This is a genomic window from Pseudoalteromonas sp. NZS100_1, from assembly GCF_015864285.1.
In the GTDB taxonomy this organism is placed as follows: Bacteria; Pseudomonadota; Gammaproteobacteria; order Enterobacterales; family Alteromonadaceae; genus Pseudoalteromonas; species Pseudoalteromonas arctica.
This window is the reverse complement of the sequence record NZ_JADYXN010000021.1, coordinates 1-57,671: the sequence shown is the minus strand read 5'-3', so window position 1 is coordinate 57,671 and position 57,671 is coordinate 1. Positions and strand designations below refer to the sequence as shown.

The following is a 57,671-nucleotide window of genomic DNA, read 5'->3' as shown; positions in this document are numbered from 1 at the left end:
AGTGCAGTAGCTGCGCCAATACCTCGACTAGAGCCTGTGATAAGTACAACGGGGGAGCGAGTCATTAAAGCTATTATTCTTTTAAAGCTGCGACTACTGAAATTTCAACAAGCAGTGCATCACGTGCCATTTTAGCTTCCACACAGGCACGTGCTGGTGCACAACCCTCGGGTACCCATGCATCCCATACTGCATTCATATCAGCAAAGTATTCCATGCTCTTTACATAAATAGTCGCGCTAAGCATATGTTCTTTTGAACTTCCCGCTTCATCAAGCAATGCCTCTACTTTATCAAGCATAGTTTGAGTTTGTTCTTTGATATCTTTTTGCGCGTCGGCGCATACCTGCCCACATAAATACACAGTGCCGTTATGTTTTACAATGCGGCTCATGCGCGCACCTGTTTGTAAACGTTCTATTGTCATTTTACTTTACTCAATTATTTATATTTAAACGTTTTCTGGGGCATTTATACTTAAATAACTACTACGCTGGGTTTGCTCATCGTAACTAATAACAGCAACAGCCCCCGTATTAAAAATGGGCATATTGCCAGGGCTTAATTGGTCCACTAAGTAACTTACAATAGGCATGTGTGCCACTATAAGCCATGTATTGCATTGGGTGTGAGTAGCAATAAGTGTTTCGATGTAGTCAGCAGCAATTTGAGGTTTGCCTTCGGGAATTATATCAGACGTGGTTTCGCTAAATTTAAATACGTTATTTTTAGCCACACCTGCAGCTGTTTGCTGTGCTCGAATGTAAGGACTAACTAACAGTGCATCAGGGTAATGTGCTTTACTGAGCCAAAGGCCCATTTTTTCAGCTTCATCATGCCCTGCTTGGGTTAAATTTCTACCTGCATCATCAGCCTGCATGGGTGTTGCTTCGCCGTGGCGCATTATTAGGATTGTTTTCATAAAAAATCAACCGATTAAAGAATATAAAACAGTAGCCAGTTTGCCCGTTTTTCAGCTATATTAACAATATAAATCTATTTATTTCTAAAATAGTTCTTTCATGAGATTCAGGTAAATCTTTAAGCTGTACTTCGCTTTCCTGAAGCCATCATCTGTTGTTAACAAGTAAACGTTTAGTTTCAGGAGCATCATTTGAATATCAGCCGCAATGATAACAGAGCATACCGCGCCTTTACACTGGACAATGGTCTAAAAGTACTATTAGTGCAAGATAAAGATTCTACAAAAGCGGCAGCATCAATGGCAGTTAACGCCGGACATTTTGACGACCCTCTTGACAGGCAAGGCCTAGCACACTTTTTAGAGCACATGCTTTTTTTAGGCACTGACCAGTATCCAGATTCAGGTAGTTTTAATAATTTTGTTTCGCAAGCTGGCGGCAACACCAATGCGTGGACCGGCACTGAGCATACCTGTTACTTTTTTGATATTAACAATCAAGAATTTGAACAAGCACTTACCCAATTTAGCCGCTTTTTTATTGCGCCTCTTTTAAATTCAGCCGAAACAGAAAAAGAACGTAACGCAATTGAAGCCGAGTTTAAACTAAAAATAAAAGACGACGGTCGCCGTATTTATCAAGCCCACAAAGAAACGGTAAATCCAGCTCATCCATTTGCTAAATTTTCTGTAGGAAACCTACAAACCTTAGCTGACAGAGAGCGCTGTATTAGTGATGAGCTTCGTGACTTTTTTAATAGCCAGTACCAAGCTCAGTGGATGACTTTAGTTATTTGCGCAAACGAAACACTAGACACACTACAAAGCTGGACTCAAACTTACTTTGGCGCAATTAACGGCAACAAAAACCTTAAAAAGCCAGAGATCAGTGAGCCACTTTATCGTAAACAAGACATAGGAAAAATACTCCATATTGAGCCACATAAGCATATGCAAAAACTTATTATAAGTTTTGCTATGCCTAATATTGACGACTTTTATCGCCATAAAACAGTAAGTTTTATTGCCCACTTACTTGGCTATGAAGGCGCTGGTTCTCTTTATTCTATTTTAAAAGAACAAGGCTGGATCAATGCACTTTCTGCTGGCGGTGGTATTAATGGCAGCAACTTTAAAGATTTTAATATTAGCTTAGCGCTTACCGATGAGGGTATTGAATACTTTGAAGATATTATTGAAATGGTGTTTGAATACATTTGTTTAATTAACGATAACACCGAAAAATTGCCGCGCTTATATCAAGATAAAAAAAATCTATTACAAATAGCATTCGATAACCAAGAAAAATCACGCTTAATTGATTGGGTCAGTAATTTAAGCATTAATATGCAGCATTACGATGAAGCAAATTACGTGCAAGGCGACTATTTAATGGAAGGCTTTAAAAAAGCGACCCACGAAATGGCCATGCAGTGGTTAACGCCACATAATATGCGCATCGTACTTATACATCCAGATGTAGAGCCTGAACATAAAACGGCATGGTACAACACACCATATAAAGTAGAACATATTTCACCTAGTTGGCTTGATGCCCTTAGCGAGATAAATAAGCCGTTGAGCGAAATGCTGCTACCTACAGCTAATCCTTATTTAACAAAAGAAGTGGTGTTATTTGATGTCGTAAAACCACAAACAAAACCCGAGTTATTAGTAAAAGAACCCGGTTTTGACTTTTGGTTTAAACAAGACAACACATTTCGTGTTGCTAAAGGCCATTTTTATTTGGCCATGGATTCTGATTTTGCCGTAAAAGATGTAAAACATATGGCACTCACCCGCTTATTTACAGATTTATTTATGGATAGTGTGGGCGAGCAATTTTATCCAGCAGAACTTGCGGGACTTAGCTACCACTTAACCTCGCATCAAGGTGGATTAACTCTACATACCGCGGGGCTTTCATCTAGCCAGTTAGAGCTTGTTGATCAATTAATAGATGCTTTATTTAATGTAGAGATCTGTGCAAAACGCTTTGCTGAATATAAAAAACAGCTTGTAAGGCATTGGCGCAATAGCAACCAAAACAAACCAGTCAGTGAGTTATTTAGCATTTTAGGCGCAAAAATAATGCCTTGGAACCCACAACCTGGGGAGCTTGCATCGGCATTAAAAAACACCTGTTTTCAGCAATTTAATGAGTTCAGAACAGACTTTTTTAAAGCACTACATGTTGAATCATTTTTACATGGTAACTGGCAGCAAAGTGATGCAATAGCCTTTCAAAAAAAGGTCGCAAATCACTTAAAAAACGCAACCATAATTGAAGATTTAAGACGCCCTCTTTTTGAAATTAAAAAAGTAACTCGCTACGAGTTAGAGCTTCCTTGTAACGACCATGCAATGGTTATTTACTATCAAGCGCAAACGGATTGCGTGGCCGAAAAAGTAAAAATGATGGCGTTAAATCATTTAATTAATCAAGATTACTTTAATGAATTACGAACTACACAGCAACTTGGTTATTTAGTAGGCGCTGGTTATGCACCATTTAACACGCGTGCTGGTATAGCATTTTATGTGCAGTCACCTAAGTTTGATGCAAAAACATTATTGCATCGACATAACCGTTTTATTAAAAACTACCTTGATAATATTGATGCACTTGATGAAAACGATTGGCAACAGCAAAAACACGGCCTTAGTACTCATATTGCAGAAAAAGATAAAAACCTGCGCCTGCGCTCACAACGGTTATGGCTTGCTATTGGTAACAGAGATCATGAATTTTATATGCAACAACGACTTTTAGATGCCTTAAATGCGCTAACCCTAAAAGAACTAAAAGTTTATGCACTAAGCCTATTTGATGATAATAGACCAAGATATGAGCTTTTAAGCTCGGCAAAAGTCAATAAATCTCAAAATATGCCCGTTTACTCTCAATCTCTTTGACACTAGGTTTAGCTTGTTTTAAATTATCATTTGTAAATTAGAAGTAATAAAAAAATGATAAAAATAATAATAAAACTAAGCATGCTTGTAGTACTTGCTTACTCATTTGAGCTTTTTGCCTTTGAGTCATCATTTAATTACAACTCCGACAATATACTTATACTAGCAAGCGCCATTATAGCGCTTGCTTTGCCCTACCTGTTATTTGTAATCCACAAACTTAGACGCTCACGCCGTCAACTCCGTCTTTCGGAAAAACGCCTTAAAAGTACTGTAGAAGGTAGCGGCGATACACTTTGGGACTGGAACATAAAAACAGGCGAAGTTATTCGTATTAACGATAAGTACTTAATGGATTCGACTACCTTAATGGGGTTTCCGCCAAACAAAGGCCTTATTCACCCTCACGATATTAATAACGTTGAGCACTTGTTAAAAGTACACTTTGCAGAGCAGTCTGCTTTTTTTGAAGCCACCTACCGAATCAAAGATACATTTGGTCGTTGGCATTGGGTACTCGATCGCGGAAAAATAATTGAAAAAGACGCCAACTTATCACCCCTTAGAATGACAGGTACCGTTCGCGATATATCACAGTTAAAATCAACGGAAGAGCGCTTAAACCTTTTTGCTAAATGTGTTGAATCACTCACTGACGCCTTAGCAATTTACGATAAAAACTTTAAACTGGTTGATATAAACCCGAGTTTTTTAACCTTGTTTGGTGGCGTACGCGAGCAATACTTAGGAAAAGATTTCAACCTATCTGGGTATGAGCCAAGCTACACAAACAGAATTATTGAAATAGTAAAAGAGCGCGAACATATCCAACAAGAAGTGAAGCTTCGTAATAGTGAGCGTGTTTTATTGCCTATAGAAATATCGATAGATGAAATTAAAAACGATCAAAATCAAATAACTAATTATGTCGTTGTTTATTCAGATTTAACAGAGCGTAAAAAAGCCGAATCGCAGTTACATAACTTATCGAATCGAGATCGCACAACTAGTCTGCCTAACCGAAATTTATTTTTTACTGATTTGCAAAAGCTAGTAAAGCTCAACTCGCATCACGCCTTGCTTGTATTCGATTTAGATAACTTTAAAAAAATAAATGACTCGTTAGGGCATCAACTAGGTGACAGCTTATTAGCTAAACTAGCAATGCGCTTAAATAAACTAACCCGCGAAAATGATGTATTTTATCGTTTAGGCGGCGATGAGTTTGCTCTTGTAATGTCTGACACTAACGACATACATGTAATTACACGTATGGCAAAACAGTTTTTAGCAGCCATTGCTACACCATTTAAAATGGCTGGCCACGAACTGGCAATCACCTCAAGTGTAGGCATTGTATTATTTCCAGAAGACGGTAATACGCCTGAACTGCTTTTAAAAAATGCAGATACCGCGATGTATCATGCTAAAAAGAAAGGTAACAGCTACTTATTTTTTAACGACACGATGAACCGTCAAGCCGTTAAACGACTGCAAATTGAAAACCTCATGCGCTTTGGTTTAAAAGAAGACCATTTTGAAGTGTACTACCAACCAAAAATGAATATTCGCACAGGCAAGCTAACCGGAATGGAAGCATTAGTGCGCTTTATTACACCCAAAAAAGGCATTATTAGTCCGGGAGTTTTTATACCTATAGCCGAGGAAACTGGCCAAATAATTGAAATTGGTGAAGTGGTATTAAACAAAGCCTGCAGAGACGTAAAAGAATGGCTAGATAGCGGTTTATTTAGCGGCCGAGTAGCTGTCAACTTATCAGCAAAGCAATTTAGCCTCCCCGATTTAACTTCTCGTATTGACGTTATTTTGCAAAAAAACGAATTACCTTCTTACTTTTTAGAGCTTGAAATAACAGAAGGTACTGTAATGGACGACCCTAAAGAAGCCATTGCAATTATGCGTTCGTTAAGTGCCCGAGGTATTCATTTAGCAATGGATGATTTTGGTACTGGTTATTCATCATTAGCGTATTTAAAGCAATTTCCGCTTAATACACTTAAAGTAGATAAAGCATTTATAGATGACATGACCAACGAACGTGGGCGTAATATGGTCGACTCAATAGTCACTATTGCGCATAACCTTGATTTGCATGTAGTTGCTGAAGGTGTAGAACAAGCTCATCAAATTGATATACTTAAAAAGCTTAATTGCGAAACAGTACAAGGTTATTACTATTCTAAGCCACTATCAAAAAGTGAATTTACTGAATTTTTAAAGCAGCAACAAACTAAAGCAGCCCCAAGCTTAATTAGAAAAAATAAAAATGTGGCGTCGATAAATTAAGGGCGCCATATACACGCATTTATACCTACATTTCTTACTAAAGCACGGCGATAATGTAGATTAAATAAGCACCAGGCCACAGGCCCAAGTAAACCGCCTAAAATAAGCCATCGCTTAATTGGCATACCTTTTTTAATGGCTTCTAAATACATTAAAGCTATAAATGCACTGCTTAGTAAAACTATAAACAAAATTACCCTTTAAAATCGCTCAAAAATACGGCACTTATTCTAACGCTAACGTGATTAAATTTAAAGCAACAAATCCCCCGCGCGCACAAAAAAGCCGAAGCTGTTAAACACAGATTCGGCTTTTAAAATTATAATTTACGCGTTACTTTTCAGCACGACCCATAAATTTGTGTTCAACAGTATTAATACGGATACGGTCACCTGTTGAAATATGCTCTGGCACAGAAATATTTAAGCCAGTAGACATACGTGCAGGTTTTGAACGAGCACTCGCAGATGCACCTTTGATAGATGGGTCTGTTTCTTCAACAACAAGTTCAACACTTGACGGTAAATCAAGCCCTACTGGCGCGCCATCAATAACAATTACGTGTACGCCTTGTGTTTCTTCATTAACAAATAAAATTTCTTCGCTAATAGCATCTTTGCTTAAGTTATAAGGCGTGTAATCTTCATTATCCATGAACACATACTCGTCACCATCAATGTACGATAGCATTACTTCACGGCGTGTTAAATCAGCCAGCGTTAGCATGTCACTGTCTTTGAATGTTTCGTCAACTTTACCACCGGTTACCACATCGTATAAACGCATACGGTATAAACTACCACCAGCACGACCTTGCGGCACAGAGCGCACAATATCTTTTACAACTAAAACGCGGCCATTGAAGTCAATAGCAGTACCTTTTTTAACATCACTCGCCTTTGGCATGTGTGAATTCCTATTATTTTTTTGATTGCCAGAAACATACCACGAACTGGATTTTGTTCAACTAAAATTACGTTGGTTTTACGCTACATGTTGTATTAGCTTGTAAAATTTTAATTTATACTAAAATACATATAATCAAATGTGAAAAAAACTGCTATGGTAGCTTTACCGAGTATGACTTCAAGGAATGGATCATGGACCAGAAAAAAGTACATGAGTATTTAGTTAAAAAACCACTTGTTCAGGTTACAAAACCATTTGCGCAAGAGGTTGATGTATATAAAGTGAATCATAAAATGTTTGCGACTCTTGCTATTGGCAATGACGGTCAAACTAATGATGATGGTGAGGTTATTTGGTGGCTTAACTTAAAGTGCGATCCTGATGAAGCAATATCATTGCGTGATATTTTCCCGGCAGTGATCCCTGGTTACCATATGAATAAACGCTTATGGAACACAGTAATTTTAGACGGCACAATTCCACAAGGTGAAATTGAGAGAATGATTGATAACTCATTTAATTTAGTCGTAGAAAACATGCCAGAAAAAGACCGAAAAGCTATTTCACTTCACTTGTAAACACTTTTTGGGCTAGGCTACTAGCCCATTAAAACCCTACACCTTAAGCGTATAAATTAAATCGTCATATAACTTTTCGCCTATTGTATGCACTTTAAAAAGTGTATCGGTATGGGTTAAACCGCACTTACCAAGCACCTTTTCAGAACCAATATTGCCACGCGTTACGACTGCTTTAAACTGCCTAATACCACATTCTTTCCAAGCCCAGTCAATCACAGCTCTTAGGGATTCTGTCGCGTAGCCTTTATTAAAATACTCTGGCAATAATAAATAACCAAGCTCTGCGGTTTCTCCGTCATAGGCAAAACCTGTAACACCCACAGGTTGTTTTGTTTGATTATTAATAATGAGTAAACACAGGGGATGACGTGATTTAGCATTCCACTTAGGCAAGCGTATCTCAAAGCGGTTTCTTACCAGTGACTCCATTGGCATATCAAAACAATACTTGAGGACTTGAGGATCGCGATGAAGCGCAAGAAAAAGAGGCCAATCAGATTCTTCCATTTGGTATATGCTCAATCTTTGTGTAAATAATGTCATTAAGCTCCTCATTTATTTATAAAAACTATAAAAAAACCGCATTTAAATGCGGTTTTTTTAGATAGCAGAAACTTTATTCTTTCGTTTCAATCTCTTTGGTAACTTCAGGCTCAGTTACACTTTGCTCTTGTGACTCAGTGCTTTGTACTTCAGGAGCTACAACCTCAACATGTGTTGCGTTATAAAAAGTAGCACCAGAGCTTGCCATTGTTACCAGTGATTCACATGGTGCAAAGTTAGCATCGCTGTTAGCTAATGTAGACATATCAGAGCTTATTTTACTTGCGCCTAATTTATCCATATAGCTAAACGGGCCACCTAAAAATGGTGGAAAACCAATACCAAATATTGCACCGATATCGCCATCACGTGGGCTGGCAATAATGCCATCATCTAAACAGCGTACTGCTTCGTTAAGCATTTGCGATACACAACGCTTAGCAATTTCGCTCTTGTTTAAACGTGGAGCCGGGGTAACACCCAATAGTTCGTAAACTGACTCATCAACCTTTTTGCCTTTTTTATCGTATTCATAAAAACCACGACCAGACTTACGGCCAAGGCGTTTTGAATCAATCATACGCATAAATGCATCAGGGCCTTTAAAACGCTCGCCTAATTCTTTTTCAAGAATTGGGGCAATTTTAGAGCCAATATCAATACCTACTTCATCAAGTAGAGCCAGCGGGCCTACCGGAAAACCGAACTCAACAAGCGCTGCATCAATCTTTTCAATTGGCTCGCCTGCTAACATTAAGTTAGCAGCTTCGTTTAAGTAAGGCGCTAAAATACGGTTGACGTAAAAACCGGCCATGTCTTTTACAACAATTGGCGTTTTACCTTGCTTACGTGCAAAGTTAACAACGCGGGCAATGGTCTCTTGAGACGTACCTTCGTGTGGAATAATTTCCACTAATGGCATTTTTTCCACTGGTGAAAAGTAATGCAAGCCAATTACATTTTCAGGACGTGCTGCCTGCGCTGCAATTTGCGATATTGGTAATGATGACGTGTTACTTGCAAAAATTGTATTTGCTTGGCATTGCTGCTCTACGTCTGCAACCATACCTTGCTTAAGTGCAAGGTCTTCAAACACCGCTTCTATTACTAAATCAATGTGTTTAAAGCCACTGTAGTCAGTTGTACCTGTAATACGGTTCATCGTTAACTGCACATCAGCTTTAGACATAATACGACGCTTAAGACGCTTATCTAAAATTTTATAGGTGTAGCTCATTGCATTACTAATGCCCTGCTCTGCTACATCTTTAATACGTACCGGTACTTTAGCTTTAACAGCACTTACGTGCGCAATGCCTGCGCCCATTAGTCCACCACCTAAAACAGCAGTTTTGCTTATTGCGGGTGCGTCATCATTGCGCCACTCTTTTTTCATTTCAGTCGTTGCAAAGAAAATACCGCGAAGCGCTTTCGATTCGTCACTCATTACAAGTGTTGCAAAGCTTTCAGCTTCTGTTTTATACGCTTTTAGCTCATCAAGCTCTACACTAGCTCGCACTGCTTTAATAATAGCTAGTGGTGCTGGGTAGTGCCCGCCCGTTTTTTTAAGTACGTTTTCTTTTGCTTTTTTAAAGATAAAGTTACGACCAAACGGGTTTGACTCTAGTAATTTACTAATATTGTCGAGCTTTGGCTCTTTTGCTTGTGGCTTTTTCTTCGCGGCAAATTCTTTTGCAACTTTTAGCAGCACACTGTGCGGTACACAATCATCAAGCACGCCTGCTTTTTTAGCTTGCGTAGGGCGAATTTGTTTACCTGTTAGCATCCACTCAAGTGCTTTTTGAATACCAACAATTTTGGTTAAGCGCTGGGTGCCGCCGCCACCTGGAAGTAAACCAAGTTGTACTTCTGGTAAGCCAATTTTTGTTAAATCACTGTCGGTACCAACACGGTAATCACATGCTAAAGCAAACTCTAAACCACCACCTAATGCAGCGCCATGAATCGCACTTACTGTTGTGTATGGCAGTTTTGTCATATCAAAAAACGCTTGATGACATAGCTCGCTAATAGCTAAAGCATCTTCACGCTTTTGAACGCTATCGAGCATTTTCACATCGGCGCCAGCAATAAAGTTATCGCTTTTTCCGCTTATAAATACCATGCCTTTTACATTTTGCGACTTAGCGTCTTCTAGTAATGCTTTTAAATCATCGGCAAAACTGCTGCGCAGGGTATTCATTTTCTCACCCGGCACATCAATCGTTACCACGGCGATTTTATTTTCATCTACCGCTAAATTAAATACTGAATCTGTCATTACGCGCTCTCCAATACAAAGGCTGCACCTAAACCGCCAGCAGCACACGCTGTTGTTAATGCTAAACCGCCACCACGACGTTTAAGCTCGTGTAAGCTTTGCGTAATTAAGCGTGCACCTGTTGCTGCAAATGGGTGACCATATGCTAAAGAGCCGCCGTTAACGTTAAACTTATCCATGTTAATTTCGCCAATTGCTTTGCTGCGACCTAAATGCTCTTGTGCAAATTTGTCTGAAGCAAACATTTTCATATTGGCAAGTGTTTGCGATGCAAACGCTTCGTGCATTTCAATTAAATCTAAATCAGCAAGGGTAATACCCGCTCTATCTAGTGCAATAGGTGTTGAATGAGCTGGGCCCATTAGCATGTCTTTTTCTACACCAATTGCTGAAAATGCAAAGCTGCGTACATAACCTAGTATTTCGTAACCCAATGCTTTTGCTTTGCTTTCGCTCATCATAAGCACTGCCGCTGCACCATCTGTTAATGGTGTTGCATTTGCTGCGGTAACTGTACCGTGCTGGCGGTCAAACACCGGTTTAAGCTTAGCGTAGCCTTCAACCGTTGAGTTTTTACGAATATTATTGTCTTCTGAAATGAAGCTTTTATATGGCGGTAAATGCGCCGTCATTACTTCATCTTTTAACTTTCCATCAGCCCATGCTTGCGTTGCAAGTGAGTGAGAACGATGTGCTAATGCATCTTGATCTTCACGGCTAATATTATGTGTTTTAGCCATTTGCTCAGCAGTTTGTCCCATTGAAAGGCCTGTTGAGTACTCTGCAACCGCAGGTGGAACTGGTAATAAATCTTTTAAACGCAGTTTTGAAAATATTTTTAAGCGCTGACCAAGCGTACGCGCTTTATTTAAATCAACTAAGCTGCCTGCTAGCTTTTTACTTACACCGATTGGCAATACTGATGACGAATCTGCGCCGCCTGCAATACCTACACTTACAGATCCCGCCATAATAGACTCAGCTACATTAGCAATAGCCTGAAAGCTGGTAGCACATGCGCGCGATACAGAATATGCATCAACCGATACTGGCATACCTGTGCCCAATACAATTTCACGTGCAATATTTGGCGCTTCTGGCATTTGTACTACTTGACCAAATACAAGTTGATCAATTTCTGACTTATTGAAATTTAATCGTTCAAGCATTTCGTTAACCACCAACTTACCCATATCAAGTGCTGGTACATGGTGAAACGCTGTTGCTTGCTTTGCAAAAGGTGTACGTAAGCCGCTAACTATGGCAATACGGTCGCCCTTTGGTGTTTTTAGTATGTTTTGCTCAGACATTTATGCTCTCCCGCTGACAGGTCTGACCTGTTTGTTTTCCTCGATTCTAAACAACCCGTGTGCTAAAGCCAATAGAAAAACACAAATTTATATAAACAGTGTTTAATTACGACTATCACAATAGGCTTTTTTAGACGCATTTACAAAGTTTTGTGGTACGCTAAAAATCGTTAAAAAATAACGAACTATTTTAAAAAATACAGTCTAACTCTTGAGTTACCCAATTATAAACCTTATAAATAGGTCAGTATTTATCACCTAACACTATTAGGTACAAACCCAGCTGACGAGGACAGTCCACTTATTATGGCAGCTAACGCATTTTCACAATTAAAAACGTACTTAGATACACAAATCATTGGCCAGCCAGAGCTTACACAAGCGCTACTTATTGCTATTTTAGCTGATGGTCACTTATTAGTAGAAGGCCCTCCTGGGCTTGCAAAAACACGTGCAGTTAATGCACTTGCTAAAGGTATTGAAGGATCGTTTCAGCGCGTACAGTTTACGCCAGACTTATTACCGGCTGATGTAACAGGCACCGATATTTACCGCCAACAAACTAGCGAGTTTGTATTTGAAAAAGGTCCTCTTTTTCACAACCTAATTTTAGCTGACGAAATTAACCGTGCACCAGCCAAAGTACAATCAGCACTATTAGAAGCCATGGCAGAGCGCCAAGTTACCGTAGGTAAAAACACCTATCCGCTTAGCGAGCTGTTTTTAGTTATGGCTACACAAAACCCGCTAGAGCAAGAAGGGACTTACCCGTTACCAGAAGCCCAGCTGGATCGTTTTTTACTGCACCTAAGTATTGGTTACCCTGGCGCAGAGCATGAGCTTGATATACTACGTTTAACACGCGGCGAAGCGCTTAACGAGCAACAGCCAGTATTACAAAAGATTAGTCAAAGCGATTTATTTGCTGCCCGAAAAGAAATACTAGGCCTTTATTTAGCAGAGCCGCTTGAGCAATACCTAGTACAACTTATTATTGCCACCCGTGAAGGCGCTAAATTAGATGCACAACTAGGTAGTTGGATTGAATTTGGTGCAAGCCCGCGTGCAACTATAGCACTTGATAAATGTGCTCGTGCTCATGCATGGCTTCAAGGCCGTGACTTTGTAGCACCTGATGACATTAAAGCTGTTGTGCATAACGTACTGCGTCATCGCATTATTTTAAGTTACGAAGCCCAAGCCGATGGCATTACTAAAGATCAAGTAATAAGCCGTATAGTTGAACTTGTAGCCGTACCATAAGTTATGCAAAAACAATTAGATCCCCAAGCATGGCTTAAAGAGAGCCATAGCCACGGTGTTAATTTAGCACTTAAAGAGCTGATGTATTACAAAGCCAAAGCGCAATTGCTTGAGCTTGCCCCTAAGGTAAAAATAAAAAATACCTTAACAGGGCAATACCTTGCACCGCACAAAGGTCGAGGAATGGAATTTGCCGAAGTGCGACATTATCAGCAAGGTGACGACATTCGCTCTATTGATTGGCGAGTCACTGCGCGAACCGGCGAAACTCACACAAAGCTCTTTCAAGAAGAAAAAGAGCGCCCTGTGTTTGTGTTTACTGATTTTTCAAACTCGATGCTGTTTGGCTCAAAGTTACTGTTAAAGTCGGTGCAAGCTGCGCATATAAGCGCCCTTGTTGCATGGTCGGCGTGTCAGCGCGGCGACAGAATTGGCGGTATTGTGTTTAATCAGCACTCGCATTTGGAGCTAAAACCCAGTGCTCGCGAAAAAGCCGTCCTTAAGCTTTGTCATAATTTATGCGATAACCACCAGCAAGCGCTAAGCAACATTGATAAAGCAGCCACTAACAACTTTAGCGATAACCTAAAGCGCCTTAATCATTTAGCAAAACCTGGCAGCTTAGTGTATTTAGTGTCTGATTTTAACGCTCTGGATGATGCCAGCTTTAAGCAACTCGAAATATTAAGCCGCCACTGCGAGCTGATTGGTTGCCACATAAGCGATCCATTTGAGCATCAGTTACCTGCGTTTAAGCAAGCAGTTACCGTTAATGCTAATGGTCAAGACTTTGCCCTACCATTAATGGATAACAGCTTTAGAGAACGCTTTGCTAAAAATGCTGAGCAAGCATTTAGCACGCGCTTAAATCGCCTAACTAAATCAGGTCTTAATTTAATATCATTCAATGCAGCAACACCGCTTGAGCTGCAATTAGTGAGAAAATAACCATGCAAACCAATCCACTCGATGGCCTGCACGATATAATAGCGCCAAGCCAAGTTAATTGGTGGCCACTCGCCCCTGCTTGGTGGGTTATTATTGCACTGCTGTTTTTAGTACTGTGCGCAGCTATTTATATATTCTACAAAAAACATCAATTTAAAAAGCCTAAACGCTACGCAATACAATTAAGCCAAAGTGAGCAAAATCCTCAGCAACTGCATATTATTTTAAAACGTTTAGTGATTGAATATTACGACAAGCGCCTTGCTGCGCAATCTACCTCTAAATGGTGCACAACACTTAATACACTCACCGGTTTGAACTTTACAGAACAAGAAATACTAAGCCTATATAATCCCAGCCAAAAAGATACAACACTGTGCGAAAAATTTCGCCAAGGTATTAAGCAATTTAAAATAAAGGAGTCAGTACATGTTTGAATTTAGCTGGCCATGGTTATTTTTATTAATACCCTTACCTTTATTACTTTTACTATTAAAACCCGCAGCAAGTAATGCCAGTACGCGTTTACGTATACCCAGTTTTGCAAAGCACAATTTAACCAGCCAAAGTATTGAGCCACTCGCACGACGTTTAAATCCTTTTGAGTGGGTAATTTGGTTATTACTTGTGACTGCCGCTGCCAATCCAACATGGTTAGATGAGCCAATCTCATTGCCAAACGAAGGCCGCGATATAATGCTAGCTGTTGACTTATCAGGCTCTATGACCGAGCAAGACATGGCTTACAATGGCCAATATGTTGACCGCCTTACCATGGTAAAAGCCGTACTCAGTGATTTTATAGAGCAGCGCCAAGGCGACAGGCTTGGGCTGATATTATTTGGCGACACCGCATTTTTACAAACCCCCCTCACGCGCGACGTTAAAACAGTAAGTAAAATGCTCAGTGAAGCGCAAATTGGTTTAGTGGGACGCGCAACAGCCATTGGTGATGCATTGGGTCTTTCGGTAAAGCGCTTTGCCAATAAAGATGAAAGTAATCGTATTGTGGTGCTATTAACCGACGGACAAAACACCGCTGGTAACCTAAACCCAGAAGATGCCTTACTGCTAGCCCGCGAAGAAGGTATTAAAGTGTACACCATTGGCGTTGGCTCAGATAATCCGCGCGGTTTTAGCCTCTTTAATATGGGTGGCTCTAGTGGCAGTAATTTAGATGAAAGCTTACTTAAAAAGATTGCCGAGCAAACTGGCGGATTATACTTTAGAGCCAAAGATGTAGCAGGCCTTCAACAAATTTACGCAGAGCTTGATAAACTTGAACCTATTAGCGCTGACGAGCAAACATTTCGCCCACAAAGCTCATTATTTTACTACCCGTTACTTATCGCTATTTTACTTATTAGCTTAAAAGTAATGCTTAGTACACTGCGTGCATTAAAGGAGCCAAACTAATGGATTTTGAATTTATTCGCCCCGCTCTTTTATGGTTACTCATACCTGCTGTGGCATTATTTTTTGTCGCCTTAATTAAGGATAAAAAAACGACTAGTGAGCAGCTAATTGCACCGCATTTAGCACAATTTATAATGAGCGAAGCAAACACTAAAGCCAGCCAACCACTTTGGTTAGTTGCTTTGTTTTGCAGCCTTGGCATTTTATTTAGTGCTGGGCCTAGCTTTGAGAAAAAACAAGTTCCTGTATTTCAAAGTAAAAGTGCCCGTGTAATTGTTATGGATATGTCGTACTCAATGTACAGCACCGATATTTTACCAAATCGTTTAATGCAATCACGCTTTAAAGCGCTTGATATGATTGAGCTATTTAAAGAAGGTGATACCGCGCTTGTAGCTTACGCAGGCACGGCCTATATAATATCGCCACTAACAAACGACGCCACAACACTCAGTAATTTAATTCCAAGCTTAAGCCCTGAAATAATGCCAGACAAAGGCTCAAACGTTTTAGCCGGTCTTGATATGGCCAAAGAGCTATTAACGCAAGCGGGTTATATTGATGGCGACATTATTTTAGTGACCGACGGTATTGACCAACAAGAACAAAGCGACGTGAGTAGCTTTACCAATAACACCCAATATAGATTAAATATATATGGTGTAGGTACCGCTCAAGGCGCACCGATAAAATTACCTGAAGGTGGTTTTTTGAAAGACAGATACGGCCAAATTGTAGTACCTACACTTAATGCCACTCAGCTTAAAAATTTAGCATCAAGCAGCGGCGGTAAATTTGCCAGTTACCAACCTAGCAATAACGACATAAATATATTTGCTCCAAGCGCGCAAAGCGAATTGTTAAAAGACGAAAAACAAAGCCATGCACTTTGGCGAATAGATGCCGGTATATACGGACTGTTACTGTTATTGCCATTTGGCTTGTATTTATTTAGACGCGCTGCCTTGCTGGGGGCTTTTTTAGCCTTTAGCTTTTTACCGCAGCAAGATGCGTATGCCGTAGAGCTTCCTACTCTTTTGCAAAATTCAGATCAACGTGCATTAGAGGCTTACAAAAATAAAGAATACGATGCAGCAACACAGGCGCAATCGAGTGAGTTAAAAGGCGCGGCGCTTTACCAGCAAGGTAATTTTGATGCTGCACTTAATGAGTTTAGTAATGATAAGTCGGCTACCGGTTTATACAACTACGGTAATGCCCTCGCCAAAGCTGGCAAGCTTGAGGACGCCATTGAAGCCTACAAACAAGCCCAAACCTTACAAGACGACTTTACACAAGCAACTGACAACCAAGCTTTAGTTGAACAATTACTCAATCAACAAGATCAGCAAAGCGACGGCGACGACTCTCAAGACCAAGATGATAGCCAGAAAAAAGATGAGCAAAACCAAGGGCAAAATTCTGATGAGTCAAAACAGGATAAGCAACAAAATGGTGATAAAAGCGATTCTGAAAAAGGCGAAAACGAAAGTCAAAGCTCAAGCGATGAAAAATCTGATAAAGAATCAGATAAAGAGTCTGAACAATCAAAAGATCAACAAGGTGAGCCTGGCGAGCAATCAGACAAGCAAAATGAACCTGATATGCAAGCCCAGCCACAAAGTGAGCAAGGGCAAAATAAAGACGCTGACCAACCTAAAGACGAGCAGCAACAAAGTAAGCCACAAGCAATGAATGAGCAACCTGCTACTGATGAGCAAAAACAAAATGCTCAGCAACAAGCTATGCAAGCCCAAGCAAGTGAGCTCACTAATGAAGAAAAAGAAAAAGCACAACAGCTTAATCAACTACTTAGAAAAGTCCCGGACGATCCGGCTATTTTATTACGGAATAAAATGCAATTAGAAGCCCAAAAAAGACAATATAAACGTCGCCCTACAGGAGTCGAAAAATCATGGTAATGCGATTATTTTGCTGTTTATTGCTATTAAGTGCGATGCCTTCGTGGGCTGCCACCAAATTAGAAGCCAGCGTAGATAAAAACCCTGTTTTAGCGGGTGAATTTTTTATGCTTAATATATCCGTAGACGATACAGTTAAAGGCGAGCAACCAGACACCTCATCGCTGTTAAAAGACTTTGTGGTAGGCCCAACAAGCTTAAGTTCTCGTACCAACATTATTAATGGCAGCATTAATAAACAAACCACGTGGTCAGTTAAATTAATGACCCGTGCAGAGGGTGATTACACTATTCCGGCATTTAGCGTTGCAGGGTTAACCTCACAGCCTATTAAATTAAAAGTGGCAAAACGCTCAGTTGATGCAGATAAAAATAACGAAATATTTTTAAAAACGTCGCTCTCGAGTAATTCATTGTTTGTCCAAGAAGCCGGTGTTTACACTATTAAGCTTTACCTTGCGAAAGAGCTGCTTGATGGCAGCTTAAGCACACCAAGTATGGAAGATGCTCAGCTAACCCAATTGGGTAAGCAAACTGAAAGCTATGAGCTTGTTGATGGTAAACGCTACCTTGTTATTACTCGCGAGTATTTGATTCAGCCACAAAAAAGTGGTGCGTACACTATTGCAGGCCCCGCTTTTCAAGGGCGAGTACAACAAAATTATCGTCAATTAGAAGTATCAGCTCTTGGCGACGATCAGCAAATAGAAATTAAACCAATTCCGAGTGATTATAAAGGTGCATGGTTACCAAGCGAGCTGGTTAGTCTTGATGAAGAATGGCAACCTAACGACAACACCGTAGAAGTAGGTACGCCTATAACACGTACTATTACACTTACTGCGCTTGGAGTTACAAAAGAGCAATTACCTGAAATCTCTATGCCTACCATTGATGGCATACGCAGCTACCCTGATAAAAAAGAAAATAACAATGCAGTACGTGACGGACGCGTTGTATCGCAGCAAACCGCATCGTATGCATTACTGCCGCAAAAACCAGGTACTTATACCCTACCTGAAATAAAACTGCCTTGGTTTAACACTAAAATGAATCGTATTAGCGTAGCTACATTACCAAAGCGCACTATAACGGTAACGCCTAGTAGCACTGCGGCTAATACAGCTGTGGCAAATCCGCAGCCAAATATAAATAATTCATCTGCTATTGAAAATATATCGAATGAAGATCTAGGCACACAAAACATTGAAATTAAAAGAGATACTCCTCTTTGGTTAATTGTAGTTGCCGTTTTAGGATATATTTTATGGATTGGTACTGTAATTTTTTATCTAGTTACCCGTTCTTCTAAAAATACGACTGAAAAAGTACAGATTAATAGTGGGCGTATTGTTCAGCCAAACTTGAATGAGCTTAAAGCTTTAGCTAAAACACACGATGTGAAAGCTTTTTACACCGCATTAAATAGTTTTTCTGTAAAGGTGACTCACAAAAATGTTGGCGCTATTGATGAGCTTTGCTATCGCGTAAAGAGCAGCGAGCTTAATGGCCTCATTAGCCAATTGCAGGCACAACTTTATAGTAATAAAGGCGCAAACACGGATCTTAATGCTATTATTAAAATTCTTGAGAACTATCAAACTCAAGCATCAAAGTCGCAACAAGCTGTATTAAAAGACCTTTATGATTAATAACTACGATACTCAGGTCTTTTTTTGCAATAAATAATAATTTTTAATTAAAAAAGTGCTTATGCTTGGAAAGAAAAAATCAAACAATCAGGTCTTAATCGATATGGCAGAGAAACAAAAGCGTTATGAAGCCTTGGTCCACGTTTACAATAAAGAGCTTTATCGCTTTGCTTATTGGTTATGCCGTGATCCGCACATAGCAGATGATTTAGTACAAGAAACGTTTTTACGCGCGTGGCGTTCTCTCGACTCTTTACTTGATCAAAAGGCAGCTAAACCTTGGCTGCTTACTATATTACGAAGAGAAAATGCGCGCCGATTTGAACGTAAACAGTTTGATTACAGCGACGTAGAAAACGATACGCTTGTTGATGAAACCAGCCACTCATTAGATGATGAAATGGAGCAAACGGTTATTCAACGCCAGATTGCCCTGCTATCTGATGAATACCGAGAGCCATTATTACTACAAGTTGTAATGGGCTGCTCTGGTGAAGAGATCGCAGGCATACTTAATTTAAATAAAAACACGGTAATGACTCGTTTATACCGTGCCCGAAATCAACTTAAAGAGGCTTTAAGCCGTGATGATGAACAACTTAAAGGGGCATCAAAATAATGGATGAACTTGAGTTTCGTCGCCGCACTATTGCGCAGCCAAACGACATTGACAAGGAGCTCATGGAGTTTGCTAACAATAACCCTGAGCGACAAAGTTTTATTAACGATATGAAAGATTTTGATAAGTATATTCAAGACTCTTTAGATATACCTGTGCCTGAAAACCTTGCAGACCGCATTCTTTTAAACACATCGTTAAAAGAAAAAGCGCTACAAGAAGAGCAAGCAACGGGAAAGAACGTGGTTGATGCCCGCTCGCGTTTTAAGTTTGACCGAGTGCATCTTGCATTAGCAGCGTCTTTTGTAGTGGCTATTAGTGCCTTCTTTTTTAGTACAGAGCAAAATATTGCACACGAAGCGGGTGAGCATGCGCTTGCCCATGTGTACTACGAAATTAGTGCGCTTGACAAAAAAGAGCCCATTAGCCTACAAAGCGTTAACGACAAGCTTGCAGTATTAGGTGGTCATCTTGATGAACTTCCTGGTGATGTAACTTACGCTATGTTTTGTGATTTTAAAGGCGAAAAAGGGCTGCATTTGATATTTGAGTCTGACTTTGGCCCAATGACTGTATTTATAGTGCCATCTGAAAATAAATCATTTGGTTTTGGTGATGATAATTTCAAAGACGAGCGCTTTGAAGGTCATATTAACCGAGGCTCACAAGCAGATACTATTTTAGTGGCAAGTGTTGGAGCACCTCTAAATACTTATAACGAACGCGTTACTGGCGCTATTCGTTGGCTTTAAAATAAACAAATTTACCGCTTAGTTCCTACTAAGCGGTTTTTTGATTATATACCCACCAATAAACCTTTTCTTTTATACTCAAAACCTCTGATTTTTAAAGTAATTAATTAAACTCCTTAAGAAAGTAAATTATAATCGCGGCTCGATTTTAATTAGGGAATTTCATGAAGAACATCATCGTTATTTTTTCATTATTGGCATTATTATGTACTGCCAGTTTTGATGCACACGCACGTAAAAAGTTTGGCAGTAGCAAACGTGGACAAACTCCTGCAACACAACAAACAGCACAAAAACAAAAAGCAGATACAACACCCCCAACAGCAGCACCTAAAGCCACATCAAATAAAAAAGGCATTATGGCTGGCGTTTTGGGTGGTCTTTTAGCGGGTGGCTTAATTGCAGCAATGTTAGGCGACGATTTTGAAGGTTTTCAGCTATTAGAAATGATTTTATTAGCTGGCGGACTATTTATTTTATTTAAGCTAGTAACAGGCTTTTTACGTGCTAATCGTGCCCCACAACTTGCAAATGCCAGTGCAGGTACAAGTGCTCAGCAAAATGCTTTTAAACAAGCACCTATCGAGCAACCAACAAGTACAGGCTTTGCTAACAGCGCCCCACAAGATGAAAGTGTCCCTTTTAATTTACCACCTAACTTTGACGTTAATGGCTTTTTGCAAGGTGCCCGTAGTCATTACCATACACTACAAACTGCATGGAATAATGCTGATTACACCACAATGGCTGAATACTTAAGCCCTGCACTTGTTGCCGAATTTAAAGCTGAGCGTGAAGCTATACAGAGTGTAGACACTGAAGTAATGTTTATTGATGCCGAACTTGTGCGTGCAGATACAAATGCGCAATCGTGGCAGGTTAGTGTTCGCTTTAAAGGTAAGTACCGTGATTTAGGCGATAAAAAAGAACAGCCTATTTTAGAAATTTGGCACTTAGAGCGTCTAATTTCAGACGATGCTCCATGGCTAATAGTGGGTGTTGAAGATTTAATTGATACTCAATAAGCTTTTATTATTTTAAACACCGCGCTTTTTAGCGCGGTGTTTTTTTATTTAAAAAACAATTGATTTACCGCGCCCTGATGCTTCAGAAGCAGCATCTAATTGCCCATTTTTATTAATAATAACGTGTAAGTCACCAAAGTGTCTCTCGTCTATGGTGTAACCCATTTTTGTAAGCTCTGCTTTTACGCTATCGGTTAAACCAATGTGCGTTCTAATTATATTTTTAGGCCACAATTGATGATGAAAACGAGGACTATTTACAACCTGCTCTGCACTCATATCAAACTCTATCGCATTTAAGATAGATTCGTACACAGAGCTAATAATGGTTGTGCCACCAGGCGAACCTGTCACCATTTTAACGGTGTTGTCTTTAAGTAGTATTGTAGGCGTCATAGAACTCAACATACGCTTGTGTGGCTGTATTTCATTAGCTTTACCGCCTATTGCACCAAACACATTCATAACGCCTGGTTTGGCGCTAAAATCGTCCATTTCATCATTTAAAATAAATCCCGCACCTTCAACAACGACACCGCTACCAAACCCTAAGTTTATTGTGGTGGTATTTGCTACAGCGTTACCCATTTTATCAACGATTGAAAAGTGCGTAGTTTGCTCACTTTCTTTAAGGCCCGGTTTAATATTTTCGGTAGTCGAGATAGCGGTTAACGAAATGCCATTACTGCGCTCTTTGAGGTAGTTAATATTAGTTAACGCGTTTACTGGTACATCAAAAAAATCAGGATCGCCTAAATACTCTGCTCTATCTGCAAATACACGTTTACCTATTTCAGAAAGTAAGTGCACATACTGAGTCGAGTTATGCGCTAAGCCTGCATTTGGTTTTTGTAACTCATACATTTTGAGCCACTGTAAAATAGCAATACCACCTGAACTTGGCGGTGGCGAAGTAAGTACTTCATAACCATTCCAACTAGCTTTAATAGGCGCACGTGATTTAGCGGTATAATTTTTTAAATCATCTTGATTAATAATACCACCATGCTGGTGCATAAATTTAGCAATAATATTTGCAGTCTCGCCTTTATAAAATCCATCTTGGCCGTTATCACGAATACGCTTTAGCGTTGCCGCTAGCTCGGGTTGCTTAAAGACTTTATTGGCTTTTACATCAGCAAAATATTTTTCAAAGTTTACATTTATTTTTTGCTCTTTTAGATGGGCTATATAATGGCTAACACCTTTTGCTAACTTAGGCGGAACTACAAACCCTTGCTCAGCCAACGTTACAGCAGGCTGTACTAGTGTTTCCCACTTTAAAGTGCCATGCTTTTGATGAGCAAGCCACATACCCGCTACACTGCCAGGTACACCGCTTGCGTGAATGCCATATATTGATTTGTTTGCAATAACATTACCTTGCTCATCTAAATACATATCACGATGAGCCGCTGTTGGTGCTGTCTCGCGATAATCTATAAAATCGCCTTTACCATCTTTTTGAATAAGCATAAATCCCCCGCCGCCAATATTTCCGGCTTCAGGAAGCGTCACTGCAAGTACAAATTGTGCCGTAATAGCCGCATCAACAGCATTACCGCCTTGCTCTAATATACTTTTAGCAGCATCGGCACTGAACGAGTCTGGCATTGCGACCGCGCTTTGCGCTAAAGGCTGCGCCAAAACACTAAAAGTAGTGAACTGTAAAACCAGTACACTTTTGACGATTAATTTACGTGGTGAAAAAAACAATCCCATACAACATCCTTAATTTATTATTTTTGTTGCCCATATTAATGCACGTCACTTAAGGACAGGTCAATCTTTATACTGTTGATATTTAATCATCTTCAAACGTTTTTTGAATAAAGCACCGCAGGTAAGTCGCCTTGCTCATCTGTATGTGTATAATTTTTTATAAATTGCAGACCTAGCTTTTTCATTATATTTATAGAGGCCGTATTATCTTTTAGTGCCGTTGCACTTATCGCCTTAACGTCATCTTGCTTAATGAGTTCATCACATAATGCTAAAGCCGCCTCGGTTGCATAACCATGCCCCCAACTCGCTTGTTTAAAGCGCCAACCTATTTCAATATCGCTGTAATTTGGTGCATCACTAAAGAAATCCATAGGTCTTATTAATACCCAGCCAATAAATGTACTGGTTTGCTTTAGAGTGATACTCCACAGCCCCCAGCCTTTTAGCTCATTTCTATATGCGAGCATACGAGGCACTCCCTCATTTTTTATTTGTTCTAAAGAGGTAGGTACACCTCGCGTTAAATACTGCATTACGGCGGGGTTTTGGTCGAGTTCAAATAATTGAGGCCAATCGTGCTCACTCATTAATTTAAAATTTAATCGTTTTGTTACGGGGGCGTTCATTTTCATTGTTGTATAGTCTGCCTCGAATTAATTATCAGTCTCTAAAGGAGATAGCACATGAATAAATTAGCAGGTTTAGCTTTATTAGGCACTTTAATTACATTAACTGGTTGTGAAGATGCCAACGAAGTAAAAGAAGATGCAAAAGATAAAAGCGCACAAATGCAAGAAAAGCTTGGTGATGCATGGAACGACGTTAAAGAGACAACTAACGATCTTAAAAATGATGAGTCTTTAAACGAGCTATTAGAGCAAAGTAAAACAATGGGCTTAGACATGTACGACGACGGCAAAGAGATTGCGGTTGATGCATGGATTAAAAGCAAAGAAGCTGCTGGCGAGTTAACTGAAAAAACTAAGCAGAAAGCGCAAGAAATTGCTGACGAAATTGAGCAAGCGCGTAAAGAACATAACGAAGGTTAATTTAACTTTCGATAATAAAAAAGGAAAGCCTCGGCTTTCCTTTTTTGTTTTAAGCTATTTAGCCCTGATATGTGTTTACATATTTAGGGCTTATAAGCTCAAATTAACCTTTGTACTTACTCATAACTAAAGTCGCGTTTGTGCCACCAAAGCCAAAGCTATTAGACATTACAGTATTTAACTCAACATCACGACGCTCAGTAATAATATCCAAACCTGCCGCTTGCTCATCTAGCTCATCAATATTAATTGAAGGCGCTACAAAGCTATGCTCTAGCATTAATAATGAGAAAATAGCTTCGTGAACACCCGCAGCACCTAGGGCATGACCTGTCATTGCTTTAGTTGCGCTGATCATTGGTGACTTACCACCAAACACTTCTTGAATCGCACCAAGCTCTTTAACGTCGCCTACTGGTGTAGATGTACCATGTGTGTTTAAGTAATCAATGCTATCTACATCTTGCATAGCTTGGCGCATACAACGTGCAGCACCTTCGCCAGATGGAGCAACCATGTCGTAGCCATCTGATGTTGCACCGTAGCCAACAATTTCAGCGTAAATGTGCGCGCCACGTGCAAGTGCATGTTCAAGTTCTTCAACTACAACAATACCGCCGCCGCCAGATATAACAAAACCATCGCGATTTGCATCGTATGTACGAGACGCTTTTTCTGGTGTTTCGTTGTACTTAGTAGAAAGTGCGCCCATAGCGTCAAATTCCATTGCCAATGTCCAGTGTAGTTCTTCACCGCCACCAGCAAATACAACATCTTGCTTACCTAATTGAATTTGTTCTACTGCATTACCAATACAATGCGCAGATGTTGCACATGCAGAGCTAATTGAGTAGTTAACACCTTTAATTTTAAAGGGTGTTGCTAAACAAGCAGATGTAGTGCTCGCCATAGTACGTGGAACCATATAAGGCCCTACACGTTTTACGCCTTTTTCACGTAAAATATCAGCAGCTTCTACCTGCCATTTAGACGAACCACCGCCAGAGCCAACAATAATACCCGTGCGCTCATTTGATACTTGGTCGTCAGACAAACCTGAGTCTTCAATTGCTTGAGTCATCGAAATATAAGAATATGCAGCAGCATCGCCCATAAAGCGCATTGCTTTGCGGTCAACATGTGCTTTAACGTCAATATCAATTTTACCCGATACGTTACTACGTAACTTATAATCGGCAAATTCTTGGTTAAAAGCGATGCCGCTTTTGCCCGTTTTTAACGATTCTAATACTTCTTCTTTGTTGTTACCAATGCTTGATACAACACCGATACCTGTAATTACAGCTCTTCTCATGGGTAATTCCCTTAGCTTAATACTTAATTGCATTCTATTTTACGCGAATTTAATCACCTAAGTGGTCAGCTTTCTAGCGTACACTTGTACTCTGAACTGCTAGCTTATAAATAACGCCAGACTATTACAAAGAAAACCCGTAAAATAATTAAAAATATATCTATAAATTTAAAAAATTATGATTAAGAACGCACATAGTCACATTAATAATTTAGGTACACCTTTGACTAATGACTCCGGTGATATTTATTTTTCTAATGACGATGGCTTAGCTCAATCGCATTATGTGTACTATGAGCAAAATAATATAGATGTACGATTACAAAATCATGACCAATCACATTTTGTTATTGCCGAAACCGGTTTTGGCACCGGTTTAAACTTTTTAAATACGTGGCAACGCTTTAAAGACCACCTTGAGCGGATGCAAGTTCAAAATGAATGTGAAAAAAGCGTAAAACGCCTACACTATATTTCGTTTGAAAAGTATCCCTTAACATTAACAGACTTAAAACAAGCATTAACCGCTTGGCCTACCTTAAGTTATTTTACTGAGCAATTAACAGTAAACTACCCAATTAATTTAGAAGGATGCCACCGGCTCGAATTTAATAATGGCAATGTTGTTCTCGATTTATACTTTGGTGATGCGCTTGAATCAATACAAGCAATGAGCTACCCGCAAACAGGAATTGTTGATGCTTGGTATTTAAATGGGCTTGAGCCAAGTGAAAATCCTGATATGTGGCAGCAAAGTTTATTTAACTCCATGGCTGATATAACAAGAGCTAATGCAACCTTATCGACTTTTACTGCCGCTGACTTTGTTCAACGAGGATTAATAGAGGCTGGCTTTAGCATTAAAAAAGCCAAAGATTTTAATCAAAAAGAAAATATGCTTATTGGCCAACTTAAACATGTTAATAGCGCTCAATCAACCCCCGCTTATTTTAATCAAGATAGCAGTACTTTAAAAAATGTAGCGGTCATTGGCGGTGGTATTGCCAGTAGCTGTATTTTATACAGCTTGGCTAAACGAGGCATAACCAGCCAATTATTCTGCCAAGATAAAAAGCCTGCAATGGGGGCATCGCACAATGTGCAAGGCGCTATTTACCCTCACCTACAAGCTAAAAACTCGCCGCACAGCGAATTGTTTGCACATAGCTTTTTATACGCCAAACGTTTGTATAACCAGTTGCTCAATAACGGCTTTAGTTTTGATTACGATTGGTGCGGCGTATTACAGCATGCAGTAAAAAAGCCTCTCGCCGATAAACATCAAAACTTAGCACAAAAACAACTGTGGCCAACCCAGCTAATGCATAACGTAACCGCAGAGCAAGGCGACAAAATAGCAGGAGTAACAACAGGTTATTCAGGCGTATTTTTTGAACAAGGCGGCTGGGTTAATCCACCGCAATTAGTAAGCGCTATGCTAAAGGCTGCAAATAGCATAAACCCATTTAAAAGCGTGTTTAACTGCGATATAAAACAGCTTAAAAAAACTGAAAGCGGTTGGTTTTTATTAACGAATGATGAGCAGCTAGGCCCGTTTAGCGATGTAATTATTTGTGCAGGTGAGCACAGCGATTCATTTGAGCAAACAAAAGCGCTACCTATAGTAGGCGTACGCGGTCAGGTTTCACATATTGAGGCAAGTGAGCAATCACGCAAACTTAAAACAGTGCTATGCCATAAAGGGTATTTTACGCCGGCTTATTTAGATCATCACTGTATGGGTGCCACGTTTGAAAAAAACACTAAAAGCCGCCAAGTTACAGCGCTCGACAACCAATTAAACCAAGAGCAACTACTTAGCTTTTATCAGCAAAGTGAATTTGCCTCCACCCTTGGCAATATAAACTCGGCAAAAGCGGCTGTTCGCTGCACATTTATAGATCACCTACCAATGGCTGGGCAATGGTGCGAGCAAAGTGATTATACAATGGCTTTTGCTAATCTACGTTTAGGTAAACGCTACCAATATGAGCAACTTAATAAACCACAACAAGGTCTGCATATTTTTACCGGTTTTGGTGCACGCGCTTTATGCAGCGCACCGCTAAGTGCAGACCACCTCGTAAGTTGTTTAAATAACGAACCCCGCCCATTAAGCGAACGTGTAAGCCAAGCTATTCACCCCGCCCGGTTTATAGTGCGAGACTTAATTCGTAATAAAATTTAAATGACATTGGTGCTTATTGAGGTAAAATAAGTACCAATAAAAGGAATTTATTACTCAAAGGACTCTAATGAAAACTTTAGCATTTTTAATAATATTGCTATGCACTCAATCGTTTAACGTACTCAGCCAAAACGTCACTGAAATCCCACTTCCTGAAGAGTTTGTTACAACGATGGACGTAGCAAGCGAATACCCAATGGTACGTACTGGTTATTTAACCGATTCAATTTCTGATATCACTCGCTTTTATCAGCAAAAATTAGGTGAACCTTTAAAAAAAAATGGCAATAGTACATATCGCACTTTGTTTTATAATTACCAAGAACGTAAAGTCCGTATTAGTCTATACCGCCGTAGTTATGTGACCGAAGTGAGTATAATGGTTGAATAAAAAGGTCTAAAAAAACACACCAAAAGCAGCTAATTTTAATACTCAGTTAAGTATCGCACTTTAATTAAAGTATTTTTTGAAATTAGCTCATTTAAACTCTTTTTTACCCTTTAAAAATAATCCCCTACCCCAAGGTCTGTTTGTAAGCACATTACTTTTACTATTTATTGGAAGGAGTTAATTATGAGTAAGACCCTAATTATTGGCGCAAGCGGACAAATAGGTAAAATGACAACTGAGCTACTTTTAGAAAATGAGCAAAATGTTGTGGCATTAGTGCGTGACAAAAATAAGTTAAGCGATTTAAACAGCTCTTTTTTAACTATTGTTGAGCAAGATCTTGAAGGCGATTTTGGTGATGCAATGAAAGGCTGTGACCAAGTGATTTTTGCTGCTGGTTCTGGTGGAAGTACAGGCGATGATAAAACTGTACTCATTGATTTATGGGCTGCAACAAAAGCAGCTACATTCGCTAAAGAGCACGGCGTTAATCACTTTATTATGGTCAGTTCGATTGGTGCTGACGATCCAGATTCGATTCAAGGTGATTTAAAACCTTACTTAGTTGCTAAGCATATGGCTGACGAGCACCTAATAAACAGTGGTTTAAATTATACCATTGTTCGCCCTGGTACATTGACTGACGATAGTGCTTCAATGCAAGTAACTACGCAGCAACCAAGTGATCGTTCAGAAGCTAAAATTAGCCGCGAAAACGTAGCCAATGCATTATTACATATTGCGACCAACTCATTTATTAGTAACCGCATTTTTAAGTTGTTTGATGGCGACAAGCCAATTAAAGCCGCTGTTAAATAAGCTTTAATACCAATTTAATTAAACGTATGAACAATTATTACAAAGAATATGTAATTCATCGATAAGGCAAAAAATTACAGTGTAGTCGCTCTATATCAGTAACTTTTTGGCGCAATGAATTATTTAATCCTCTTAAATAATTTATGTTTAATAAAATTAAATTTACTCCACTAAGCAAATTAGTGGAGTAATATTTTTATACCTTGCCAACCAAGTTGTAGCGTTAATAACGTTAAAACTATCCTAAAAATATGCTTAAATTTATCCCCAGACATCCTTTTAAGTAATTTAATTCCGAACCAAGTTCCTACAGCGCCACTTATTACCATGGCAATTACAAGCGGTATCCATTGCCAAAAACTAAAGCCAACAGCGCCATAAATTATCGCTTTTAATAAATGCTGCACACTCATAATGCTCGAAAACGTTGCCGTAAATTTTAACTTTTCGTAATTATTTATATATAAACAGCTACCAACTAATGGGCCACTTGCCCCCACAAACATAGAAATAAAAGTAGTTATTCCACCGGCGACCATACGCCACACCTTAGAGGTTAATTTTATAGGTGGCGTTTTACCCCACAGTAAATAAATAACAAAAATAGCGACCACTAACTTCATAGCATCAAGCGATATATCATCAATAACAAAACTTGATAACCCCGCCCCTACTAAGCCGCCTAACACAAAATATACAAACATGCTTTTATCAATATGCTTAAAGCTGAGTAAAAACCTATTTGCATTAGAGCCAAGCTGTACTAAACCATGCACAGGCACAACAACTGCCATTGGCATAAACGACGCCATAACTACCAGCAGCATTAACCCGCCACCAGCACCAAATGCAGCAGATATAAAAGAAGTAAAGCCAGCGGTGATCATTAACAATAAAAACAAAAATAAAGACATGCTGTCGGGAAATAAAAAGTCCATAAAACTCCACTGCCTATTTAAGTACTTTTAAGTCGCAGTATTTTAAACAATAAAAGGTACTAAACGCATTTATAGCAACTTTATCAGCTTCTATCTCGAGCTATGTACTATGTTGCGTTGTTTTTGCACTTTGTTTGCACATTTAACAAATATTATACATTCAACTTCATTACCGGATATTTTTGATGAGAAGATTTAACACACCAATTTTGACACCGCTTGCAGTGTGTATACTTTCACTGGGTTTAGCTGCCTGTAACGGTAGCGATGCTGAAAGTACAGTTGTAACTGAAACAACCACCGATGAGGGAACTACAACAGATACTTCAACCGATTTTGTTGTAGAAGTCGACCCTTTTAACTTTGAAAGCGATGCGCTCATTTCATCAATTACCACTCAAACATGTACGCTAAGTAATGGTGATGAAGCCTCATGCTACAAAATTGATATTGCAGGTGCGCCTTCAAATTACGAGATTGGTGTATTTTGCCCTCAAAATATCACCTCAACAGCAGACGAAGCCGGTATTTGGTTTGATGGCACCGGTGAGGTTTACGATATAACCGGAGACTTTATTTTAAATCTACCTACATTATATAACGATAGTCATTGGCAGCTATACGACGAAGGTACAGGCCTTGTAAATGTAACCGACACACAAGAATCGTGTGATGGCGCTGCACGCCCAAACGTAGAGGAACAATACCAAAACCACTGCGTAGAATGCTCTATTGATTATGTTGATGGCGGTATATCAGAATCATTTTTAATTCCTATAACGCCTGTTGCAACCACTCAAAATAGCAGTATTGGTAACGCCAATGTAGGTGTTGCTCTCAATGGTGTTGTACTTGCTGCACCCGCGCCTGTTGAGGCTATTTTAGGCGCATACACTATTGCAGCCTTTGATGATTGCGCTGGCCATATTAACTTAGTAGCAGGCTATCACTACCACGGTGAAGCAGGTTGTAGCCAAACACAAATTCAATCAGACGGTCATGCCGCCATGATGGGTTATGCACTCGATGGATTTGGTATATTTGGCATGCTTAACGAAGATGGATTAGAACCCACTGATTTAGACGAATGTAGAGGCCACACCGACGATACACGCGGTTACCACTACCATGCAGCCGATGTATCTGAAAACATGTTTATTGGTTGTTTTAAAGGTGCTACCGCAAGATAACTCGCATTCTGGCCAAATAATTAACTGAGATACTAATGAAAATATTTAACGTGATAAAAGCACTAACCACTGGCTTTTTACTTGCTGCCTCATGCTCAGCGCTAAGCCATGCAGGCCACGGTTCAAACGCGCCTTGGGAAGCATGTGAAGCAAAAGCCATTAATGAAGATTGCAGCTACACAAGCCATGATAAAAAAGCGACAGGCACATGCCAAGCAATGAACAAAGTACTTATGTGCGTTCGAAATAAACCACTTGAAACATTAATAGACAAAGCAACCCAACCAGCAAGTGATCAAAAGCAATCTGTAAAATCACTCGCTAAACGATAAAGTAACAGCTACACGCCAAAGCCTTAACGCTGTTTGTTAGGGCTTTTTTAATCGCAAATCATTAGAAAGCATACCCTTTATCTGTTAAGTTAGCTTTGTGTATTAAATAATAAAAATAAAATTCCAAAAATGGAATTACACAAGCAAGGTACTAACGTGAGCGCTACATTTAAAATTGTTTTTAATGGTCAGTTATATCAAAATACTGACCTTACCTCTGCCCAAGAACAACTCAGCCAACTTCTTAATATTCCTCATAATATTGTTATTCAGTTATTTGATGGAAAAGCTTACGCTTTAAAAAAAGACTTATCGAGTATTGATGCTGTTAAAACAGAATCCTCACTTAAAAAGCTAGGTTTGATTACTAAAGTAGAACCTCAACTCATTACTGTAATCTCTCAATCTCAAAATAATCAAATAGCACTCACTGAGCACAGTAAAAATACAGATAAACACATTAGTGAAAGTACTAACGACAAAAGTACCTCAATACAAAACGAACGCCTAGATACAGACGAAGCCCCAAATACAGCTGCAGCTATTAAGCAAAGTTATAATAAATATAAACTACTGCGTAACACTTTAAAAAGCGCATTGTACTTTTGCTATTGCGCACTTTGTATTATTACCTTAGTAGGTGTAGTGATCAGTGTTAATGCACTTAAAAACAACTTTGACACTCTAAATAACACAACTACAAACAACTTAAGTTACCAAAACTATAAACAATATTTGATTGATCAAAATAGCCTAAATCAACCAACACAAAAAGTAACAAACGAGCGAACAGCTAACCCTACACAGCAAAAAAGTAATGAGTACTTTAGTCGCTTTTCATCACTAATAAATAGCTACGCGCAAAGTACAGGACAAGCTGATATAAAAACGATGGGGGGTGATAAATTACAACAGCACCTACAAGAAATAGACGACCTAGGCCCTAAAAATGAATTTTGGCAGCAACTGATACAACTTTCAAAAAGCTTAGATAACGATAAGCACGCAATAGGGATGCTAAACAATACTGATCCCGCCAAAGTACAATGGATAAACGCGGTAGATTGGATCAGCCAAAGCTATATTAGGCAACATCAAAACTCGCAAACTACAAACAACTCTCCTGTCACCACCGATGAGCCAAGTAACCCCATACTTAACCTAACGTTGTTAATAAGTATGCTGTCGTTATTTAGCCTGTTTGTGATTGCAATAAAAATGAAGCTACGCGCTATAAGATATTCTTAAACTTTATTTTATAAATTCCATAAAAAAACCCGCAAATTTGGATTAACAAATTTGCGGGTTTCTTATGGTTTTCGAATAACGAGTTCAAAAACCTTTATTGGTGGGCTGGGGTCATCTGAATTGAGAACGTAAGACTATGTTTATATTTAATTAATTAAAGTTATAATGCCATAGGTGTTACTTAATGTGTTACATAAAGATTTTGCTACTATATAAATGTACTTCCACAAAATCATTTATTCTAATCTTAGTTTAACTCAGTTTTAAAATTCAAAACCTTGTTTGAAGTGGACTCCATAGTACATTGAGCATGGTAACTTTTATTATTCACCTTATAGGATATAGCTCCAAAAGTAGGTGTCAGTCGAACAACCTCATACTCGTCTAGCTTAATGCTGTGGTGCTTCTCAATATGTTTGACGCAAAACAACTTTGTTCCATTAGATTTAAAGTTTGCCTGAAGCTTGTCATTGGACTCACTCACTCTTTGCTGTTCGACTAACGAATCTAAATATATTTCTTCTGCTGTTCGCTCATCAGTGGCGTTAATATAATATTTATTTAAGAGTAATAAGCAGACACCAGCCGCTATCATTGTAAGAAATGTCCCTATGTATTTCATAGCTTCCCTATATTTATTCTATCGTGTGTAAGTATAAGCCCAAAAAATGATTAATGATGGCTTAAATTGAAAGTAATTTGCTTATTTGTATCTCGGCCAGTATCCAATACCTTTTTTCAAGCTCCTGTAACACAGCCTTATCATATTCAAATTTTACCCAATGTTTATTTTTTGGTTTTGGGAAATATTGAGCCGATTCGGTTAGATTGTTAACATTAACTAAATTCCCCCAAATAGAGCTTCTAAGCTTCCTAATCCGTCTGGCTAACCTATCTTGCTTTCTTTCACTTTGGCTAGCGTAGTTCAAATTTAAACAATTTCGACACGCAAAGCCATTTTTAAAAATGTATAGATGTTGTTTTTTGTTTTGGCAGAATGGGCAGGTTATGTAAAGTTTAGTGCTTACGCTCTTACACAGGTCAATAAAGCTATTTCAAGATTATCATTTTCTCTTTCAAATGTGGCATATCTAATACCTTCGATATACTGCTTTAATTCAAAATGTTTAAAGCTTGTAGTAATGCCTTCGCCATCAAGTTGATATGTGCCTAGATCAGGGTTAATAAATTTTTAAAAGCTTTTGCGGGTAATTTATAAAGCTCACTGGTATACCTTAAATGCCTTAAATGAAAACCTTTAGCCATAATAATCTCAATAGTTACGCTTTGTTTAATTATACTTCGTTTTTTATTGTACGAAAAACAGGTGAAAAAATTTAATTATCGTAAAGTAGCTTGTCACTTATTGTCTTTTACAGAGTACTATGAATTTTATTCGTTTTTGATCTTTATTCGACTAGTGCCATAATCTTTAGTCTGCGGTGGGCGGCAACCTTTCCCCCTTGCTTTAGCTAAGTATAAAATACGCCACACAGCTTGTTGAATAGAGTTATCGCACTCACGCTTTAAATTATAATAACAACGCTTAGGGGTGTGTTCAGAGCCTTGTAAATTGGTTTCCCATACGTCTTTCACTTTAATAAATATATCGTGAGGATATGGCGTAATTTGTGGCCATCTAACATGAGCGCATAATGATAATGTTGCTGTGTTGCGGTTTCCATTTCACGACACCAAATAAAGCCAATACGTTTAAGGTCATATTTGCGTTTTAACCATTTGAACAAAATACGATTAAATTTGCTCACAATCTCATTTTTATCGGTGTATTTATATAATCGGAGATCAAAACGAATTAAATGTACTTTGCTATGGTGGCTTAGCATAGCGTTTACTTGTTCAATCATTTGTTCTCCCATGAGTGAATGGGGTCAAATCTGGACTTCACACATCAAGGTCATCAACACCTGCTTATAGCACCAAACAGACGATCAAGTTATTTTATATCTTACAAAGATAGCTAATTTTAAGCTGTCATTTAAACCATATTGAAACGCCTGAGCTATATAGTAAAACATTAACTCAAATCTCATCCATAAAAAAACCCGCAAATTTGGATTAACAAATTTGCGGGTTTCTTATGGTTTTCGAATAACGATTTCAAAAACCTTTATTGGTGGAGCTGGGGGGATTTGAACCCCCGTCCGAAAAGCCTCGACCGTCGGTACTACATGTTTAGTATTGTCATTTAATTAACCTTTAAGTCCCGGACAAACACGGTAAATAAAGGCGAGGCCGCTTAGTTTTAGCGCTTCAACCCCGGCCAGGGTTTCCGTCGCGATCAGGTGTTAGGGTGACACTCCAAAATCCAGTCCACAAGAATACATGGAAGGAGCGCTAGCCAGCCTAAGCTGCTAGAGAGTAGTTATCGTCGTTTGCGATTACTTTAGGTTGCGGCTGTTTAACGAGGCAAACCGCACCTCGACATGCACCTTGGGCTTCTTGAATTCCGTCGAATCCTAATCAGCCCCTGAATTAGTAACTCAATTCAGAGCGTGCAAACAGTATAACTGAGTAAAGTACTGATACTCAAGGCCTAGTAACGCTTTATTTTAATTGCATGTGCCAATCGCGCATTAAGTAACCAAAATTTAGTTTATGCAAGCCTATATAAACATTTACTTAACAATGTGTTTAACCTGTGTTCAAATGAGGAGTTAAGGTTTTTGCTATTTCTAAACCTTTAGTTGTAAAAAATAAAAATAATAACAGGCATAGAGTAGGGAATTAATAAATGTCGGTTTTTTCATTTGATAAAAGTACTGGGTTTGTCTCTTTAGAAAGTCACCCTATTGATAGTGGTTTTCCTGTTACAAGTACTCAGTTAACGCAAATGCTAGAGCAATCTGAGTTTAGTGAGTACGAAGCTGTCATTGCCAATATTGGAAAGCTTTTTGCGCCAACTAAAAATCATCAGGAAGTATCGCTTGTCGTTGCTAGAGCTGTAGGTGCGTCGCTTATCATTAATATTGATGAAAAAAACATGGTCGCAGAAGCAACATTAACTACCGCTAAAGGTGGCGCACTTTTGTCTATGGAAGGCGCGCAAAAAGCACTTGCTGATGCAGGTGTTAAAAAAGGAATAAGTCCTCGTGCGCTTGATACCTTTTTGGGCCAGCAGTTTGAGCAACCAGCAGGAAGCTCTTACAGTGCCATAATTGCACATGGGCGCAATCCAAAAGAAGGCAGCGATGCCAAATTTGTACGTTTATGCTCAACAGCTCAAGACCGAGTACTTAGCCCACAAGCTAAAGAAGGCGGTAAGGTTGATATGAAAAACCTTGGCGCTATTATCACCGTAAAACCTGGCACTCCCTTAATGCAGCGTATTGCAGCTACACCTGGAGAAGAAGGCTATACGGTATTTGGCGATTCAATTAGTGCAAAACCAGGTAAAGATCACCAACTCCAGCCTTTCGAAGGTACAAAAGTAGATCCTAATAATCCTAATATGCTTATTGCCGACTGCAAAGGTGTGCCCGTTGCCCTACCCCGTGGTATGCGTGTAGATGACGTTTTATGCTTTGATAACGTAGATGTAAGTACAGGCCATGTTGATTTTGATGGTAGCGTAATTATTACTGGTGATATTAAAGACGGCATGCGTGTAAAAGCCAACGGTGATATTACGGTACTTGGTTTTGTAGAATCAGGAACTGTTGAAAGTAAAAGTGCGGTAACCATAATGCTTGGCGCAATTGGCCGAAAACGTGAAGGCGAGGAAGCATTTACGTGCTGTATAACCGCTCAGCGAACTATTTCGATTGGTTATGCCCAGTACTGCAACATTAAATCCGAACAAGATTTATTTATTGAACGCCAAGCTCTGCATTGTGATTTAAGTGCTAGGCGATTAATACGTGTAGGCAAAGCAAATGACCCGCGAGGTAAAATTATTGGCGGTAATATTTTAGATGCTATGCGCATTGAAACGGGTGAACTAGGCGCGCCAGCCGGTACTAAAACACGCGTATTTTTAGCGCAGCTCTGGTTTGAGCTTCGCCAAAAGCAAATACAAATCACCGATTTTGAAAAAGTACTTGCGACTAAAGTAACCGCTTTACAACAGGCTCGTGAAAAAGCGAGTAAAATTGCGGGGGCTGCTCAGCGCCAGCAATTCATGAATAAAATAACTGAAAATGAAAAGCATATAAAAATACGCTCTGCGCATATTCATCGTCAAAAACTACTTATTAAGCAAAAAATAGTGCAATTACTTGCCAGTAGCCGTTTAAAAGTAAATGAATTAATGCACCCTGGTGTGGAGCTTAAAATAGCGAAAGATTCTAAACAATTTTCGCGTATTTATCCGCCCCACCTAGTTAAGCTAACTGAGGGTAAAATTACTCAGACGTTTTAGTTTCTTCGTCATTTTTTGTTTCAACTTCAGCATCAGCATCAGCATCAGCATCATCTAGTGGCGCTAATGGCCAACCACCTAATTGCTGCCAGCGGTTTACTATTAAACAATAAAGCTCAGCTGTACGTTCTGTGTCGTAAAGTGCTGAGTGCGCTTGGCTGTTATCAAACTCTATACCAGCCGCTCTACATGCTTTTGCTAATACAGTTTGCCCTAACGCTAAACCCGCTAAAGATGTTGTATCAAAGCTTACGAACGGGTGAAATGGCGTACGCTTAATGTTATTACGCTCTATTGCTGCATTTAAAAAGCCATGATCGAATGCGGCATTATGCGCCACAATAACTGAGCGTTGGCACCCAGCAGCCTTTTGCGCTTTGCGTACTACTTTACATATTTCTTTAATTACTTCATCTTCAGGTACTGCGCCACGTAATGGTGAAAACGGGTCTATACCGTTAAAGTCGATGGCTGCTTGTTCTATATTAGCGCCTTCGAATGGCTGAACATGAAAATGAACAGTATGATCTATGCTGAGCAGTCCTTCGTCATCCATTTTTAAAACAGAGGCTGCTATTTCTAGCAAGGCATCTGTTTCTTTGTTAAAACCTGCAGTTTCAACATCAATAACAACAGGAAAAAATCCACGAAAGCGTTTTGCGAAAGGTGTTTGCTCAGTATTTGCCATAGTCTTCTTTGTTTATACGTGTAAGCTGACTATTATGTCAAAATTGATGCCCCCTAGGCTAGGGGATTTAAGTATTTATTGCTTTAAAATTGTAGGCACATAACTTGCTTTAACTTATAAGTTAGTTACGTAGAGAACAAACTAATCATTGCAGTCGTTAATTTGCCAAATTATTGGCATTCCCGGATAGCTGGAGAGCACCATGAAGTATAAGTTGTTATTTATTAGCCTTAGTATAAGTGCGGTGCTTTACAGTACTCACTCGCAAGCTGCTATGCGCCAATACACAGCAACCCAAGACAACTCCAACTGGGAAGTCGTTAAAACAACGCGCTTACAATGCCAATTAAATCATGAAGTTCCTTATTACGGCGAAGCTATTTTTAAAGCTTCAGCAAGTAAAAATAAAAACTTAACATTTAATTTAGATATGGTTGTACGCCCAGATAACTACGCAATTGCAGGTTTAAAAGCAGTGCCACCTACATGGCGTGCAGGATTGCCCGCTCGCGATATTGCAAACATGAAATTACTTAAAAAGTTTGATGGCGAGCTAGGCAATAAAACCGCATGGGAAATGCTTACAGAGCTTGAAAAAGGCTACTACCCTACTTTTTATTATCAAGATTGGCAAAACAGTGCCGATAAAATTGCCGTTGGTATATCGAGCGTAAACTTTAAACAAGCTTACTGGGCTTTTTTACAGTGCCGCGATGAACTACTCCCTTACAGCTTTGAAGATATTTCGTTTACTGTAATGAACTATCAATCTAACAGCAGTAAATTAACTAAATCGTCGCAACAACGTCTTGATAAAATTGCTGAGTATTTAAAAAATGATGCAAGCATAGAGTCCATTAGTATTGACTCATACACTGATAGCTATGGCGGACGCTGGAATAACTTAGATTTATCGCGCAAGCGCGCCAAAACTATAAAAGATTATATGGTGAGCTTGGGTGTTGATGAAGCCAAAGTACAAACAACCGGTTTGGGCGAAAAACGCTTTGTTGATAATAACGATAACATTTTAAGCCGAGACAAAAACCGTCGTTTAATTATTCAAATAGAAAAAATGTAGTAAAGCTAATTTGCGCTTACTTTACTGCGTTTTAAAAACTTATCACCAAATTGAAAAAAGCCCAGACTAATTAAAATAATAACCGCACCAATTATTAACTCTTGGCTTAATGACTCATTATTTAGCCAAGCTCCCAAGCCTAACGCAAAGCTAGGAGTTATAAGTGTAGTAAGTGATACCGTGCTTGCATTAAGGTTTTGCAGCACATGAAAATACGCCAAAGCCCCTACTAAAGATCCAAATATTCCTAGATAACCAATAGCCCACAATGATTTTGCACTCCAGTTTTGTATATGCAACTCACCATCTAATAACCACCAAGCAATAAAAAAGAGTGGGGTTACAAAAACTAAGGCACCAAATGTTGTTGCCATAGGATGAATCGCAATCTGTACACGCTTGATCATCACACCACTTAAACTAAAAAAGCAGACAGCCATAAACACATAAAGCAACCCAAGTCCTTGAGTTTGCGAGTTTTGTACTTGGTTATAACTAACAAAATATAAGCCAATTAAGGCGCACGCTAACGCAACTAATTTAATCGGGCTAAATTTAGGTTCATTTAATAATTGCTGAGCAAGTAACCCCGACAAAATAGGTGCAAGGCCAAACATAAGCGAAATAATACCCGAAGGGACTGTTTTAGCTGCCATATAGCTCAACAACATACCGCCAAAAATACCTATACTCGAATAAAAATAAAGTAAGCACGCATTTTTGCTCCAAGGTACTCTAATGTTTGTTATGGCAACAATTAAACCACCTAAAAACAACCCCACCAGCATACGCATTAATACAGCAAGCGTTGGCGATACTGTTTCACTGCTCCACACAATCCCTAGAGGTGTAGTAGACCAAATGAGAACCATAAAAAAATACGATGCTTTTACCGGCACATGCCAATCCTTAGCGTTTTATAACGCAATCCAACGTACATAAAATTATACCCTCACCACCCTATTTTAATACTTTTAAATGCATACAAGTCCTTAATAAATACAGTTGTAAATTGTAAGTTACATTTTAATAATGCTCTTTTATTACAAAACTATTTGAGATTTGAGTAACTAGTTATATGGTGCATCAATATTAATAATAATTAAGGTAATTAAGTGCTTAAAAATAAAACAACTGGAAGCATGTTAATTGTTGCAGGCACCACTATTGGTGCGGGTATGTTGGCATTGCCAATTGCATCTGCCGGGCTTGGGTTTAGTACTGCACTTGCATTAATAATTGCTAGCTGGTTACTAATGACCTACACCGCACTACTCATGTTAGAGCTACACCAATATGCACCACGCGATGCAACATTAAATACATTGGCTAAATTATGGCTTGGAAAGCGCGGACAATACATCGCGAATTTTTCGATGATTTTTTTATTTTATGCTTTATGCGCTGCTTATATTGCAGGTGGTGGTGCACAACTTCAAGCGCGTATAAATATAGGCTTTGATGTAGATATAGCCCCACAGTTTGGCTCTGTGATCCTCGCTGTTATTATTGCAAGTGTGGTAACACTAGGCACTAGCAAGGTAGATAAACTAAATAGAGTGTTATTTACAATAAAAATTATTGTATTAGCTAGTTTGTTTTACATGCTTACCCCTTATGTACAAGGTAAGCACTTATTAGAGATGCCCGTAGAGCAAGGATTAATCCTTTCGGCTATACCGGTTATATTTACTTCGTTTGGTTTTCATGGCTCTATCCCCTCTATTGTTAAATATGTTGGTGTTGAAATAAAAGTACTGCGCAAAGTAATGATTGCTGGAGCCGCCCTACCTTTAGTCATTTATATTTTTTGGCAACTACTTAGCCAAGGTATTATGAGCCAAGCTGATTTACTCAACAGCCAAGGTCTTAATGGGTTTGTATCTAGCGTGGCAAGTATTGCGCATAACTCAAGTGTGGCAACGGCCGTTAAGTTATTTGCTGATTTAGCACTTGCGACATCATTTTTAGGGGTGAGTTTAGGGTTATTTGATTTTTTTGCTGATGCATTTAAAAAGGGTGACAATAAAACAGACCGAATTAAAACGGCCTTAATTACGTTTATTCCGCCACTTGGCTTTGCATTGTTTTATCCTCAAGGCTTTATTATGGCCTTAGGGTACGCTGCAATAGCACTTGTTGTACTGGCAATATTTTTGCCTGTAGCAATGGTTTATAAACAGCGTACAACATCAAATAAAACAGGCTACCAAGTTAAAAGTGGGAATGTTGGGCTTGGTATAGCAGCTATATGTGGCATAACTATTATTGCTGCGCAGTTTATGCAAATGGCGGGGCTTATTCCTGCTATCGGTTAAAGGTTGCTGCTAATTGTTTAAATTTAGATAATAAAAAACCGCACATCATTATGATGTGCGGTTTTTTATATTAACTGCGTTTATTTACAAACGTCAGCTACAGCATTTGAAAAGTATTCAATATTTGAATGACTAACACCTGCAACATTTACGCGGCTAGAGCCAACTATGTAAATGCCGTATTCTTTTTGTAGGCGAGCAATTTGCTCTTTATTAATACCTAAGAAAGAAAACATACCGTTTTGGCGTTCAATAAATGAGAAGTCTTGAGCAATATCTTTAGTTGCTAAGCTTTCTTTAATTAAGCTACGTAAGCCATTTATACGACTACGCATTTCATCAAGCTCAGAGTGCCACAATTGTGTAAGCTCTGTACTGCTTAAAATAGTATTAACAATGTCAGCACCATGCGCTGGCGGCATTGAGTAAATACTACGTACAACGCTTAGCATTACAGAGTTTGAAATATCTGCTGTTGCGCTGTCTTTTGCAATTAGTGAACATGCACCAATACGCTCGCGGTATAAGCCAAAGTTTTTAGAACATGAAGAACAAATAATTAGCTCTTCTACTGCATCGGCTAAAATACGTAAGCCACGTGCATCTTCTTCAAGTGAGGCACCAAAGCCTTGGTACGCAATATCAACAAGTGGTGTAAAGCCAACTTCTTTTGCCAGTTCGGCAACCGTGTTCCACTGTGTTTCGTTTAAATCCATACCGCTTGGGTTATGACAACATGCATGCAGTAAAACCACATCACCTTTAGGCACTTGTTTAAGTGTGTTGATCATTTCATCAAACAATAAATCTTTATTTTCGTAATCGTAATATGGGTATTCTTTTACTGTTAAGCCTGCAGCTTCAAACAAGCTAATATGGTTAGCCCATGTTGGGTTAGTTACCCAAACAGTCGCGTCTGTATTACAACGCTTAATAAATTCAGCTGCAACACGAAGTGCACCCGTACCACCAGGAGCTTGCGCAGTACGTACGCGGTTAGCTAGTAATACTTGATGCTCACCTAATAGTAACTGCTCCATTTTTTGGCAGTAATCTAAATTACCCGCTAAACCAATGTAAGATTTGCTCATTTCGTTTTCAAGACGAAACGCTTCAGCTTTTTTAACCGCTTTAAGGACCGGTGTATTGCCTTGCTCATCTTTGTAGACACCTACACCTAAATCAATTTTATTAGGGTTTGTATCTTGTTTATAGGCCGCCATAAGGCCAAGAATAGGATCTGTTGGTAATGGTTTTAATACTGAGAACATTGGCTATCTCTTATCGTTATTTAGGGGTTAGCTGTTAAGCTAAGCTTAACATAAAAGCACATCATATTGACTAGCGTTATTTACACTAGAAAGTGAGGAATTTTAATACAACATGCAATTAAAACGGCAAGCGTCTTTTCATCAAAAAAATCATTTTTAAAGGCTTCTGCATCTACAATACCAACGCATTCATTTTGTGCATTAAATAAAGGTAGGCAGGTTTCTGATTTAACTTTAGGATCGCATGTGTAGTATTCACCACCTTGTGATAAATACGTTTCAACGTTATTAATAATGCGGCCCTTGTGAGATAGCGCAACCTGTACGTTGTTACTGCCAGCCGCAAATGCTTGCGTTAAAGGAAACAACGGACGACTAGGCGCTCCATGATAAGCCAATTTTAATAGTTGATTACCTTCAGGGGTATTAGTTGATTGATAAATACCATACCAATCAACGCCCGTTTGCTGCTCAATGTAGCTTACAATACTTTGTAAAGTAGCCAGCTTAAACTGTGTTTGCTCATCATTTTTAATATAGTCAGTTAATTTGAATGGCTCATCTTGTAAGTAACCAAATAAACTACATGCACCGCCCTCGCCAAGCTCAGGTATTTGATACTCCCAACACACATCAGGCAAAGCAGTGTTTGCTAAATGTAGATCAAGCTTTTCAAGCTCTGTTAAAATCAAAGCTGGATTAATACTAAGTTGTGCTTGTTTTAAGTAAGAAGAAATCATTTGGCCATCCATACATCTAAAGTTTCGAGAATAATAGCATGGATATTTTTACAGAGCTAGCTCAACTTGTAGCACATTTCAACTTGGTTACCACTGGCGTTATAAGTGACTTTTTCGGCTATTTCTTCTAATAAAGACACCCCTCTGCCAAATTCGTTATTAGCCTTTGCCAACTCATCGTGCTTACTACTAAACCCTCGGCCTGAATCGCAAATAATAAAATATAAACTGAGCGTGTCGGGGCAATAGCGCATATCAATAATAATCATGGCATCTGTAAGTTTAGCAAGGGCAGCCTCTCTCAACTCGTAATATCGAAAAAAGCCGTCTTCTTGTTTTTTAATTTCTGAGTTAAGGCCTAATACACCATGATCAAGCGCGTTATTATAAGCCTCAGACAACAGTAAAAATATATTAGAACGATGGGCATTTAATCCCTCAACACTGCTCAAAATATTAACGACGTCGTAAACGGGGTCTGTTTTTTTTATTTGTTCTGAGTTTAAACTCAAAGATAAATTAAAAGCTAAAGTAGAAAATACTTCTCGCTCTTGCTCCTCAGGAACTAAAGGCAGGCAGTTTAGTAAAACAATGCTTAAATCGTCTTGTTGTTTAGTACCATCTGCAAACTCAGTAACGTTAGCAACTATATCTTCACTACTAATCATCGACTTACTTTTTAAGGTTTGCAAAAAACGTTCTTCCCCAAAAAATATATCTTTTTTGTTTGCTGTTTCTATAATTCCGTCGGTCGCTAATACAAGGCGAGTATTACTATTTGTTTCAAAATGAATAACTTCATATTCAAATTCTTGTTCATCTAAAATCCCTAGCGCCATATGCTGTGATTCTAATGTTTGTTTTACATTACCGTCTTTATCTATTAGGTAGGCATCGGGTAAGCCGCCCATCCATGCAGAAACACTTTTACCTGATGCACTAAGCTCTATAATGGTTGCAGCACAAAACATATGCCCAGGTAGTAGGTTGTACAGTAGTGTATTTAGCTCACAGGCAATATCGTTAACCGCCATGCCTTTTTGTACCATAGTATAAAAAACACGAGAAGTTGGTAATGCACCAATAGCTGCTGCAAGGCCGTGACCCGTAAAATCTCCCAACATGCAATACAAATTACCGATTGGGCTTTGCGCTACTAAAAACATATCGCCGTTAAACATAGAGGCCGGTGATAAATTAAAATCTAAATACTCTTTAAACTTACCTTGGTTTTCTAATGAGTTATTAAAAATATGCTCAATTATTTCGTGTTCACGTTCAATTTGATTATGATGATATTCAAGCAATTTCTTTTGTTGGTTTGCTTTTTTACTCAGCTCTCTGGTGCGAATATGTGCTTTAATTTTTGCATGCAGAATAACTTTTTCAAATGGTTTATGAATAAAGTCATCGCCACCCACTTCGAGGCAGCGCTCAAAACTTGCTTGATCTTCTAAGGAGGTTATAAAAATAATCGGTAAGTAAACTTCACTATACTGCTGCTTTATTTTTTCAGCAGCTTCAAAACCATCCATTACAGGCATTAAAACATCAAGTAAAACAACGTCTATTTGCTCTCTTTTAAGTACATTAAGTGCATCTAGCCCGTTATAAGCCACTGATATTTTATAACCCTCTTGCTCAAGCATTTTACTTAGTAAAATGCGATTGAGCGCCTGATCATCTACAATTAACACATGTATCATTAGCTAATATCAAACTTTTTATCAAAACGTGAAATTTGTAGAATTTTTCTAAGCTGTGGTTGGCAATTGCTTATTTCGATAGTTTTCACTTGGCTATCAATTGTTTTTTTCATGTTAAGTAACATGCCAAGTGCTGAGCTATCCATGTAGTCAGTCTCTCTTAAATCGATAATAACCTTTACTGTTTTTTCGCTCATTTGGGCATAAGCTTGGCGAAAAGATTGCACTAAATTAAAGTCAAATTTACCTTTGATTTGTATTGTTAATGTAGTGCCATCGACTGATTCATTCTTAGTTAAACTCATATTAAACTCCAATAATATTTCCTTTGAACTAAATATAACCTGTTAAAAGTATTTAGCAAAAAGAAAAACACACAACTTCAAATTTGCTATCATTTACGCCAATATTTAATTAATTTTTATCCATAAAGGTAAGGTATGAGTGATAGTCACTTAGTATATTCAACAAGTACGGGGCGCATTGACCAGCCAAAACCAGAAAAAGAGTTAGAAGCTAAGCTTTTTAAAGATGGTTTTATTCGCATTGAGCGTCAAACAAAAGGACGTAAAGGCAAAGGCGTAATGTTAGTTGTAGGCATTGATCCAAAAGATCATGATTTAAAAAAGTTAGCTAAAACTATAAAAAGCAAAATGGGCCAAGGCGGCGCAGTAAAAGAAGGCATTATTGAAGTGCAAGGTGATGACCGCGATAAACTAAAAGCCATTTTAGAAGCGTTAAAATTTAAAGTTAAAATTGCGGGTGGTTAACCCGCAATTTTATTAACTACTTACTTCGCTATTTGAGAGTTCATTTAACCTTTCATACAATTTTGGTAGTTCGTGCTCAGCAATTGGTTTACTAAAATAATAGCCTTGTACAATGAAGCAATTATTATTTTGTAAAAACTGCATCTGCTCTATTGTCTCAACCCCTTCTGCGACCACGTCTAGCTTTAACTTTTGCGCCATGGCAATAATAGCGGCAGTAATTTCCATATCATTTGTATCCTCAGGGATATCTTTTACAAATGAACGGTCAATTTTCAATATATCAACCGGGAATCGTTTTAAGTAACTGAGTGACGAATAGCCAGTACCAAAATCATCAATAGAAATAGATATACCTAAGGCTTTAAGCTCGTGGAGTTGTGTAATTGCAGCTTCTACATTTCCCATTAGCATACTTTCAGTCAGCTCTAAGTGAAGGCGCTTAGCCGAAACACCCGTCCTAATTATCATTTTACTCAGTGTTGAGACTAAGCTTGAGTCTTTGAACTGGCGAGCCGATAAGTTTATCGATATATTATTTTCTAAGCCTTGCTTTGTTAATCTTACGGCAAAATCACAAGACTCTTGAAGCACCCATTCGCCTAATTCAACTATAAGGCCTGTCGCTTCTGCAATAGGAATAAATTTATCTGGAGGGATTGCGCCTTCAGTTGGGTGGAACCATCTTAATAACGCTTCATAGCCAATGACCTGATGAGTACGACTATCAACTTGAGGTTGGTAGTAAACTACAAACTGTTTTTCTTTTAGTCCTATACGTAGCTCATTTTCAATAAATAAACGCTCATTAGCAGCTGCGTTCAATTCTTGGCTATAAAAATGGAATGTATTACGCCCTTTTGCTTTTGCCTCATACATAGCTAAGTCAGCATGTTTTAATAACTGATCTTCTTCTAGGCTATCGTACGGAGCCATTGTAATACCAATACTCGCGCTCACAATAACTTCATTACTACCTAGTTTTATAGGCACATTCAGTGTTTTTTGAATTGTATTGGCAACATCAGTCGCGTGAGCTTGGCTTTCTATACCACTGAGTAATACTGCAAATTCATCACCACCTAAGCGCGCTATGGTGTCCTCGGCTCGTAAACGTTTTTTAAGTCTGTTTGCCACTTCAATTAATAATTGATCGCCGGCATCGTGACCTAATGTATCGTTAATACGTTTAAATTCGTCTAAATCAAAGTAAAACAATGCAAATGCATAGTGCCCACGTTCTGCTAATGCCATTGATTTACGCAATTGCATTCTAAAAAACGTTCTGTTGGCAAGGCCCGTAAGGGTGTCAAAGTAAGCAAGCTGCTCCATTTTACGCTGGCTTTCTTTTACAAACGAAATATCTTGTGCAGATGCTACATAGCTGGTTATTTCACCGCCCTCTTCACGAATTGGCGAAACACTTAAAGACACCCAAATTGGCTCTTTATTCAAGCCTTGAATTAATGTATCACCGCGCCAGTAATTACGGCTGCGTAAATCTATGTCTATATCTTCAACTAAAATAGACATTTCTGAGGCAATAATATTAAGTAATGGTGCTCTATTAAAATGACTTTCTGGGTAGCCTGTCATTTCGAGCATTTTTGGATTTACGTATTCAATTACAAAATTCTCATCGGTGATCACAACACCAGTGCCCGAGAATGCTACCGCTTTAGATAAACGGTTAGCTGCTTTTTCAGCAATTTCTTTTTCTGTAATTCTCTGGTTTAAGCCATCGATAAGTTTGCGAATTTCTACCGTCATGTCTCTAAATGAGCCATTAAGCGTGCCAATTTCATCTTTGTTTTCTGGTGGGAATTCTGTAGTTAATTGACCTTTGCCAAAACTTGTAACTGCATAAACCAAAGTATGTAAACGGCGAAGGACTAGTTGATAAAGCGCTTGATGCAGCAATAAGGCAACTAATATTGCGTATAAAATAAAGAGACCAAAAAACTTCAGTTTTAAATCTTGTAATGCAGATAACGTCGATGAACGCTTTTTATATACCCCTATGTACCAATCTAAGTCATCAATCTTACGAATATTGATAATATGAGCTTCGTCATTTTTTTCAAACGAATTTGCGTATTCAGGTAATTTCACCGCAATTACATCATCAATAATCGACTGCAGTGCTGGGTTTACAAATTCATTAGTAGCGAGTGCTTTATTATCACTACCATAGTCGGCTAGTAAGGTCGGATTTAAATCTGGGTGTGCTAACAATTGCCCTTTACTATCAAACACAAGTAGGTGTTTTTCTTTATCACCAACAGGTAAAAATGAAATAAGTTTGTTGAGGGAAATATCGCTCCCTGTCACACCTAAAAACTCATTATCGACATAAACTGGCACTAGTAAGCTAATAACCCATTTGCGCCATACTGTATCGTAATAGACTTTTGACCATGCAGGCTCTCTTACTGTTTCAAGCGTGCTTTTAATCGATTTATAAGTTGAGCCATTCGTTGCTCTAAAGTCGGCAGGTGCGTTTAATGCCCAATTAGGGGGAGAAACACGAATAAAATCATCATCTGTTATTAAATAAAAGTTAAAAAAGTCGTGTACCAGTGTAGGAGAAATTATGCGCCACAGCATCTCAGAATCATTAAATAGGCGTTTATAAAAAGGAGAGTAATTTTGCTGTGGTAAAAATGCTGCTGATAAACCATCAGCAGAGGCACTTCGAATCGTACCGTCACTATTAAATTGTAACTGTGATTTATTGCTTAAATTAATTGGTGAATTGGGTTGAAAAAGTTGTTGTGTTACTACGTTATTAGCTTGCTGAGCAATATTTACTTTTGTTTTAATGCGCTCATTAAATTGCTTCACTAATAAATCTGTCGAGCTTTTTAAAACTTCGTGTTCTTCAAAAACGAGTTGTTTCTCTTCAGATTTAAGCATTAAGGCAGCCGCACATACCCCAGCTATTAAGCAAATAGCGGATATGAGTAGCGATAGTTTTACACTTAAAGAATTCAATCCAAAACGCGATGGAGGGCGTCTGTAAACCACGGGTCAACCTTAATTATTAATAATTGTTATTATTTGAACCAGTTAACGAAATATACCAGATCCGCATTCATATTTATAAATTATTTGTAAACTTTCTATAAAAACTAATATAGGGAAATAAATAGTACTCTAAGCTTATTTAGATCTTTATTGACATTGGTAGCAACTCTCCATACATTAACTGCATGAACATATTTATCTCTCGCACTTTTTTTTCGTTTTTTAGCTTCTTTATATAGAAGAGGCTTCCCTGTTTGTGAGATAAAATCAATCGAATAGTAAAGCCTCCCAACCGGGAGGCTTTTTTGTTTTTGCTGTGTAATAACAGCCTACTTTTGGAATGAGGATACCAAAATGACAAATGATGTATTAAATGCACTAAGACACGATATAAATGAAATAGACTCCGATTTACTCGTGTTATTAGCTAAACGTCGTCGTATTAGCCACGGTGTGGTTGAGTATAAAATTGCTAACAACAAACCAATTCGCGATGAAGCACGTGAACTCGCACTTTTAGAGAAACTGATTGGTTATGGTAAATCATTAGGTTTAGATGCTTACTACGTGAATAATGTTTTTCAAACTATTTTGGAAGACTCTGTTTTACACCAACAAGCAATGTTACAAAAAAATCTGAATCCAGATGCCCTTAGTGAAACACACCGTGTAACTTACTTAGGTGGTCAGGGTTCTTATAGCCAACTAGCATGCCATAAATATTTTAGCCGCCGCCCGGGTAAATTAGTTGAAATTGGCTGTACATCGTTTGACGAAATAACAGGTAAAGTAGAAAACGGCCAAGCTGATTTTGGTTTATTACCCATTGAAAACACAAGCTCTGGCAGTATTAACGAGGTGTTTGACTTATTACAGCACGCGCAAGTGTCTATTGTTGGAGAAGTAACTCACAGTGTAGAGCATTGCTTACTCGCCAACCCTGATACTGAACTTAGTCAACTAACAAAAATATTTGCACACCCACAACCATTTGCGCAGTGCAGCCGCTTTTTACAGGGCTTAGGTGATTTACAACACGAAACATGTGACTCAACATCAAGCGCGCTACAATCAGCTCTGAACACACCATACAGTGCTGCAATTGGCTCTGCACAAGCGGGGAAAAACGTCGGGCTTGAGGTTATTAAATCAAACCTAGCTAATCAAAGCGAAAACCATAGCCGCTTTATTGTTGTTGCACGTAAGCCTCTACAAGTGTCTAACCAAATTCCAACTAAAACTAGTTTGATCATGTCGACAAAACAACAAGCGGGCTCACTAGCCGATGCGTTAATGATTTTTAAGCAGCATAAGATTAATTTAGTAAAACTTGAATCTCGCCCTACTCCGGGCAATCCGTGGGAAGAAGTTTTTTATGTTGACCTAGAAGCAAACTTAGCTGAAAGCCAAGTAAAAGAAGCGCTAGAAGAACTTAAAGAGCACACCCAATATGTACGTATTTTAGGATGCTACCAAAGCGAGTCACTACAGGCAGTAAGCGTTAATACTTAATAAGCAATTTTACAAATCAAAAAAGGGCCGATATCGGCCCTTTTTCGTTAACTAGTACCAGTCTGCATAAATATTTTAGCAATTTAACGAATTAAATCCCCATACTTAAGCAAACGGTATAACAAATATTAATCTAAAACTTTTGAATCATTCGCTTTATTTAATAAGCTTCTACTTTGCGTTAAAAAGTGTTCTGTCGAGTCAGAAAAGTAAACTTTAGCCTCAGCAAAAGAATCAATAAGCGCTGCTTTATCTCCCGCTTTTAATTTTGCTAATGTACTTGCGAAGGTATCTTGGTACTGTGCAAGTAAGGTTTCTACATCATCGAATTGTGCTAGCATAATATCTGAGTAAAGCTCAGGCGACTGCGCAAATAAACGCCCTACCATCATCAGTTCTAATTGATATATAGGTGACGAGCAGCTACGTAATTCTTCTAGTGTATGACTTTGTTTTGCTAAAAATTGTCCGTACACAAATGTCGTTAAATGGCGCATTACCTGAATAATTTGCATTGCTTCATCATGCTTTTTAGCATCAAGCTCAACAAGCTGACAACCCCATACTTGTAACTGCTGTAACAAACCTTTTGCCGCTTGGTGTTCTCGCCCTTCACATACAACAACTGTTTGTTTTACCCAGTGTGATATATCAGGCCCAAACATAGGATGCAAACCAACCACAGGGCCACTGTGCGCAGCTTTTAGTGCTTTAATAGGCGATTGCTTTACCGATGTAATATCAACTAGTAAACAGTCTTCATCTAGTTTAGGTAACTTAGCAACGACAGCGTCCAATGCATTAATAGGTACGCTAATCATTACCAGCTTGGCACCTTTTAAAATACTTTTCGCATCGTTTTGCTGATCTTTATCTAAAATTTTAACTTCGTAACCTGAGCGAATAAACTGCTGTGCAAATAACTGGCCCATGGCGCCTTGACCACCCACAATTACAATTGGCGAAAGCTCTGGCGCTGCGCATGCAAGTTTTGCTTGTTGGTTTTGATAGGCTTCTCGCATCATACGTCTAAGTATATCTTCAACGAGATCTGGGCTTACATTTTGATTTATTGCTTCTTGTCGTCTTGCCGCTAATAGCTCTGCTTCACGGGCAGGTGCATGTAAAGGTGCGCCTGTTTGTTGTTTTATCTCACCAATTTTTTGCGTAATACCATTACGTTTAGCAAGTAAGGCAACAAGTTGTGCATCGCATTCATCTATACCTTCTCTTAGCTGTGCTAAATCACTTATGTCAGCCACGTTCGTCCCACCTTAAAAAACCAAATAACGTAAATATAAATTTACATAAAAGTAAACTAATCAATACGATAAATACTAACAGGATCAGCTAACTGAGAAAAGGCTAAAGCGGAAATTTTACTAATGAGGAATTGAGAATTGAGAATTGAGAATTGAGAATTGAGAATTGAGAATTGAGAATTGAGAAAATAATATTCTAAAACCAAAACGGGTTGCAACCCGAAGGATGCAACCCGTTTTTTTGCGTTGATAAACAGCGCGTATTAGTTAAGTTTTTCTCTAATACGTGCAGATTTACCAGAACGCTCACGTAGATAGTAAAGCTTAGCACGGCGAACTGCACCGCGACGCTTAACTGTTACGCTATCAATAAGAGGGCTGTGCGTTTGGAATACACGCTCAACGCCTTCACCGTTCGAGATTTTACGAACTGTGAATGCTGAGTGAAGACCACGATTACGCTTAGCGATTACAACACCTTCAAAGGCCTGTAGACGCTCTTTAGCACCTTCTTTTACTTTTACCTGTACAACCACTGTATCACCAGGGCCAAATGCAGGTACGTCTGTTTTAAGCTGCTCATCTTCAAGCGCTTTAATAATATTTTGGTTTACTTTTGCCATTATGTTTCTCACTTTCCTAGGTGTAACTGTCTTCTAGCCACAAGCTTTTTGGTACTCTTGCTGAAATTTCGCGAGTAATACCGCTTGCTCCTCAGTCAGAGCTAGGTTATGCAACAAGTCAGGACGTCGTAACCAAGTTCTGCCTAATGACTGCATAAGCCGCCATTTTGCTATCTCTTGGTGGTTACCACTGAGTAATACAGCAGGAACCTGTTTGTCGTCCAATGTTTCTGGTCGTGTATAGTGTGGACAATCTAACAAGCCATCCGAAAATGAATCTTGTTCCGCTGACTGGTTATGACCTAACACACCTGGCACTAATCGCGCTACTGCGTCAATTAATGTCATGGCAGGTAGTTCACCACCACTCAAAATAAAATCACCAATTGACCATTCTTCGTCAACATATGATTCTATTATTCTCTCATCTATACCTTCATAGCGACCGGCAATCAAAATCAGTTTTTTAGAGTTAGCGAGTTCGCTAGCACCTTGCTGATCAAGTTTGCGCCCTTGCGGGGACATATAAATTACTTTAGCACCATCACCAGCTGCTTTTTTAGCTTCGGCAATCGCTTTTTTTAATGGCTCAACCATCATTAACATACCAGGTCCGCCCCCGTAAGGACGGTCATCTACGGTTCTATGCTTATCTAAAGCGTAGTCTCGCGGATTCCAGCAGTTAAAATCAATTAAGCCATTTTTTACTGCGCGACCGGTAACACCTTGGTCTGTAATAGCGTCAAACATGTCTGGAAAAAGGCTTATCACCCCTACCCATAATGAACTAGTTTGCGTCATTAAAAACCAGGATCCCAGTCTACGGTAATTTCTCTTGCGTCGTATTTAACTTCTTTAATAACTGAATCAGTTAAAAAAGGAATCAAACGCTCAGCTTGACCAAATGCGTCTTTACTGTTTGCTTTAACAACCAGTACGTCATTTGACCCTGTCTCCATCAGGTCATCAACAATGCCTAAGCTATAACCTTTATCGGTTACAACAGACATGCCAATGAGATCTCGCCAATAGAACTCACCTTGCGGGAGTTCTGGTAAATGCGCTGCATCCATTGAGATTTCAGCATGGGTATAAGCCATTGCTTCGTCTCGGTCGTTTACCTGCGCAAATTTAGCGATAAAGCCTTTGTTGTGGCGACGCCAGTCGACCACTTCTAAGGACTGCCATTTACCTTGCTGCCCTATCAACCACGGGCTGAAATCGAAGATCCCTACGGGATCATCAGTAAATGAATGTACCTTAAGCCAGCCCTTTATACCATATGGGGCACCGAGCTTTCCTACGACAATTATTGATGAGGTGTTCTCTTGACTCATGGTTACACTTACGCCTATTAAGCCGCTTTACGAGCGTCTTTTACTAACTTAGCTACGCGATCTGAAAGAGATGCGCCCTGACCTACCCAGTGTTCAACACGTGGTAAATCTAAACGAATTTTTTCTTCTTGACCTGAAGCAATTGGGTTAAAAAAGCCTACTTTCTCGATGAAGCGACCGTCACGCGAGAAACGGCTATCCGCAACCACAATTTGATAGAAAGGGCGTTTTTTAGCGCCACCACGTTGCAAACGAATAGTTACCATACCGTCCTCTATAAAGATTGACTGTTTTCATTAATAAGATTTACTCCCCAGAATGGGGAGCTGGGGAATTGTACGAGTTTTTGGCAATAACGCAAGTAAGAAGTGAACCAAAAAGGCAGTTTAGTAGGTTAAACCGTGATCTCAACGACAAATAAGAGTTAAAGGTGTATTACATGCATAATTTATTCAACAAAAAAGGAGCTATTTGCTCCTTTAAATATGATTCGCTATTATTTTAAAAAGTAACTTAATGGTACTTTTAAAATTTAGGACCGCCGCCGCCCATCATTCCAGGTGGTAACATGCCTTTCATACCGCGCATCATTTTAGTCATGCCGCCTTTACCTTTCATTTTTTTCATCATTTTTTGCATTTGCGTAAACTGCTTAAGCAACTTATTAATCTCTTGTACTTGTGTACCAGAGCCAGCTGCTATGCGTTTTTTACGCGAACCTTTAATGATTTCTGGGCGTGCACGCTCTTTTTTAGTCATAGAGCTAATAATAGCTTCCATTTGGATAAATGTTTTATCACCCATTTGACCTTTAACAGCATCTGGTAAGTTAGACATACCAGGGAGCTTATCAAGCATTGACATCATGCCACCCATGCTTTTCATTTGCTTTAATTGGTCAGCAAAATCATCAAGAGTAAAACCTGCGCCTTTAAATACTTTTTCAGCAACTCTAGCAGCTTGCTCTTTATCTACTTTCATCTCGACTTCTTCGATTAATGAAAGTACGTCACCCATGCCTAAAATACGCGACGCTATACGGTCTGGGTGGAAAGGTTCAAGTGCGTCAGTGCGCTCACCCACACCCATAAACTTGATAGGCTTGCCAGTGATGTGACGAATAGATAAAGCAGCACCACCACGCGCATCACCATCGGTTTTTGTTAATATAACACCGGTAAGTGGTAATGCTTCGTCGAATGCTTTAGCTGTATTCGCCGCATCTTGACCTGTCATTGCATCAACAACGAACAAGGTTTCAATTGGATTGATTGCTTTATGAAGATCTTTAATTTCATCCATCATGTTGCTATCAACATGTAGACGACCTGCAGTATCAACAAGTACTACATCTATAAATTTCTTTTTAGCATGAGAAATTGCAGCGGTTGCAATATCAACTGGCTTTTGCGAAATATCACTTGGGAAGAAATCAACATCAACTTCTGCTGCAAGCGTTTCTAGCTGTTTAATCGCCGCAGGACGATAAACATCGGCACTTACTACAAGTACTGATTTCTTTTTTCGCTCTTTTAAAAACTTAGCAAGCTTAGCTACACTGGTGGTTTTACCCGCACCTTGTAGACCCGCTACCATTACAACGGCTGGCGGTTGCGCATTTAGACTTAGCTCTTCATTAGCCTCGCCCATTGCTTTTTCTAGTTCTTCACGCACTATTTTTATAAATACTTGGCCTGGGCTTAAGCTTTTTGTAACTTCAACCCCAACTGCGCGTTCTTTAACTTGTTTTACAAAGTCGCGAACAACAGGCAATGCCACATCGGCTTCTAAAAATGCCATACGCACTTCGCGAAGTGTGTCTTTTATGTTGTCTTCCGTCAGACGGCCACGGCCACTGATATTTTTTAAGGTTTTACCTAATCGTTCTTGGAGGTTCTCAAACATGTAACGGTTCCGATAAGACGTTTATATCAATCCATTTAAATTTTACGATTAATTTGATTTTTCAATTAACCTAGATTGACTTATTAAGTTTCAATTAAAAGTAGTATACCGTATATGGCGTCTTACAATATAGTGTTCAAGTGCACCTTGATGAGTTTCTTTTTTTAAGGTCTATGCATTTGCTTTGCTATAAAATACAATGGCTATATAACAACAAGGTTTATTTTGTCTCAAATTAAGTGGCCCAAGCACAATGCTGATTATTAGTTTAACTATTATTGCCAGTTTATTTTATGTGTTAGCAACGTCTCACGTGCTTTCACGCCTGTTTCATCAACAAGGCCCAAGCCAAAAAGTAACTGTTATTTTAAGCACGGTTGCTATAGTGGCGCACATGCTGCTGTTAGTTAACTCTGTTTTTAGAGCCGACGGTCAAGATTTAAGTATCGTAAACGTCGCTCTTTTGACGTGCTGGGTGATTGTGGTCTCGGTGACGGCTGTCTCGCTAAAATTCCCTGCAACTTTATTGTTGCCCGTTGTTTATGGTTTTGGTGCCTTACTAACCATTGCCAGTTTATTTATACCTCATCATATTTTATTGCAAAGTATCAATATTGAGGTGGGTTTAGTAACGCACATCTCTTTATCTTTGTTAGCCTACTGTATTTTAATTATCGCTACTTTATACGGTGTACAGTTTTACTTTATTGATAAACGTTTAAAACGTAAAGATTTAGCAATTGTACATAGCCATCTTCCGCCTTTAATGGTTGTGGAGCGCCAGCTTTACCAACTTCTTAATTTAGGCACTATATTACTCACATTTGCATTACTTTCAGGGTTTGTATTTCTTGATGGAATGTTCGCTAAAGAGTTCATTCATAAAACAATATTATCGTTAGTTGCGTGGGCTATTTTTGCCGTTGTAGCTATCGGGCATATGAAAAAGGGTTGGCGCGGTAAACCGGTGGTTATTACAATCATGGTCGCTGCATTTGTCCTCACACTCGCTTATTTTGGCAGCCGTTTCATACAAGAAGTGATACTAAATAAGTTTTAACTTGACTCTGCTTGCTCACTCTAGCTTAATACGCATTGATTTATAAGAAAAGGATCCATCGTTGGACGACATATCGACAAGTACCCTATTTATCATTTTAGGTTTTTTGGTGCTTTTTTCTGCTTATTTTTCTGGTTCAGAAACCGGAATTATGTCAATCAATCGTATACGCCTGCGACACCTCGCTAAAGAGGATCATCGTGCAGCTAAACGAGTCAGTAAATTACTTAGCCGTCCAGATAGGCTCATCGGTTTAATTTTAATCGGTAATAATCTTGTTAATATAGCAGCAGCCCAAGTTGCAACCATTATAGGTATTCGCCTTTACGGTGACCTAGGTATTGCTATAGCAACGGGCGTGTTAACTCTAGTTGTGCTTATATTTGCAGAAGTAACCCCTAAAACCCTTGCTGCTCTTTATCCTGAAAAAGTTGCCTTTCCAAGCTCTATTATTTTAAAAGGGCTACTTAAAATAATGTTCCCTTTTGTGGTTGTTATTAACTGGATGACCAACGGAATATTGCGATTATTTGGTATTAGTGCCGCACAAATCGACGAACACAGCATGAGTAAAGAAGAATTAAAAACAGTACTCAATGAGTCAGGCGCACTTATTCCTGCTCGTCATCAAAGTATGCTGACTTCAATTTTAGATTTAGAACAAGTAACCGTTGAAGATATTATGATCCCACGAAACGAAATTGTGGCCATTGATATTAATGACGATTGGAAACTAATTAGTCGCCAGCTTACCCATGCGCAACATACTCGTGTGTTGTTGTATCGCGATAATATAGATGATGCAGTAGGTTTTATTCACTCACGTGATGCGCTTCGTCTACTTACAAAAGAGCAATTTGATAAACCCTCTTTGCTACGGGCTGTACGTGAAATTTACTTTATCCCTGAAGGAACATCACTAAATACTCAGCTATTAAAGTTTCAGCAATCTAAAGAACGCATAGGCTTAGTGGTAGATGAGTATGGCGACATCCAAGGCCTAGTGACCCTAGAAGATATTTTAGAAGAAGTTGTTGGCGATTTTACAACTACGCAAACTCGTACGCCGAGCGAAGAAGTAGAAACACAAACTGATGGCTCATGTATTGTGGATGGCGGCGCTAACGTACGCGATTTAAATAAAGAAATGGGTTGGGATTTCCCGCTCGATGGACCTAAAACTTTGAGTGGTTTAATTGTTGAATACTTGGAGAATATTCCTGATGCAAATATTAGTCTGCGTATCGCGGGATATCCTATTGAAGTACTCGAAGTAAAAGAAAATATGATAAAACAAGTGAAGATACTGCCGAATAAGCGTTCTCGCTAAATAAAAAAGGAGCCAATTGGCTAATGCCAGTCAGTTAAGCTGACTGGCATTTTTCTTTTTATGGGGATACTTAGATGGTTTTGGCTTAACCCATCTTGG

General features: G+C 38.9%; 53 protein-coding genes, 1 other RNA gene and 1 other annotated feature (1 of these 55 running past the window's edge). Of the genes, 26 read left to right on the top strand and 28 right to left on the bottom strand.

The genetic code is table 11. The features are described from left to right. The 3 genes in view from I6F66_RS14275 to sixA are tightly spaced (at most 24 nt apart) and all read right to left on the bottom strand, a layout consistent with a single transcriptional unit that may run on beyond the window. Positions 1–65, bottom strand: the beginning of a protein-coding gene (locus tag I6F66_RS14275) for an SDR family oxidoreductase (protein WP_165729182.1). Its footprint begins 673 nt before the window's first position; only the first 65 of its 738 coding nucleotides appear in the window; the start codon lies at positions 63–65; its stop codon lies off the left edge, out of view. 8 nt (positions 66–73) lie between these two features. Continuing rightward, positions 74–427, bottom strand: coding sequence for a RidA family protein (locus tag I6F66_RS14270; protein WP_165729180.1), 354 nt, complete (start codon positions 425–427; stop codon positions 74–76). Between the two features lie 24 nt (positions 428–451). Continuing rightward, the gene (gene sixA / locus I6F66_RS14265; protein ID WP_165729179.1) at positions 452–922 is read right to left on the bottom strand and encodes a phosphohistidine phosphatase SixA; all 471 of its coding nucleotides are present in this window, start codon (positions 920–922) and stop codon (positions 452–454) included. 192 nt (positions 923–1,114) lie between these two features. Here sixA and I6F66_RS14260 point away from each other — a divergent pair, with 192 nt between their 5' ends. Next, complete coding sequence (locus I6F66_RS14260; RefSeq protein WP_165729178.1) at positions 1,115–3,838, top strand: insulinase family protein; 2,724 nt, start codon at positions 1,115–1,117, stop codon at positions 3,836–3,838. 54 nt (positions 3,839–3,892) lie between these two features. Beyond that, entirely contained in the window at positions 3,893–6,145 is a 2,253-nt protein-coding gene (locus I6F66_RS14255) for an EAL domain-containing protein (RefSeq protein WP_007580604.1), read from the top strand. Here the strand turns inward: I6F66_RS14255 and I6F66_RS14250 are convergent. Next, positions 6,142–6,336: a hypothetical protein gene (locus tag I6F66_RS14250; protein WP_007580601.1), complete on the bottom strand. Its 195-nt coding sequence runs from the start codon at positions 6,334–6,336 to the stop codon at positions 6,142–6,144. The genes I6F66_RS14255 and I6F66_RS14250 overlap by 4 nt on opposite strands. Before the next feature lie 142 nt (positions 6,337–6,478). Beyond that, positions 6,479–7,051 (bottom strand): elongation factor P-like protein YeiP, encoded by a 573-nt coding sequence (gene yeiP / locus I6F66_RS14245; protein WP_007580599.1) that lies wholly within the window; start codon positions 7,049–7,051, stop codon positions 6,479–6,481. Between the two features lie 194 nt (positions 7,052–7,245). Here yeiP and I6F66_RS14240 point away from each other — a divergent pair, with 194 nt between their 5' ends. Beyond that, entirely contained in the window at positions 7,246–7,632 is a 387-nt protein-coding gene (locus I6F66_RS14240) for an MmcQ/YjbR family DNA-binding protein (protein ID WP_007580596.1), read from the top strand. A 36-nt stretch (positions 7,633–7,668) separates the two neighbouring features. On the opposite strand, the gene I6F66_RS14235 is transcribed toward I6F66_RS14240, so the two are convergent. From I6F66_RS14235 to fadI, 3 genes are all read right to left on the bottom strand, one after another. Next, positions 7,669–8,178: a GNAT family N-acetyltransferase gene (locus I6F66_RS14235; RefSeq protein ID WP_007580595.1), complete on the bottom strand. Its 510-nt coding sequence runs from the start codon at positions 8,176–8,178 to the stop codon at positions 7,669–7,671. A 73-nt stretch (positions 8,179–8,251) separates the two neighbouring features. After that, complete coding sequence (gene fadJ / locus I6F66_RS14230; RefSeq protein ID WP_165729177.1) at positions 8,252–10,459, bottom strand: fatty acid oxidation complex subunit alpha FadJ; 2,208 nt, start codon at positions 10,457–10,459, stop codon at positions 8,252–8,254. Continuing rightward, positions 10,459–11,769, bottom strand: a complete 1,311-nt coding sequence (fadI, locus tag I6F66_RS14225; RefSeq protein WP_004335629.1) for an acetyl-CoA C-acyltransferase FadI — start codon at positions 11,767–11,769, stop codon at positions 10,459–10,461. The genes fadJ and fadI overlap by 1 nt, the downstream gene beginning before the upstream one ends. Positions 11,770–12,075: 306 nt before the next feature. On the opposite strand from fadI, the gene I6F66_RS14220 reads away from it, so the two are divergent. From I6F66_RS14220 to I6F66_RS14180, 9 genes are all read left to right on the top strand, one after another. Then, a complete protein-coding gene (locus I6F66_RS14220; protein ID WP_197209390.1) occupies positions 12,076–13,032 on the top strand; it encodes a MoxR family ATPase in 957 nt (318 codons plus the stop codon). A 3-nt stretch (positions 13,033–13,035) separates the two neighbouring features. After that, entirely contained in the window at positions 13,036–13,980 is a 945-nt protein-coding gene (locus tag I6F66_RS14215; protein ID WP_197209389.1) for a DUF58 domain-containing protein, read from the top strand. Between the two features lie 2 nt (positions 13,981–13,982). Further along, on the top strand, positions 13,983–14,417 hold the full coding sequence (locus I6F66_RS14210; RefSeq protein WP_197209388.1) for a DUF4381 domain-containing protein: 435 nt from the start codon (positions 13,983–13,985) through the stop codon (positions 14,415–14,417). Next, on the top strand, positions 14,410–15,396 hold the full coding sequence (locus tag I6F66_RS14205; protein WP_165729175.1) for a VWA domain-containing protein: 987 nt from the start codon (positions 14,410–14,412) through the stop codon (positions 15,394–15,396). Before I6F66_RS14210 ends, I6F66_RS14205 begins: the two co-directional genes overlap by 8 nt. Continuing rightward, the gene (locus tag I6F66_RS14200; protein ID WP_197160027.1) at positions 15,396–17,318 is read left to right on the top strand and encodes a VWA domain-containing protein; all 1,923 of its coding nucleotides are present in this window, start codon (positions 15,396–15,398) and stop codon (positions 17,316–17,318) included. Before I6F66_RS14205 ends, I6F66_RS14200 begins: the two co-directional genes overlap by 1 nt. Beyond that, positions 17,312–18,970, top strand: coding sequence for a BatD family protein (locus tag I6F66_RS14195; RefSeq protein WP_165741875.1), 1,659 nt, complete (start codon positions 17,312–17,314; stop codon positions 18,968–18,970). The genes I6F66_RS14200 and I6F66_RS14195 overlap by 7 nt, the downstream gene beginning before the upstream one ends. Positions 18,971–19,031: 61 nt before the next feature. After that, entirely contained in the window at positions 19,032–19,589 is a 558-nt protein-coding gene (locus I6F66_RS14190) for a sigma-70 family RNA polymerase sigma factor (protein ID WP_032827217.1), read from the top strand. Next, positions 19,589–20,341 carry a DUF3379 family protein gene (locus I6F66_RS14185; RefSeq protein WP_165741872.1) on the top strand — a complete coding sequence of 251 codons (753 nt, stop codon included), beginning with the start codon at positions 19,589–19,591 and terminating at the stop codon, positions 20,339–20,341. The genes I6F66_RS14190 and I6F66_RS14185 overlap by 1 nt, the downstream gene beginning before the upstream one ends. 164 nt (positions 20,342–20,505) lie before the next feature. Then, positions 20,506–21,366 carry a Tim44 domain-containing protein gene (locus I6F66_RS14180; protein WP_165729171.1) on the top strand — a complete coding sequence of 287 codons (861 nt, stop codon included), beginning with the start codon at positions 20,506–20,508 and terminating at the stop codon, positions 21,364–21,366. A 48-nt stretch (positions 21,367–21,414) separates the two neighbouring features. Here the strand turns inward: I6F66_RS14180 and ggt are convergent, their stop codons facing one another. After that, positions 21,415–23,088 (bottom strand): gamma-glutamyltransferase, encoded by a 1,674-nt coding sequence (gene ggt / locus I6F66_RS14175; RefSeq protein WP_197209387.1) that lies wholly within the window; start codon positions 23,086–23,088, stop codon positions 21,415–21,417. Between the two features lie 92 nt (positions 23,089–23,180). Then, positions 23,181–23,723 (bottom strand): GNAT family N-acetyltransferase, encoded by a 543-nt coding sequence (locus tag I6F66_RS14170; protein WP_165741614.1) that lies wholly within the window; start codon positions 23,721–23,723, stop codon positions 23,181–23,183. A gap of 51 nt (positions 23,724–23,774) precedes the next feature. Between I6F66_RS14170 and I6F66_RS14165 the strand changes: the two genes are divergently transcribed. Next, entirely contained in the window at positions 23,775–24,140 is a 366-nt protein-coding gene (locus tag I6F66_RS14165; RefSeq protein ID WP_008169794.1) for a hypothetical protein, read from the top strand. 103 nt (positions 24,141–24,243) lie between these two features. Here the strand turns inward: I6F66_RS14165 and fabB are convergent, their stop codons facing one another. Next, positions 24,244–25,455, bottom strand: a complete 1,212-nt coding sequence (gene fabB / locus I6F66_RS14160) for a beta-ketoacyl-ACP synthase I (protein ID WP_007582000.1) — start codon at positions 25,453–25,455, stop codon at positions 24,244–24,246. A gap of 178 nt (positions 25,456–25,633) precedes the next feature. Here fabB and mnmC point away from each other — a divergent pair, with 178 nt between their 5' ends. The 3 genes from mnmC to I6F66_RS14145 all read left to right on the top strand — a co-directional run bounded on the left by mnmC (position 25,634) and on the right by I6F66_RS14145 (position 28,853). Next, on the top strand, positions 25,634–27,643 hold the full coding sequence (gene mnmC / locus I6F66_RS14155) for a bifunctional tRNA (5-methylaminomethyl-2-thiouridine)(34)-methyltransferase MnmD/FAD-dependent 5-carboxymethylaminomethyl-2-thiouridine(34) oxidoreductase MnmC (protein WP_197160041.1): 2,010 nt from the start codon (positions 25,634–25,636) through the stop codon (positions 27,641–27,643). 67 nt (positions 27,644–27,710) lie between these two features. Then, a complete protein-coding gene (locus I6F66_RS14150; RefSeq protein WP_197209386.1) occupies positions 27,711–28,034 on the top strand; it encodes a hypothetical protein in 324 nt (107 codons plus the stop codon). A gap of 183 nt (positions 28,035–28,217) precedes the next feature. Continuing rightward, entirely contained in the window at positions 28,218–28,853 is a 636-nt protein-coding gene (locus I6F66_RS14145) for an NAD(P)-binding oxidoreductase (RefSeq protein ID WP_007581997.1), read from the top strand. A 179-nt stretch (positions 28,854–29,032) separates the two neighbouring features. On the opposite strand, the gene I6F66_RS14140 is transcribed toward I6F66_RS14145, so the two are convergent. Then, positions 29,033–29,791: a sulfite exporter TauE/SafE family protein gene (locus I6F66_RS14140; RefSeq protein ID WP_197209385.1), complete on the bottom strand. Its 759-nt coding sequence runs from the start codon at positions 29,789–29,791 to the stop codon at positions 29,033–29,035. A gap of 185 nt (positions 29,792–29,976) precedes the next feature. Here I6F66_RS14140 and I6F66_RS14135 point away from each other — a divergent pair, with 185 nt between their 5' ends. The 3 genes from I6F66_RS14135 to I6F66_RS14125 all read left to right on the top strand — a co-directional run bounded on the left by I6F66_RS14135 (position 29,977) and on the right by I6F66_RS14125 (position 32,561). Further along, positions 29,977–30,981, top strand: coding sequence for a YHYH protein (locus tag I6F66_RS14135; RefSeq protein ID WP_165721353.1), 1,005 nt, complete (start codon positions 29,977–29,979; stop codon positions 30,979–30,981). A gap of 35 nt (positions 30,982–31,016) precedes the next feature. After that, the gene (locus tag I6F66_RS14130) at positions 31,017–31,313 is read left to right on the top strand and encodes a hypothetical protein (protein ID WP_007581994.1); all 297 of its coding nucleotides are present in this window, start codon (positions 31,017–31,019) and stop codon (positions 31,311–31,313) included. A 156-nt stretch (positions 31,314–31,469) separates the two neighbouring features. Further along, positions 31,470–32,561: a hypothetical protein gene (locus I6F66_RS14125; RefSeq protein WP_368668198.1), complete on the top strand. Its 1,092-nt coding sequence runs from the start codon at positions 31,470–31,472 to the stop codon at positions 32,559–32,561. A gap of 247 nt (positions 32,562–32,808) precedes the next feature. On the opposite strand, the gene I6F66_RS14120 is transcribed toward I6F66_RS14125, so the two are convergent. From I6F66_RS14120 to ssrA, 3 genes are all read right to left on the bottom strand, one after another. Beyond that, positions 32,809–33,183 (bottom strand): hypothetical protein, encoded by a 375-nt coding sequence (locus I6F66_RS14120; protein ID WP_197176735.1) that lies wholly within the window; start codon positions 33,181–33,183, stop codon positions 32,809–32,811. A 970-nt stretch (positions 33,184–34,153) separates the two neighbouring features. Beyond that, positions 34,154–34,429, bottom strand: a complete 276-nt coding sequence (locus I6F66_RS22570; protein ID WP_231611882.1) for an inovirus-type Gp2 protein — start codon at positions 34,427–34,429, stop codon at positions 34,154–34,156. 267 nt (positions 34,430–34,696) lie between these two features. Then, positions 34,697–35,053: a transfer-messenger RNA gene (gene ssrA, locus I6F66_RS14110) on the bottom strand. A gap of 263 nt (positions 35,054–35,316) precedes the next feature. Here ssrA and I6F66_RS14105 point away from each other — a divergent pair. Further along, positions 35,317–36,942 carry a DUF342 domain-containing protein gene (locus tag I6F66_RS14105; RefSeq protein ID WP_197209383.1) on the top strand — a complete coding sequence of 542 codons (1,626 nt, stop codon included), beginning with the start codon at positions 35,317–35,319 and terminating at the stop codon, positions 36,940–36,942. On the opposite strand, the gene rnt is transcribed toward I6F66_RS14105, so the two are convergent. Then, on the bottom strand, positions 36,926–37,630 hold the full coding sequence (rnt, locus tag I6F66_RS14100; RefSeq protein ID WP_197209382.1) for a ribonuclease T: 705 nt from the start codon (positions 37,628–37,630) through the stop codon (positions 36,926–36,928). The two genes, I6F66_RS14105 and rnt, sit on opposite strands and share 17 nt — an antisense overlap. 202 nt (positions 37,631–37,832) lie before the next feature. On the opposite strand from rnt, the gene I6F66_RS14095 reads away from it, so the two are divergent. Continuing rightward, positions 37,833–38,711: an OmpA family protein gene (locus I6F66_RS14095; protein WP_007581990.1), complete on the top strand. Its 879-nt coding sequence runs from the start codon at positions 37,833–37,835 to the stop codon at positions 38,709–38,711. A gap of 5 nt (positions 38,712–38,716) precedes the next feature. On the opposite strand, the gene I6F66_RS14090 is transcribed toward I6F66_RS14095, so the two are convergent. Beyond that, positions 38,717–39,610: a DMT family transporter gene (locus I6F66_RS14090; RefSeq protein ID WP_166376786.1), complete on the bottom strand. Its 894-nt coding sequence runs from the start codon at positions 39,608–39,610 to the stop codon at positions 38,717–38,719. Positions 39,611–39,826: 216 nt separating this feature from the next. On the opposite strand from I6F66_RS14090, the gene I6F66_RS14085 reads away from it, so the two are divergent. Further along, complete coding sequence (locus I6F66_RS14085) at positions 39,827–41,029, top strand: aromatic amino acid transport family protein (RefSeq protein ID WP_197209381.1); 1,203 nt, start codon at positions 39,827–39,829, stop codon at positions 41,027–41,029. 80 nt (positions 41,030–41,109) lie between these two features. Here I6F66_RS14085 and I6F66_RS14080 read toward each other — a convergent pair whose 3' ends face one another. From I6F66_RS14080 to I6F66_RS14065, 4 genes are all read right to left on the bottom strand, one after another. Continuing rightward, positions 41,110–42,300, bottom strand: a complete 1,191-nt coding sequence (locus I6F66_RS14080) for an amino acid aminotransferase (RefSeq protein ID WP_010554636.1) — start codon at positions 42,298–42,300, stop codon at positions 41,110–41,112. An 80-nt stretch (positions 42,301–42,380) separates the two neighbouring features. Then, on the bottom strand, positions 42,381–43,040 hold the full coding sequence (locus tag I6F66_RS14075) for a GAF domain-containing protein (RefSeq protein ID WP_197209380.1): 660 nt from the start codon (positions 43,038–43,040) through the stop codon (positions 42,381–42,383). 56 nt (positions 43,041–43,096) lie between these two features. Then, positions 43,097–44,746: a SpoIIE family protein phosphatase gene (locus I6F66_RS14070; protein ID WP_197209379.1), complete on the bottom strand. Its 1,650-nt coding sequence runs from the start codon at positions 44,744–44,746 to the stop codon at positions 43,097–43,099. Next, complete coding sequence (locus I6F66_RS14065) at positions 44,746–45,051, bottom strand: STAS domain-containing protein (protein WP_002962948.1); 306 nt, start codon at positions 45,049–45,051, stop codon at positions 44,746–44,748. The genes I6F66_RS14070 and I6F66_RS14065 overlap by 1 nt, the downstream gene beginning before the upstream one ends. A 135-nt stretch (positions 45,052–45,186) precedes the next feature. Between I6F66_RS14065 and I6F66_RS14060 the strand changes: the two genes are divergently transcribed. Next, positions 45,187–45,516 (top strand): translation initiation factor, encoded by a 330-nt coding sequence (locus tag I6F66_RS14060; RefSeq protein ID WP_007581414.1) that lies wholly within the window; start codon positions 45,187–45,189, stop codon positions 45,514–45,516. A 12-nt stretch (positions 45,517–45,528) separates the two neighbouring features. On the opposite strand, the gene I6F66_RS14055 is transcribed toward I6F66_RS14060, so the two are convergent. Then, a complete protein-coding gene (locus I6F66_RS14055; RefSeq protein ID WP_021032079.1) occupies positions 45,529–48,543 on the bottom strand; it encodes an EAL domain-containing protein in 3,015 nt (1,004 codons plus the stop codon). A gap of 192 nt (positions 48,544–48,735) precedes the next feature. Then, positions 48,736–48,853 (top strand) — a sequence feature (Phe leader region). A 44-nt stretch (positions 48,854–48,897) separates the two neighbouring features. On the opposite strand from I6F66_RS14055, the gene I6F66_RS14050 reads away from it, so the two are divergent. After that, positions 48,898–50,055, top strand: a complete 1,158-nt coding sequence (locus tag I6F66_RS14050; protein ID WP_007581410.1) for a chorismate mutase — start codon at positions 48,898–48,900, stop codon at positions 50,053–50,055. A gap of 128 nt (positions 50,056–50,183) precedes the next feature. On the opposite strand, the gene tyrA is transcribed toward I6F66_RS14050, so the two are convergent. The 6 genes from tyrA to ffh all read right to left on the bottom strand — a co-directional run bounded on the left by tyrA (position 50,184) and on the right by ffh (position 55,182). After that, complete coding sequence (gene tyrA, locus I6F66_RS14045) at positions 50,184–51,317, bottom strand: bifunctional chorismate mutase/prephenate dehydrogenase (protein ID WP_010554632.1); 1,134 nt, start codon at positions 51,315–51,317, stop codon at positions 50,184–50,186. Positions 51,318–51,580: 263 nt separating this feature from the next. Continuing rightward, on the bottom strand, positions 51,581–51,940 hold the full coding sequence (rplS, locus tag I6F66_RS14040) for a 50S ribosomal protein L19 (protein WP_007581406.1): 360 nt from the start codon (positions 51,938–51,940) through the stop codon (positions 51,581–51,583). Between the two features lie 33 nt (positions 51,941–51,973). After that, positions 51,974–52,741, bottom strand: coding sequence for a tRNA (guanosine(37)-N1)-methyltransferase TrmD (gene trmD / locus I6F66_RS14035; protein WP_007581405.1), 768 nt, complete (start codon positions 52,739–52,741; stop codon positions 51,974–51,976). Continuing rightward, a complete protein-coding gene (gene rimM, locus I6F66_RS14030) occupies positions 52,741–53,277 on the bottom strand; it encodes a ribosome maturation factor RimM (protein WP_010554631.1) in 537 nt (178 codons plus the stop codon). The genes trmD and rimM overlap by 1 nt, the downstream gene beginning before the upstream one ends. A 17-nt stretch (positions 53,278–53,294) precedes the next feature. Beyond that, positions 53,295–53,543, bottom strand: a complete 249-nt coding sequence (rpsP, locus tag I6F66_RS14025; RefSeq protein ID WP_002962192.1) for a 30S ribosomal protein S16 — start codon at positions 53,541–53,543, stop codon at positions 53,295–53,297. Between the two features lie 259 nt (positions 53,544–53,802). Beyond that, the gene (gene ffh, locus I6F66_RS14020; RefSeq protein WP_007581399.1) at positions 53,803–55,182 is read right to left on the bottom strand and encodes a signal recognition particle protein; all 1,380 of its coding nucleotides are present in this window, start codon (positions 55,180–55,182) and stop codon (positions 53,803–53,805) included. Between the two features lie 253 nt (positions 55,183–55,435). Between ffh and I6F66_RS14015 the strand changes: the two genes are divergently transcribed. Together I6F66_RS14015 and I6F66_RS14010 are read left to right on the top strand one after the other, a co-directional pair. Next, complete coding sequence (locus I6F66_RS14015) at positions 55,436–56,242, top strand: inner membrane protein YpjD (protein WP_024593585.1); 807 nt, start codon at positions 55,436–55,438, stop codon at positions 56,240–56,242. A 61-nt stretch (positions 56,243–56,303) separates the two neighbouring features. Next, the gene (locus I6F66_RS14010) at positions 56,304–57,572 is read left to right on the top strand and encodes an HlyC/CorC family transporter (protein ID WP_007581396.1); all 1,269 of its coding nucleotides are present in this window, start codon (positions 56,304–56,306) and stop codon (positions 57,570–57,572) included. The last annotated feature ends 99 nt before the right edge of the window (positions 57,573–57,671 follow it).

Bases quoted from the DNA above. Each gene is read 5' to 3' on its own strand.
- I6F66_RS14235 (WP_007580595.1), bottom strand. From the start codon at position 8,178: ATGACATTATTTACACAAAGATTGAGCATATACCAAATGGAAGAATCT.
- I6F66_RS14140 (WP_197209385.1), bottom strand. From the start codon at position 29,791: ATGGACTTTTTATTTCCCGACAGCATGTCTTTATTTTTGTTTTTATTG.
- rimM (WP_010554631.1), bottom strand. From the start codon at position 53,277: ATGAGTCAAGAGAACACCTCATCAATAATTGTCGTAGGAAAGCTCGGT.
- I6F66_RS14015 (WP_024593585.1), top strand. From the start codon at position 55,436: ATGCTGATTATTAGTTTAACTATTATTGCCAGTTTATTTTATGTGTTA.
- I6F66_RS14095 (WP_007581990.1), top strand. From the start codon at position 37,833: ATGAAGTATAAGTTGTTATTTATTAGCCTTAGTATAAGTGCGGTGCTT.
- rnt (WP_197209382.1), bottom strand. From the start codon at position 37,630: ATGGCAAATACTGAGCAAACACCTTTCGCAAAACGCTTTCGTGGATTT.
- I6F66_RS14145 (WP_007581997.1), top strand. From the start codon at position 28,218: ATGAGTAAGACCCTAATTATTGGCGCAAGCGGACAAATAGGTAAAATG.
- I6F66_RS14170 (WP_165741614.1), bottom strand. From the start codon at position 23,723: ATGAAAATGAACGCCCCCGTAACAAAACGATTAAATTTTAAATTAATG.
- I6F66_RS14215 (WP_197209389.1), top strand. From the start codon at position 13,036: ATGCAAAAACAATTAGATCCCCAAGCATGGCTTAAAGAGAGCCATAGC.
- rplS (WP_007581406.1), bottom strand. From the start codon at position 51,940: ATGGCAAAAGTAAACCAAAATATTATTAAAGCGCTTGAAGATGAGCAG.
- I6F66_RS14065 (WP_002962948.1), bottom strand. From the start codon at position 45,051: ATGAGTTTAACTAAGAATGAATCAGTCGATGGCACTACATTAACAATA.
- yeiP (WP_007580599.1), bottom strand. From the start codon at position 7,051: ATGCCAAAGGCGAGTGATGTTAAAAAAGGTACTGCTATTGACTTCAAT.
- I6F66_RS14150 (WP_197209386.1), top strand. From the start codon at position 27,711: ATGAAAACTTTAGCATTTTTAATAATATTGCTATGCACTCAATCGTTT.
- I6F66_RS14060 (WP_007581414.1), top strand. From the start codon at position 45,187: ATGAGTGATAGTCACTTAGTATATTCAACAAGTACGGGGCGCATTGAC.
- I6F66_RS14180 (WP_165729171.1), top strand. From the start codon at position 20,506: ATGAAGAACATCATCGTTATTTTTTCATTATTGGCATTATTATGTACT.
- I6F66_RS14050 (WP_007581410.1), top strand. From the start codon at position 48,898: ATGACAAATGATGTATTAAATGCACTAAGACACGATATAAATGAAATA.
- I6F66_RS14205 (WP_165729175.1), top strand. From the start codon at position 14,410: ATGTTTGAATTTAGCTGGCCATGGTTATTTTTATTAATACCCTTACCT.
- I6F66_RS14080 (WP_010554636.1), bottom strand. From the start codon at position 42,300: ATGTTCTCAGTATTAAAACCATTACCAACAGATCCTATTCTTGGCCTT.
- I6F66_RS14105 (WP_197209383.1), top strand. From the start codon at position 35,317: ATGTCGGTTTTTTCATTTGATAAAAGTACTGGGTTTGTCTCTTTAGAA.
- I6F66_RS14240 (WP_007580596.1), top strand. From the start codon at position 7,246: ATGGACCAGAAAAAAGTACATGAGTATTTAGTTAAAAAACCACTTGTT.
- trmD (WP_007581405.1), bottom strand. From the start codon at position 52,741: ATGACGCAAACTAGTTCATTATGGGTAGGGGTGATAAGCCTTTTTCCA.
- fadJ (WP_165729177.1), bottom strand. From the start codon at position 10,459: ATGACAGATTCAGTATTTAATTTAGCGGTAGATGAAAATAAAATCGCC.
- I6F66_RS14070 (WP_197209379.1), bottom strand. From the start codon at position 44,746: ATGATACATGTGTTAATTGTAGATGATCAGGCGCTCAATCGCATTTTA.
- I6F66_RS14120 (WP_197176735.1), bottom strand. From the start codon at position 33,183: ATGAAATACATAGGGACATTTCTTACAATGATAGCGGCTGGTGTCTGC.
- sixA (WP_165729179.1), bottom strand. From the start codon at position 922: ATGAAAACAATCCTAATAATGCGCCACGGCGAAGCAACACCCATGCAG.
- I6F66_RS14135 (WP_165721353.1), top strand. From the start codon at position 29,977: ATGAGAAGATTTAACACACCAATTTTGACACCGCTTGCAGTGTGTATA.
- I6F66_RS14165 (WP_008169794.1), top strand. From the start codon at position 23,775: ATGAATAAATTAGCAGGTTTAGCTTTATTAGGCACTTTAATTACATTA.
- ggt (WP_197209387.1), bottom strand. From the start codon at position 23,088: ATGGGATTGTTTTTTTCACCACGTAAATTAATCGTCAAAAGTGTACTG.
- I6F66_RS14270 (WP_165729180.1), bottom strand. From the start codon at position 427: ATGACAATAGAACGTTTACAAACAGGTGCGCGCATGAGCCGCATTGTA.
- I6F66_RS14190 (WP_032827217.1), top strand. From the start codon at position 19,032: ATGCTTGGAAAGAAAAAATCAAACAATCAGGTCTTAATCGATATGGCA.
- fadI (WP_004335629.1), bottom strand. From the start codon at position 11,769: ATGTCTGAGCAAAACATACTAAAAACACCAAAGGGCGACCGTATTGCC.
- I6F66_RS14220 (WP_197209390.1), top strand. From the start codon at position 12,076: ATGGCAGCTAACGCATTTTCACAATTAAAAACGTACTTAGATACACAA.
- I6F66_RS14255 (WP_007580604.1), top strand. From the start codon at position 3,893: ATGATAAAAATAATAATAAAACTAAGCATGCTTGTAGTACTTGCTTAC.
- I6F66_RS14200 (WP_197160027.1), top strand. From the start codon at position 15,396: ATGGATTTTGAATTTATTCGCCCCGCTCTTTTATGGTTACTCATACCT.
- I6F66_RS14210 (WP_197209388.1), top strand. From the start codon at position 13,983: ATGCAAACCAATCCACTCGATGGCCTGCACGATATAATAGCGCCAAGC.
- ffh (WP_007581399.1), bottom strand. From the start codon at position 55,182: ATGTTTGAGAACCTCCAAGAACGATTAGGTAAAACCTTAAAAAATATC.
- rpsP (WP_002962192.1), bottom strand. From the start codon at position 53,543: ATGGTAACTATTCGTTTGCAACGTGGTGGCGCTAAAAAACGCCCTTTC.
- I6F66_RS14195 (WP_165741875.1), top strand. From the start codon at position 17,312: ATGGTAATGCGATTATTTTGCTGTTTATTGCTATTAAGTGCGATGCCT.
- fabB (WP_007582000.1), bottom strand. From the start codon at position 25,455: ATGAGAAGAGCTGTAATTACAGGTATCGGTGTTGTATCAAGCATTGGT.
- mnmC (WP_197160041.1), top strand. From the start codon at position 25,634: ATGATTAAGAACGCACATAGTCACATTAATAATTTAGGTACACCTTTG.
- I6F66_RS14130 (WP_007581994.1), top strand. From the start codon at position 31,017: ATGAAAATATTTAACGTGATAAAAGCACTAACCACTGGCTTTTTACTT.
- I6F66_RS14075 (WP_197209380.1), bottom strand. From the start codon at position 43,040: ATGATTTCTTCTTACTTAAAACAAGCACAACTTAGTATTAATCCAGCT.
- I6F66_RS22570 (WP_231611882.1), bottom strand. From the start codon at position 34,429: ATGATTGAACAAGTAAACGCTATGCTAAGCCACCATAGCAAAGTACAT.
- I6F66_RS14185 (WP_165741872.1), top strand. From the start codon at position 19,589: ATGGATGAACTTGAGTTTCGTCGCCGCACTATTGCGCAGCCAAACGAC.